Genomic DNA, 57671 nt, shown 5'->3' on the forward strand with positions numbered 1-57671 from the left:
CGACGCCCGCGACACCAAGCTGGGCGCCGAGGAGATCACCCGGGACATCCCGAACGTCTCCGATGAGGTGCTGGCCGATCTCGACGAACGCGGCATCGTCCGCATCGGCGCCGAGGTCCGCGACGGCGACATCCTGGTCGGCAAGGTCACCCCGAAGGGCGAGACCGAGCTGACGCCCGAAGAGCGCCTGCTGCGCGCCATCTTCGGCGAGAAGGCCCGCGAGGTCCGCGACACCTCGCTGAAGGTGCCGCACGGCGAGTCCGGCAAGGTCATCGGCATCCGGGTGTTCTCCCGCGAGGACGACGACGAGCTGCCCGCCGGCGTCAACGAGCTGGTCCGCGTCTACGTGGCCCAGAAGCGCAAGATCTCCGACGGTGACAAGCTCGCCGGCCGCCACGGCAACAAGGGCGTCATCGGCAAGATCCTGCCGGTCGAGGACATGCCGTTCCTGCCGGACGGCACCCCGGTCGACATCATCCTGAACACCCACGGTGTGCCCCGTCGGATGAACATCGGCCAGATCCTGGAGACCCACCTCGGGTGGGTGGCCAAGGCCGGCTGGAATATCGAGGGATCACCCGAGTGGGCGGCCAACCTGCCCGAGGGCATGCAGTCGGCGGAGCCGGACAGCATCGTGAGCACCCCGGTGTTCGACGGTGCGCGCGAGGAGGAGCTGCAGGGCCTGCTGGGCTCGACGCTGCCGAACCGCGACGGCGAGGTCATGGTCGACGGCGACGGTAAGGCGAATCTGTTCGACGGCCGCAGTGGTGAACCGTTCCCGTACCCGGTGACGGTCGGCTACATGTACATCCTGAAGCTGCACCACCTGGTCGACGACAAGATCCACGCGCGTTCGACGGGCCCGTACTCGATGATCACCCAGCAGCCGCTGGGCGGTAAGGCGCAGTTCGGTGGCCAGCGGTTCGGCGAGATGGAGTGCTGGGCCATGCAGGCCTACGGCGCCGCCTACACGCTGCAGGAGCTGTTGACCATCAAGTCCGACGACACCGTCGGACGCGTGAAGGTCTACGAGGCCATCGTCAAGGGCGAGAACATCCCCGAGCCGGGCATCCCGGAGTCGTTCAAGGTGCTTCTCAAGGAACTGCAGTCGCTGTGCCTCAACGTCGAGGTCCTGTCCAGCGACGGTGCCGCGATCGAGATGCGCGACGGCGACGACGAGGACCTGGAGCGCGCTGCGGCGAACCTGGGGATCAACCTGTCGCGCAACGAGTCCGCGTCCGTGGAAGACCTTGCCTGAGGTTCTCCGCCCAACACTGCCTGAAGCCAAAATTTCTATCCCGCTGTGTTCCCCGCGGGAGAACGGGAGTTACACGTGCTAGACGTCAACTTCTTCGATGAACTCCGCATCGGCCTGGCCACCGCGGACGACATCCGCAACTGGTCCTACGGCGAGGTCAAGAAGCCGGAGACCATCAACTACCGCACGCTCAAGCCCGAGAAGGATGGGCTGTTCTGCGAGAAGATCTTCGGACCGACTCGCGACTGGGAGTGCTACTGCGGCAAGTACAAGCGCGTGCGCTTCAAGGGCATCATCTGTGAGCGCTGCGGCGTCGAGGTGACCCGCGCCAAGGTGCGCCGTGAGCGGATGGGCCACATCGAGCTGGCCGCGCCCGTCACGCACATCTGGTACTTCAAGGGTGTGCCGAGCCGGCTCGGCTACCTGCTGGACCTGGCCCCGAAGGATCTCGAGAAGATCATCTACTTCGCCGCCTACGTGATCACCAGCGTCGACACCGAGATGCGGCACAACGAGCTGTCCACCCTCGAGGCCGAGATGGTCGTCGAGAAGAAGGCCGTCGAGGATCAGCGCGACGCCGACCTGGAGGCCCGGGCCCAGAAGCTCGAGGCCGACATGAAGGAGCTCGAGGACGAGGGCGCCAAGTCCGACGTCAAGCGCAAGGTGCGCGACGGCGGCGAGCGCGAGATGCGTCAGCTGCGCGACCGGGCCCAGCGTGAGCTGGACCGGCTCGACGAGATCTGGACCACCTTCACCAAGCTGGCGGTCAAGCAGCTGATCGTCGACGAGAACCTCTACCGCGAGCTGGTGGACCGCTACGGCGAGTACTTCGAGGGCGCCATGGGCGCCGAGTCGATCCAGAAGTTGATCCAGAACTTCGACATCGACGCCGAAGCCGAGTCGCTGCGCGACGTCATCAAGAACGGCAAGGGCCAGAAGAAGCTGCGCGCGCTCAAGCGCCTCAAGGTCGTGGCCGCGTTCCAGCAGTCCGGCAACTCGCCGATGGGCATGGTGCTCGACGCCGTCCCGGTGATCCCGCCGGAACTGCGCCCCATGGTCCAGCTCGACGGTGGCCGCTTCGCCACCTCCGACCTGAACGACCTGTACCGCCGCGTGATCAACCGCAACAACCGGTTGAAGCGACTGATCGATCTCGGCGCGCCCGAGATCATCGTCAACAACGAGAAGCGGATGCTGCAGGAGTCGGTGGACGCGCTGTTCGACAACGGCCGCCGTGGCCGGCCCGTCACCGGGCCGGGCAACCGTCCGCTGAAGTCGCTGTCCGATCTGCTCAAGGGCAAGCAGGGCCGGTTCCGCCAGAACCTGCTGGGCAAGCGCGTCGACTACTCCGGCCGTTCGGTCATCGTGGTCGGCCCGCAGCTCAAGCTGCACCAGTGCGGCCTGCCCAAGCTGATGGCCCTCGAGCTGTTCAAGCCGTTCGTGATGAAGCGCCTGGTGGACCTGAACCACGCGCAGAACATCAAGAGCGCCAAGCGGATGGTGGAGCGTCAGCGCCCGCAGGTGTGGGATGTCCTCGAAGAGGTCATCGGCGAGCACCCGGTGCTGCTGAACCGCGCGCCCACGCTGCACCGCCTCGGTATCCAGGCCTTCGAGCCGATGCTGGTGGAGGGCAAGGCGATCCAGCTGCACCCGCTGGTCTGCGAGGCGTTCAACGCCGACTTCGACGGCGACCAGATGGCGGTGCACCTGCCGCTGTCCGCCGAGGCGCAGGCCGAGGCGCGCATCCTGATGCTGTCCTCGAACAACATCCTGTCCCCGGCGTCGGGCAAGCCGTTGGCCATGCCGCGTCTGGACATGGTGACCGGCCTGTACTACCTGACCACCGAGGTTCCCGGTGCCGCCGGCGAGTACGCCCCCGCGGGCAAGGACACCCCGGAGACCGGTGTGTACAGCAGCCCGGCCGAGGCCATCATGGCCAAGGACCGTGGTGCGCTGTCGGTCCGCGCCAAGATCAAGGTGCGGCTGACCCAGCTCCGCCCGCCGGCCGAACTCGAGACCGAGCTGTTCGGTGCCGACGGCTGGCGCCCGGGTGATGCCTGGATCGCCGAGACCACGCTGGGCCGGGTGCTCTTCAACGAGCTGCTGCCGCTGAGCTATCCGTTCGTCAACGAGCAGATGCACAAGAAGGTCCAGGCCCGGATCATCAACGATCTGGCCGAGCGCTTCCCGATGATCGTGGTGGCGCAGACCGTCGACAAGCTCAAGGACGCCGGGTTCTACTGGGCCACCCGAAGTGGTGTCACCGTTTCGATGGCCGACGTCATCGTGCCGCCGGAGAAGCAGGAGATCCTCGAGCGTTACGAGGCCGAGGCCGACGGCATCGAGAAGAAGTACCAGCGCGGCGGCCTGAACCACCAGGAACGCAACGACGCCCTGGTGAAGATCTGGCAGAAGGCCACCGAAGAGGTCGGCGAGGCGCTGCGGGCGCACTACCCCGAGGACAACCCGATCATCACGATCGTCGACTCGGGCGCCACGGGTAACTTCACCCAGACGCGCACCCTGGCCGGCATGAAGGGTCTGGTGACCAACCCGAAGGGTGAGTTCATCCCGCGGCCGATCAAGTCCTCGTTCCGCGAGGGCCTGACGGTGCTGGAGTACTTCATCAACACCCACGGCGCGCGTAAGGGTCTGGCCGACACCGCGCTGCGTACCGCTGACTCGGGCTACCTGACCCGTCGCCTGGTGGACGTGTCGCAGGACGTCATCGTCCGCGAGGACGACTGCCAGACCGAGCGCGGCGTCACCGTCACGCTGGCCGAGGTGCAGGCCGATGGCTCGCTCATCCGCGATCCGCATGTCGAGACCTCGGCGTTCGCCCGCACCCTGGCCGCCGACGCGGTCGACGAGAACGGCAACGTTGTCGTCGAGCGCGGACACGACCTGGGCGATCCGGCGATCGACGCGCTGCTCGCCGCCGGTGTCAGCACGGTGAAGGTCCGCTCGGTGCTGACCTGCACCAGCGGCAACGGCGTGTGTGCCAAGTGCTACGGCCGTTCGATGGCCACCGGCAAGCTGGTCGACATCGGTGAGGCGGTCGGCATCGTGGCCGCGCAGTCCATCGGTGAGCCCGGCACGCAGCTGACCATGCGTACCTTCCACCAGGGCGGTGTGACCGGAGGCGCCGACATCGTCGGTGGTCTGCCCCGTGTGCAGGAGCTGTTCGAGGCGCGTATCCCGCGCAACCGGGCTCCCATCGCCGACGTCACCGGCCGGGTCCGGCTGGAGGAGAGCGACAAGTTCTACAAGATCACCATCGTCCCGGATGACGGCGGCGAAGAGGTCGTGTACGACAAGCTCTCCAAGCGCCAGCGGCTGCGCGTGTTCAAGCACGACGACGGCAGCGAGCGCCTGCTCGCCGACGGCGACCACGTCGAGGTCGGGCAGCAGCTCATGGAGGGCTCGGCCGATCCGCACGAGGTGCTGCGTGTCATGGGCCCGCGTGAGGTGCAGGTGCACCTGGTCAACGAGGTCCAGGAGGTCTACCGGGCCCAGGGTGTGTCCATCCACGACAAGCACATCGAGGTGATCGTCCGGCAGATGCTGCGCCGGGTGACCATCATCGACTCGGGTTCCACGGAGTTCCTGCCCGGTTCGCTCACCGAGCGCGCCGAGTTCGAGACCGAGAACCGCCGGGTGGTGGCCGAGGGCGGCGAGCCCGCCGCCGGCCGGCCGGTGCTGATGGGTATCACCAAGGCCTCGCTGGCCACCGATTCGTGGTTGTCGGCGGCGTCGTTCCAGGAGACCACCCGTGTGCTGACCGATGCGGCGATCAACTGCCGCAGCGACAAGCTGCAGGGTCTGAAGGAGAACGTGATCATCGGCAAGCTGATCCCGGCCGGTACGGGCATCAACCGGTACCGCAACATCGCGGTGCAGCCCACCGAGGAGGCCCGCGCTGCGGCGTACACGATCCCGTCGTACGAGGATCAGTACTACAGCCCGGACTTCGGCCAGGCCACCGGCGCCGCGGTGCCGCTGGACGATTACGGCTACAGCGACTACCGCTAGCGTTTCTACGCCGAGCAGACGTAAAGGCCCCCATTTCCTTCGGGAAATGGGGGCCTTTACGTCTGCTCGCGCATGGAGATCAGCCCGTCCGGGCGCTGCCGAACAGGTGGAATCTGAGACGGGACAACAGCATTGGCCGACCGCTGAACAGGTCGCCGACCACGATCGGGATGACGATCCAACCGCATTCCTGCAGTCGCGCGACCCGGTGTCTGTCGCGCAGCATCTCCTCGGGGCCGGAATGGAAGGCGATGCTCTCGTATTCGGCGATTACTTTGTACTCCGGCCAGGCGAAGTCCGCCCGCCAGAGCTTCCCGTACCGGTCGATGATTTCGTATTGCAGTTCGGGCACAGGCAGCCCGCCGTCGATCATCACCAATCGGGCTTGGCTTTCCATCGCCGACTCAGCCCGTGGGTCTGCCAGCGACAACAGCTCGCGTACCTGCACGATGCCGCGGCGGCCCCACTGCTCGGTCACGGCGGACTGCAGTGCGGCGTCATCGGCCCGGCCCGTACGCAGCACGGCGTCCAAGGTCGCCAACGCACAACCCCGTCGTTGATTGCGGGCCACCTCGACCGCGGTCCAGGCCGGCGCCGTCAGCAGTTGACCCTCGAAAGGCTGCAAGGGTGCTCCGAATCGTTGGTGTACAACGAGTTTCGACGATGGACGCATTCTGACGCCGGGATCGAGAATGTGCACGCGCTCGGTGTCCGTTGTCGCGAAGCCGTACAGTTCGGCCGCGGTGTGCATGCAGCCCACTATGCGACGGCCCGTCATCAGTTCCAGCCCGGTGAGCCGGGTGCGTAGGTCGGGCTCGGCCGGGGCGTACACGCCCTGCCACACGCGCACGATCCGTCCGGCGTGGACGTGGCGGGTGAGCGTCTTGGGGTTCATGACTGCCAACAAATCGGCCCGGGTGGCCAAACCGTCACGGGTGAACACGGTGTCGAGGTGCATGCGAACACGTTGCGGTAGAGGGTCGTTCGGCGGTATTCGGCAGTGCTGCCGCTGTGGATAACTTCGCCGGTTCCTGCGGCGAGCAGACGCAGACGGCTACTTTCGGGCCTGAAAATGGGGACCTTTGCGTCTGCTCGCGGTTATGAGGTAAGCAGCACCTTCAGCGCCCCGGTCTCACCCGCCCGCTGGAAGACGTCGTAGGCCTCGTCGAACTCGTCGAGGGCGAACCGATGGGTGATCATCGACGAGGTGTCCAGCTGACGGGAGGCCACCAACTCGATCAACGTCGGCGTCGAGTAGGTGTCGACGAGCCCGGTGGTGATGGTCAGGTTCTTGATCCAGATGTCTTCGAGATGCAGCTCGGCCGGCGCGCCGTGGACGCCGATGTTGGCGACGTGGCCGCCGGGACGCACCAGCGCGACCGCCTGTTCGAAGGTCTGCGGGGTGCCCACCGCCTCCATCGTCACATCGGCGCCCAGACCGTCGGTGAGCCCGTCGATCGCCGCGCGGACGTCGTCGCGACGAGGATTGAGCACCACGTCGGCACCGAGCTCCCGCGCCGCATCCAGCCGGGCGTCGGCCAGGTCGATCGCGACGAGGTGGCTGGGCGTGAACAGGCGCGCGGTCAGGATCGCGGCCAGGCCGATCGGCCCCGCGCCGACGATCGCGACGACGTCGCCCGGTCGTACCGTCCCGTTGAGCACGCCCACCTCGTAGGAGGTCGGCAGGATGTCGGCGAGCATCAACATCTGCTCATCGGAGACGCCGTTCGGGATCGGGTGGGTGGAGGTGTCGGCGAACGGCACCCGCACCTGTTCGGCCTGTACCCCGTCGATGAGGTGGCCCAGGATCCAGCCGCCGCCGGCCAGGCACTGTCCGTAGCTGCCCGCCCGGCAGTAGCGACAGCTGCCGCAGGCGCTGATGCACGACACCAGGACCCGGTCGCCGACCGCGACCCGGCGTACGCCGGACCCGACGGCGGTGACCGTCCCGACCGCTTCGTGCCCGAGGATCCGGCCCGGTTGAACCTCGGGGACGTCGCCGTTGAGGATGTGCAGGTCGGTGCCGCAGATGGTGACGGCGTCGACGCTCACCACGGCGTCGGTCGGATCGTGGAGGGCGGCGTCGGGGACGTCCTCCCAGGCGCGCCGATGGGGACCGTGAAAAACCATCGCCTTCATGAGCTGACCCTTCCCGTGGCCGATGACTCGACACTGCGCGCTCCGGGTGCTGCCGACTAGTGCCTTGGGTCATCGGCACGCCGGACTTCGGGCTCCATGGCCATCGCCACGGCGGCGGCCATCTCGGAGCGCCGTTTGCGTCCCGTGCTGCGATGACTAACTACGCTGGCCGGGTGACCGCGACCGAGGAACGACCCGTCGCGGCATCCGAAGGCGACGCGTCGGTGTCGCCTGACCGGCGACTCATCCTCCTGCGCCGAATCGCCGTGGCGACGTGGTTGGTCGTCGTCGGCTACCGGATCGCCGCCACCGGCATCGCGTTCAACCGCGAACTGCTGCTGCTCTACATCTGCACCGGGCTGGTGGCCGCCAGCATCGGCCGCCGACGCGTGCTGTACGTCATCCGCGACTGGCTTCCGTTCGCGCTGGTGCTGGTGGTGTACGACCTGTCCCGTGGCGCCGCCGACCTCATCGGCCGACCGACGCTGTGGCACTGGCAGGCCGACGCCGACCGCTGGATGTTCTTCGGCGTGATGCCGACGGTCTGGCTGCAGGAACGCCTCAAGCAGCCGAACCCGCCGTGGTGGGAGGTGGTCATCAGCACCACCTACATGTCGTTCTTCATCGTGCCGTACGTGATCGCCGGCGTGCTGTGGTTGCGCAACCGCGAGGAGTGGCGGAAGTTCGCCCAGCTGTTCGTGATCCTGTCCTTCACCGCGCTGGTGATCTACGCGCTGGTGCCGGCGGCGCCGCCGTGGGCCGCGGCACGCTGTACGGCGGCCGATGTCGTGACTGGCCCGGCGGGGCCGAGTTGCATGTTCCGTTCGGCCCGGGAGGTACCCGACGGCGGCATCCTCGGGGCGATGTCCGCCACCCAGCCCGGCGCGCACGACTGGGTCGAGCGGATCTCCACCCGCGGCTGGGGGGTGTTGAGGTTGGACACCGCGCGGGCGCTCCTCGACGAGGGCCAGGCCAGTGTGAACCTGGTCGCGGCGATCCCGTCGCTGCACGCCGGGCTGAGCCTGGCGATCGCGCTGTTCCTGTGGAACCGGATCGGCCGTCGCTGGCGACCGGTGCTGGTGGCCTACGTGCTGACGATGGCGTTCACCCTGGTGTACTCGGCCGAGCACTACGTGATCGACATCCTGTTGGGCTGGACGCTCGCGGTGGCGGTGACGTGGTTGTTGAGCGCCTTGCGGCGCAGCCGGTCTCGGTGACGGTCCAGACTCATTACACTTCTTGAACAACCGTCCATCAGATGTAACACTGGACGGCATGCCGGACACCCACGTCGTCACCAATCAGGCCCCCCCGTTCCTCGGTCACAACCCGGCGGCCGCGCCGGTGCTGGTCGAGGCCCTCATTCGCGAGGGCGGTGAGTGGGGCCTGCCCGAGGTCACCGAACTCGGCGCGCTCTCGGGCACCGCGCAGGCGCAGCGCTGGGGCGAGCTGGCCGACCGTAACGTCCCGATCCTGCACACCCACGACCGCTACGGGCACCGCGTCGACGAGATCGAGTACGACCCCGCATACCACGAGTTGATGACCGTCGCCGTCGGACACGGTCTGCACGCGGCGCCCTGGGCCGACGACCGGCCCGGTGCGCACGTGGTGCGCGCGGCGAAGAATTCGGTGTGGACCGTCGAGCCGGGCCACCTGTGCCCGATCTCGATGACCTACGCCGTGGTGCCCGCGCTGCGGTTCAATCCCGATCTCGCCGCGATCTACGAACCCCTGCTGACCAGCCGGGTGTACGACCCCGAACTCGCGGTGCCGGCCACCAAGGCGGGCATCACGGCGGGCATGTCGATGACCGAGAAGCAGGGCGGCTCCGATGTCCGTGCCGGCACCACCCAGGCCGTGCCCAACGGTGACGGCAGCTACTCGCTGACCGGGCACAAGTGGTTCACCTCGGCCGCGATGAGCGACATCTTCCTGGTGCTCGCGCAGGCGCCGGGCGGATTGAGCTGCTTCCTGCTGCCGCGGGTGCTGCCCGATGGCACCCGCAACCGGATGTTCATCCAACGACTCAAGGACAAGCTCGGCAACCACGCCAACGCGTCCAGCGAGGTCGAGTACGACGGCGCCGTGGCCTGGCTGGTGGGGGAGGAGGGCCGCGGTGTGCCGACCATCATCGAGATGGTCAACCTGACCCGGCTGGACTGCACCCTGGGCAGCGCCACCAGCATGCGCAACGGGCTGTCCCGCGCGGTGCATCACACGCAGTACCGAAAAGCGTTCGGCGCCAAGCTGATCGACCAACCATTGATGCGAAACGTGCTGGCCGACATGGCCGTCGAGGCCGAGGCGGCCACCATGCTCGCCATGCGGATGGCCGGTGCCACCGACCGGGCGGTGCGCGGTGACGACCGGGAGGCACTGTTGCGCCGGATCGGCCTGGCCGCCGGCAAGTACTGGGTGTGCAAGCGGGCCACCGCGCACGCGGCCGAGGCCATGGAATGCTTCGGCGGCAACGGGTACGCCGAGGAGTCGGGAATGCCGCGGCTGTTCCGGGAGGCCCCGCTGATGGGCATCTGGGAGGGTTCCGGCAACGTCAGCGCACTGGATACGTTGCGCGCCATCGCAACCCGGCCCGAATGCGTGGACGTGTTGTTCGACGAACTGGCCGCCCCGGCCGGGCAGGATCCGCGCCTGGCGCTACGACTGGACGCGCTCAAGGTGGCCCTCGGCGACGTGGAGACGCTGGAGTACCGGGCCCGCAAGGTCGCCGAGGACATCAGCCTGGCGCTGCAGGGCGGACTGCTGATCCAGCACGGCGATCCGGCGGTGGCCGAGGCCTTCCTGGCCACTCGCTACGACGGCCGCTGGGGCGGTGCCTATGGCACGCTGCCGACCGGGCTGGACGTCGCGCCCATCCTCGACCGGGCCCTGGCGTCGCACCGATGACGCACGCGATCAGGCCGGTCGACCTCGACAACCTGAAGACCATGACGTACGAGGTCACCGGACGGGTAGCGCGGATCACGTTCAACCGGCCGGACAAGGGCAACGCGATCGTCGCCGACACCCCGCTGGAACTGTCGGCGCTGGTCGAACGGGCCGACCTCGATCCCGCGGTGCACGTCATCCTGGTATCCGGTCGTGGTGCGGGGTTCTGCGCCGGATTCGACCTGTCGGCCTACGCCGACGGGACGTCCTCCCCGGGCGACACCGGCGGCTATCGCGGAACGGTGCTCGACGGAAAGACCCAGGCCCGCAACCATCTTCCCGATCAGCCGTGGGATCCCATGGTCGACTATCAGATGATGAGCCGGTTCGTGCACGGGTTCGCCAGCCTGATGCGCGCCGACAAGCCCACGGTGGTCAAGATCCACGGCTACTGCGTGGCCGGCGGCACCGACATCGCGTTGCACGCCGATCAGATCATCGTCGCCGCCGACGCCAAGATCGGCTACCCGCCGATGCGGGTCTGGGGTGTGCCGGCCGCCGGACTGTGGGCGCATCGGCTGGGTGACCAGCGGGCCAAGCGGCTGCTGTTCACCGGCGACTGCATCAGCGGCGCGCAGGCCGCCGAGTGGGGCCTGGCGGTCGAGGCGGCCGAACCTGCCGACCTCGACGAGCGCACCGAACGACTGGTCGAGCGCATCGCCGCGATGCCGATCAATCAGCTGATCATGGCCAAGCTGGCGTGCAATGCCGCGCTGTCGAACTCGGGGGTGGCCACCAGCCAGATGATCAGCACGGTCTTCGACGGCATCGCACGTCACACGCCCGAGGGTCACGCGTTCGTGGCCGACGCCGGACAACACGGCTTCCGGGAAGCGGTGCTACACCGCGACGGGCCGTTCGGCGACGCCGGCCGTCGCACCTCCGGAGTCTGAGGCGATGACGGCGGTGGCCGGCCCGGGCCGGATGACGGCCCGGTCGGTGGTGTTGTCGGTGTTGCTGGGGGCGCATCCGGCCTGGGCCACCGCGGCCGAATTGATCAGGCTCACCGCTGATTTCGAGATCAAGGAGTCGACGCTGCGGGTCGCGCTCACCCGCATGGTGGCCGGCGGCGACCTGATCCGCTCCGACGACGGCTACCGGCTCTCGGAGCGATTGCTCGAGCGCCAGCGACGCCAGGACGACGCGTTGCGGCCGGCGCTGCGGGACTGGGACGGCTCCTGGCTGACCGCGGTGGTGACCAGTGTGGGCGAGGATGCCAGGACACGGTCTGATCTGCGAAAGCTATTGCAGGACAGCAGATTCGGTGAGCTTCGCGAAGGGGTGTGGCTGCGGCCGGATAACCTGCGGGCCGAACTCGATCCCGGCATCGCCCGGCATGTCCGGCTGCTGCGCAGCACCGACGATGCGCCGGCCGAACTGGCGGCCCAGCTCTGGGATCTGGCCGGCTGGTCGGCCGCGGCCACCGAGTTGATCGCGGCCATGTCCCGGGCACAGGATCCAGCGACCGAATTCACCATCGCGGCGGCGATGGTCCGGCATCTGCGGACGGATCCGGTTCTGCCCCCGGAATTGACGCTGCCGGATTGGCCGGGTTGGCAATTGCGCGCCGAGTACGCACGGTTCGCCGACGCGCTGGCGCAACGCCGCGATCAGCCGCTGGCGGCCAGCAACGTTGCGCGGTAGAGCGTCGGGGTGGTGCCGAACCAGCGCTGGCAGGCGCGCGTGAGCACACTCTGTTCGGCGTAGCCGAGTTGGCGCGTCAGGTGTGCCAGCGTGATGTCGGGGTTTCGCAGGCAGCGCTGGGCGGTGTCGCGGCGCACTCGGTCGAGGATCTCGGCGAAGGTGGTCTGCTCGGTGGAAAGCTTGCGCTGCAGCGCCTTTGGATGCAGGCCCATCTGTGTGGCGACGATGTCGATGGTGGCGGTGCCGGTGGGCAGCAGATGCCGGGTGATGTCGGAGACCGCGCGGGCGGCCGTCTGCGGGCGCTGCTCGACGATGCTGTCGAGGTAGTCCATCGCGGTCTGGTGCATCAGGTGGTCCCGGCGCAGCGGGCGATCCAGTTCGGCCGCCCTGATGCTGAATCCGGCCGCCGGTTCGCCGAACCGGACCGGGCAGCCGAAGTAGTGGCGGTAATCCGCTGCGGGCCCTACCGGGGGATGCGGAATGTGCGCGGCCACGGGCCGGTAGTCCGGGCCGAGCAGGAACTGCAGCACCCGCAGCGTAATGCCGAGTGACAGTTCCACGGTCTGCTCCTGCGGCGGCGCCGGCTCCAGTTCGACCCGATACTCCAAGAACATCAGCGCCGGGTCCGCGTGCGGGTGCAGGCGTACCGAGAGCCCGGGACTGTACGCGGCCATGAACAGATCGAAGATCCGCAACGCGGCGCCCAGGGTCTCGGCGGTCCGGGCCGCCACGCCGAGCGGGCCGAGGATCTCGATGCCCTGACGCAATCCGAGCCGACGGCCGAAATCCATTGTGCCGGTGGCGGTTGCGGCGGCCTCGATGGCGCCGATCCCACCGCGCAGGCCGACGTAGACGTCGCTGCGGCCGGCATCCGCGGCCCGGATACCGTGCGCGGCGAGGAGTTCCTCCGGATCGCCGCCGAGTTCGCGCACCAGCTCGGGGAAGTGCGACAACGCGGTGGCCCGGATCAGCGACATGTCCTCCAAAATCAAGGCTTTGTCCTACGGTGTCAAGACGGTGCCCCATCGGGTGCGCGACGATATCTGGCCGGTTGCGTTTCGACACGAGGAGCACGATGACACCGAGAGCCCGAACCGTCCTGGCCCTGCTGGTGCTGGTGCTGAGCAGCGCCCTGGCGGCCTGCGGCTCCGACAAGCCCGGCCCGGCCGCTTCGTCGGGGACGTCGGATACCTCGACCGCCGCTGGAGCTTCCGAGGCCGACCTGGCCACCGCCGCCGTCGACGCATACACATACGGCTATCCGCTGGTGACCATGGAGTACACCCGCCGGGCGTTCACCAACACCGTTGAGCCGCAGGGCACCCAGGCACCCATGGGTCAGTTCGTCCGACTGCGCGAATACCCCAATGCGCAGTTCCGGGCGGTGACCGCCCCGAACGCCGACACCCTGTACACCCAGGCGTGGTTCGACGTGTCCAAGGAGCCCTACATCCTCAGCGTGCCCGATATGGGTGACCGGTACTTCCTGCTGCCCATGCTCGACGCCTGGACCAACGTGTTCGCCTCGCCGGGCAAGCGCACCACCGGCACCAAGGCGCAGACGTTCGCGATCACCGGTCCCGGCTGGACGGGCACGTTGCCCGAAGGCGTCACGGAGTACAAGTCCCCGACGGCCCTGGTCTGGCTGCTCGGCCGGATCTACTGCACCGGCACGCCCGAGGACTACGCCGCCGTGCACGCGCTGCAGGACAAGATCACCGCGGTGCCGCTGTCGAGTTACGGCAAGCCGTACACGCCGCCGCCGGGCACCGTTGATCCCGCGCTCGACACGAAAACCGCGGTGCGCGAACAGGTCAACGCGCTCGACGGCGCGGCGTTCTTCACCGACCTGGCCAAGCTGCTGAAGGACAACCCGCCGGCCGCCGCGGACGCACCCGTCGTCGCGGAGCTGGCGGCGCTGGGCATCGTGCCCGGCCAGGACTTCGATCCCGGCAAGTCCGATCTGCAGACGGCCAACGCGATCGCCGATGCGCCCAAGGCCGGGCAGGCCAAGATCCAGGCCTGGGCGGTCGACGGCGTAAAGGCCGGCGACATCAACCTCATCAACGGCTGGCTGTTCACCACCAAGACCGGCAACTACGGCACCAACTTCCTGCAGCGGGCCTACATCACCTGGATCGGGCTGGGCGCCAACCTGCCCGAGGATGCGGTGTACCCCACCTCCGAGGGCCCCGCCCGGGGGCAGAAGTACAGCGGCGCGAACAAGTACGTCATGCACTTCAACAAGGGTGAGCTCCCGCCGGTGCAGGGCTTCTGGTCGCTGACCATGTACGACGCGGACTACTTCTTCGTGGACAACCCGCTCAACCGGTACACGCTGAGCCAGCGCAACCAGTTGAAGGAGAACGCCGACGGCTCGGTCGACCTGTACCTGCAGGCCGAGAACCCCGGGCCCGACAAGGAATCCAACTGGCTGCCCGCACCCACGGACGACTTCGTGCTGATGCTGCGGCTGTACTGGCCCAACAGCACGCCGCCATCGATCATCGACGGAACCTGGAAGCCGCCCGCCGTCACGCAGCAGTGATGGCACACTCGACACCGTGAGCGGCGGAGTGCGGGTCGAGCGCAGCGGTGCGGTGGTCACGGTGGTGATGAACCGGCCGCAGGCCCGCAACGCGGTCAATGCCCCGGCCGCCGCCGAGCTGGTCGACGCGTTCACCGACTTCGATGCCGACGACAGCGCGGCGGTCGCCGTTCTCTGGGGTGACGGCGGAACATTCTGCGCCGGAGCCGATCTCAAGGCGTTCGGCACGCCCGAGATGAACAAGCTCCAGCCCGACGGCCCGGGTCCGATGGGGCCGACCCGGATGACGCTGTCCAAACCGGTGATCGCCGCCGTCAGCGGCCACGCCGTGGCCGGTGGCCTGGAGCTGGCCCTGTGGTGCGATCTGCGCGTCGCCGAGGAGGACGCCGTGTTCGGGGTGTTCTGCCGGCGCTGGGGCGTGCCACTGATCGACGGCGGCACCGTGCGGCTTCCCCGGCTCATCGGGCAGAGCCGCGCGCTGGACCTGATCCTGACCGGTCGGGCCGTCGGCGCCGCCGAGGCACTCGACATCGGCCTGGCCAACCGGGTGGTGCCGACCGGCACGGCCCGCGAGCGGGCCGAGGAACTTGCGGCCGAACTGGCGGAGCTGCCGCAGCAATGCCTGCGCGCTGACCGGCTCTCGGCCCTGCACCAGTGGGGCATGCCGGAGGAGTCGGCGATGGCGGCCGAGTTCACCAGCATCGAGCGGGTGGCGGCCGAATCGATGGCGGGCGCCCAGCGGTTCGCCGGCGGCGCCGGGCGGCACGGCGCCAGCGACCCGCTCAGCCCTTCTTGATGTCGTTGCCGGTGCCCAGGTTGCTGACCGTCGGGTCGCCGGCCTGGTAGATCACGGTGTTGTTGAGTCCGACCACGGACAGGTCCTGCTCGACGGTCTCCAGGGTGATCCTGTTGTCGGCGCCGCCGACGTTCACCGATGTGCACCGGCCGTGGACGGTCAGGGTGTTGTTCGATCCGCCCACGTTGAGCGCCTTGCCGTCGCCGCAGTCGATCTGTGCGGTGGTCCCGTAGGACCCGTAGTTGATGGTGTTGCCCACCTGGACCGATGAACCTGCCGGTCGGTCGGATCCGCAGCCGGCTGCGGTGACGGCCATGCCGACCGCCACGATCAGGCCGGCGTGGCGCATCAGGCCGGGATGCGGTTGATGACGTTGGTCATGCCCAGTTCGCGGCCGCGGTCGACGACCACCGGTTCGCCGTTCTTGTACAGCGCGGTCTGGTTGAAGCCGTACACGGTGATGTCGTTGATCACGTTGTCGGCGACGACCGTGTTGCCGGAGCCCTGGATGGTGACCGCCCAGCAGTTGCCCACCGCGGTGATGATGTTGTCGGACCCGTTGACGAACAGCGTCGCGTCGTTGCAGTCGACGGTCTGCGTCAGGCCGACCGACGTGATGTGCGTGTCGCCATTCTTGGCCGCCGCCACCGGGGTTCCGAGCGGCACCGTCACGGCGATGACCGCCAGGGCCGCAACCGCAGTCCGAAGCACATGACCTCCAGGTCCTCGTGGGGTTCGGCGCAAGCCTAACTTTCCCCGCCCGCCCGGGGTGCGCAGTTGCCCCGGTCACTTCGCTGGTCTAATGGTCGGGGAGTTGAACCTCGGGCATACGGTCGGGGGGCCGGAACGGTCCGAAAGGGGTTGGTGATGTCAGCAGAGCCTGAGCCGGAGGCGGAGGCGCGCCCGCGCGGCCGTTCCCCGCGGACGGCCAAGCTCAGCCGCGACATCATCGTCAACGCCGCGCTGAACTTCCTGGACCGCGAGGGCTGGGACGCACTGACCATCAATGCGCTGGCCGCGCATTTGGGCACCAAGGGCCCGTCGCTGTACAACCACGTGCAGAGCCTCGACGACCTGCGCCGGACGGTGCGGATGCGCGTGATCGGCGACATCATCGGCATGCTCAACACCGTCTGCGAGGGCCGGACCCGTGACGATGCGGTGCTGGTGATGGCCAGCGCCTACCGCAGTTACGCCCACCACCACCCGGGCCGGTATTCGGCATTCACCCGGATGCCCTTCGGCGACGACGACCCCGAGTACAGCCTGGCCACCAAGGCGGCCGCCGGGCCCGTCATCGACGTACTGGCGTCCTACGGCCTCGAGGGGGAGAAGGCGTTCTACGCCGCTCTGGAGTTCTGGTCGGCGATGCACGGTTTCGTCCTGCTGGAGATGACCGGCGTGATGGACGACGTCGACACCGACGGGGTCTACGCCGACATGGTGTTGCGGCTGGCGGCCGGGCTGGAGCGCCGGTAGTCGCCTGACCTGCGCGAAGGCGGGCGTCGAGCACTGTTTTGGCGCGTTTTGTCGGGGTGGGCTGGACTGGTATTGTGGTAGCTCGTGCCTGGCCTCGTTGGGCGCACGCGACTGCACCATCAGTGAGCATGCGCGCACGCCGGGCCAATTCGCATGTGCACCTAAACGCATCGAAGCATGTTCGATGAGTTCGGGCGCGTGCGACACGCCCGGCCGCGGGGTAACGCGGCGGGGCGAACGAGCAGTACACAGACCTGAAGCAGTAACCCGAGCAGGGCAATAAGGAAGCAAAGAGGAAGCCGGTACATGCCAACCATCAACCAGCTGGTCCGCAAGGGTCGCCACGATAAGACCGCCAAGGTCAAGACGGCGGCGCTGAAGGGCAGCCCGCAGCGGCGCGGCGTGTGCACCCGCGTGTACACCACCACCCCGAAGAAGCCGAACTCGGCGCTTCGGAAGGTCGCCCGCGTGAAGCTGACCAGCGGGGTCGAGGTCACCGCCTACATCCCCGGTGAGGGCCACAACCTGCAGGAGCACTCGATGGTGCTCGTGCGTGGCGGTCGGGTGAAGGACCTTCCGGGCGTCCGCTACAAGATCATCCGCGGTTCGCTGGACACCCAGGGTGTCAAGAACCGCAAGCAGGCACGGAGCCGTTACGGCGCCAAGAAGGAGAAGAGCTGATGCCGCGCAAGGGGCCGGCGCCCAAGCGCCCTCTGGTCAATGATCCCGTCTACGGGTCGCAGCTGGTCACCCAGCTGGTCAACAAGGTTCTGCTGGACGGGAAGAAATCCCTGGCCGAGCGCATTGTCTACGGTGCGCTCGAGCAGGCCCGCGACAAGACCGGCACCGATCCGGTGATCACCCTCAAGCGCGCTCTCGACAACGTCAAGCCCGCCCTCGAGGTGCGCAGCCGCCGCGTCGGTGGCGCCACCTACCAGGTGCCCGTCGAGGTCCGCGCCGAGCGGTCCACCACGCTGGCACTGCGCTGGCTGGTCAGCTTCTCCCGGGCACGCCGCGAGAAGACGATGGTCGAGCGCCTGGCCAACGAGATCCTGGACGCCAGCAACGGCCTGGGCGCCTCCGTCAAGCGACGTGAGGACACCCACAAGATGGCCGAGGCGAACCGGGCCTTCGCGCACTACCGCTGGTGATCGCCCCCGCCGGATTCCCGGCGGGACAGGCGCCACCAAACGACTGAAGCAACTGAAAGAGTGGGATAACAGCCGTGGCACAAGACGTGCTGACCGACCTGACCAAGGTCCGCAACATCGGCATCATGGCGCACATCGATGCCGGCAAGACCACCACCACCGAGCGCATCCTGTACTACACCGGCATCAGCTACAAGATCGGTGAGGTGCACGACGGTGCCGCCACGATGGACTGGATGGAGCAGGAGCAGGAGCGGGGTATCACCATCACCTCGGCCGCTACCACCTGCTTCTGGAACGGCAACCAGATCAACATCATCGACACCCCCGGCCACGTCGACTTCACCGTCGAGGTGGAGCGGTCGCTGCGGGTGCTCGATGGCGCCGTTGCCGTCTTCGACGGCAAGGAGGGCGTCGAGCCCCAGTCCGAGCAGGTCTGGCGTCAGGCCGACAAGTACGACGTGCCGCGCATCTGCTTCGTCAACAAGATGGACAAGATCGGCGCCGACTTCTACTTCTCCGTCAAGACGATGGAGGACCGTCTCGGTGCCAACGTCATCCCGATCCAGATCCCGATCGGCTCCGAGGGTGACTTCGAGGGCATCGTCGACCTGGTCGAGATGAAGGCCAAGGTCTGGCGCGGCGAGACCAAGCTCGGTGAGACTTACGAGACCCTGGACCTTTCGAGCCTTCCTTCCGAGTACCAGGAGAAGGCCGACGAGTATCGCACCAAGCTGCTCGAGGCCGTCGCCGAGACCGACGAGGCCCTGCTGGAGAAGTACTTCGGCGGCGAGGAACTCTCGATCGACGAGGTCAAGGGCGCGCTGCGCAAGCTGACCATCAGCTCGACCGCCTACCTGGTGCTGTGCGGTTCGGCGTTCAAGAACAAGGGCGTGCAGCCCATGCTCGACGCCGTCATCGACTACCTGCCCTCGCCGCTGGACGTGCCGCCCGCGGTGGGCCACGCGCCGGGCAAGGAGGACGTCGAGGTCATCCGCAAGCCGTCCGTCGACGAGCCGTTCTCGGGCCTGGCCTTCAAGGTCGCCACGCACCCGTTCTTCGGCAAGCTGACCTACGTGCGGGTGTACTCCGGCAAGGTCGACTCCGGTGCCCAGGTCGTCAACGCGACCAAGGGCAAGAAGGAGCGCCTGGGCAAGCTCTTCCAGATGCACTCCAACAAGGAGAATCCGGTCGAGACGGCCAGCGCCGGCCACATCTACGCCGTGATCGGGCTGAAGGACACCACCACCGGTGACACCCTGAGCGACCCGAACGACCAGGTCGTCCTCGAGTCGATGACCTTCCCGGACCCGGTCATCGAGGTGGCCATCGAGCCCAAGACCAAGAGTGACCAGGAGAAGCTGAGCCTGTCGATCCAGAAGCTCGCCGAGGAGGATCCGACCTTCAAGGTGCACCTGGACCAGGAGACCGGCCAGACCGTCATCGGCGGCATGGGCGAGCTGCACCTGGACATCCTGGTGGACCGGATGCGTCGCGAGTTCAAGGTCGAGGCCAACGTCGGCAAGCCGCAGGTCGCCTACAAGGAGACCATCAAGCGCGAGGTCAAGAACGTCGAGTTCACCCACAAGAAGCAGACCGGTGGCTCGGGCCAGTTCGCGAAGGTGATCATCAACCTCGAGCCGTTCGTCGGCGAGGACGGTGCCACCTACGAGTTCGAGAACAAGGTCACCGGTGGCCGTATCCCGCGCGAGTACATCCCGTCGGTGGACGCCGGTGCGCAGGACGCCATGCAGTACGGCGTACTGGCCGGCTACCCGCTGGTGAACGTGAAGGTCACCCTGCTCGACGGCGCCTACCATGACGTCGACTCCTCGGAAATGGCCTTCAAGATCGCCGGTTCGCAGGTCATGAAGAAGGCTGCCGGACAGGCGCAGCCGGTCATCCTCGAACCGATCATGGCCGTCGAGGTCACCACGCCCGAGGACTACATGGGCGACGTGATCGGCGACCTGAACTCCCGCCGTGGTCAGATCCAGGCCATGGAGGAGCGCAGCGGTGCGCGCGTCGTCAAGGCGCAGGTGCCGCTGTCGGAGATGTTCGGCTACGTCGGCGACCTCCGGTCGAAGACCCAGGGCCGGGCCAACTACTCCATGGTGTTCGACTCGTACGCCGAGGTTCCGGCGAACGTGTCGAAGGAGATCATCGCGAAGGCCACCGGGGAATAATCTCCGGTTACCTTGTGCAGCAACACAACTGAAAAAAACAACACCTGCTTTAACCAAAGCACCAACAAGTCCAGGAGGACACAGAAGTGGCGAAGGCGAAGTTCGAGCGGACGAAGCCGCACGTCAACATCGGGACCATCGGTCACGTTGACCACGGCAAGACCACGCTGACTGCAGCAATCACCAAGGTTCTGCACGACAAGTACCCCGATTTGAACGAGTCGCGCGCATTCGACCAGATCGACAATGCGCCCGAGGAGCGTCAGCGCGGTATCACCATCAACATCTCGCATGTTGAGTACCAGACCGACAAGCGGCACTACGCCCACGTGGATGCCCCCGGTCACGCTGACTACATCAAGAACATGATCACCGGTGCCGCCCAGATGGACGGCGCGATCCTGGTGGTCGCCGCCACCGACGGCCCGATGCCGCAGACCCGCGAGCACGTGCTGCTGGCCCGCCAGGTCGGCGTGCCCTACATCCTGGTTGCGCTGAACAAGGCCGACATGGTGGACGACGAGGAGCTCATCGAGCTCGTCGAGATGGAGGTCCGCGAACTGCTGGCCGCCCAGGACTTCGACGAGGACGCCCCGGTCATCAAGGTGTCGGCGCTGAAGGCCCTCGAGGGTGACGCGAAGTGGGTCAAGTCCGTCGAGGATCTGATGGACGCGGTCGACGAGTCGATCCCGGACCCGGTCCGCGAGACCGACAAGCCGTTCCTGATGCCCGTCGAGGACGTCTTCACCATCACCGGCCGCGGCACCGTGGTCACCGGTCGTGTCGAGCGTGGCGTGATCAACGTGAACGAGGAAGTCGAGATCGTCGGCATCCGCCCGACCGTCACCAAGACCACCGTCACCGGTGTCGAGATGTTCCGCAAGCTGCTCGATCAGGGCATGGCGGGCGACAACGTCGGTCTGCTGGTTCGTGGCATCAAGCGTGAGGACGTCGAGCGTGGCCAGGTTGTGGTCAAGCCCGGCACCACCACCCCGCACACCGAGTTCGACGGCAGCGTCTACATCCTGTCCAAGGACGAGGGCGGCCGCCACACGCCGTTCTTCAACAACTACCGTCCGCAGTTCTACTTCCGGACCACGGACGTGACCGGCGTGGTGACCCTGCCCGAGGGCACCGAGATGGTGATGCCCGGTGACAACACCGACATCTCCGTCAAGCTGATCCAGCCCGTCGCCATGGACGAGGGCCTGCGCTTCGCGATCCGCGAGGGCGGCCGTACCGTCGGCGCCGGCCGGGTTACCAAGATCCACAAGTAGTTCCTGCGCGAGCAGACGTAAAGGCCCCCATTTCCTCCGGGAAATGGGGGCCTTTACGTCTGCTCGTCCGGCGTGCGGCATCTACGCTGACACCGTGCTGCTCCGCTACCTCAAGGCCCAGGGGTTCGTGCTGCTGTGCGGCGGCTTGGTGGGGCCGATCTTCCTGGCGGTGTATTTCGCGCTGGGCGCGGATCCGCTGTTGAAGTGGATGTTCTGGTGGGGCCTACTGGTCACCGGGGCCGATGTGCTGATCGCACTGGCAATGGCGAACTACGGTGCCAGGAGCGCTGCGACGTCACAGTTCCTGGAGAGTTCCGGCGTGCTCGCCCTGGCGCGGATCACCAGCATCAACGACACCCCGGTGTTCGTCAACGATCAGCAGATGATCAAGGTGGCATTCCACGTCGAAATGCCGGGCGGCGCCGGGTTCGATTCCGAGCAGACGATGACCTCCAGCCCGGCGCGCATGCAGATCCTCAACGGACGCAAACTTGTCGTGCTCGTCGATCCCGCCACCAACAAGTACCAGATCGATTGGGACAGAAGCGCTCTCGTCAACGGCGCGGTACCCGCACAGTTCACGCTCGACGAGGACGGCAAGACCTACGATCTGTCCGGCCAGGCCGCCCCGCTGATGGACATCATGCGGATACTGAAGGCCAACAACATTCCGGTGCAGGGCACCATCGACATCCGGTCCAATCCCGCGGTGCGCCAGCAGGTCATGCAGATCGTCCGCGCGGCAGGCCGGACTTCGGCGCCCGCCTCGGGACAGCCCTCGAGCGAACCGGCGCGGTCAGTGGCCGACCGCCTGACCGAACTGGACACGCTGCGCGACAGCGGCACGATCACCGACGCGGAATACACCGCCAAGCGCCAGCAGATCATCTCCGAGCTCTGAGCCCGGCGAACGTCCCCGGGTTCGGGGACCGAATTCTCTCGCGGCGCCGGGCCGGCCGCTTGCACAATGGCCTCGAGCGCGGCTCGGGGGAAGGCGGACGATGACCGAGGAGCAAGAACCGGCACCGGACATCAGGCGCCCGTCGATGGCCGATGCGCTGATCCCGCTGGTCGCGTTGACCACCCTGATCGCGGTATCGCTGGCGCTGTTCGGGCTCGACGCCCTCGACGGCCCGATCCAGGTCGGCCTGCTGGTGTGCTGTGCGATCGCGGCACTGATCGGGCTGCGCAACGGCCATCCCTGGTCGGCGGTCCAGGCAGCCGGGCAGGGTGCCCTGACGTCCATCACCAGCGCGATCTTCATCCTGCTGGCCGTCGGCGCGCTGATCGGCACCTGGAACCTGTCGGGCACCATCCCGACCCTGGTCTACTACGGCATGCACGTGCTGTCGCCGGCCGTGTTCTACGTCGCCACGGCGGTCATCTGCGGTGTGGTCGCGCTGTCCATCGGCAGCTCGTGGACCACCGCGGCGACGGTCGGTGTCGGGCTGATCGGCATCGCGGCCGTACTGGGGGTGTCGCCGGCGATCACGGCCGGCGCCGTCATCTCGGGCGCCTATCTCGGGGACAAGACCTCGCCGCTGTCGGAGACGACCATCCTCACCTCGCAGATGGTCGGGGTCGACCTGTACACGCATATCCGTTCGCAGATCTGGACCAGCGTGCCGGCCTTCCTGCTGGCCGCCGTCGGGTTCACCGTCGCCGGTTTCGTCGGGCCCGCGCCCACCCACGACGCGGCCTATCAGGACATCGAGCTGACCAAGCTCGACGCCATCTTCTGGATCACGCCGCTGAACCTGCTGCCGTTGGTGCTGCTGGCGTTCCTGTCGATCCGCAAGGCGCCGGCGTCGCTGGCGCTGCTGGGTTCGGCCATCTTCGCCGGTATCCAGGCCACGATCCTGCAGCGCGACGTGGTCAACGGGTTCATCCACGAGATCGGCGGCCACGCCAACCCGATCGTGGGTTCCATCCAGGCGGTCTGGAAGACGATGGCCAACGGGTTCCAGATGAACTCCGGCATCGCCGACATCGACCGGCTGCTGTCCCGCGGCGGGATGGACAGCATGCTGCTCACCATCTGGCTGATCATCGCCGCCGTCACCTTCGGGGCGCTGCTCGAGCAACTGGGTCTCATCGACCGGCTGATCACGCCGATGATCGAACGGGCCAGGACGCGGGGCCGGCTCTATCTGACGGTGTTCGGGTTCGGCTTCGGGCTCAATGTGGTGGCCGGGGACCAGTACATCGCGCTGGTGCTACCGAGCCGGATGTTCCGCGCCGAGTTCGCCGCGCGTGGTTTGGCTCCGCAGAACCTGTCGCGGCTGGCCGCGGACAGTGCGACCGTGACGTCGCCGCTGGTGCCGTGGAATTCGTGCGGGGCGTTCATGGGGGCGGTGCTGGGCGTGCCGACACTGTCGTACGCGGTGTTCGCGTTCTTCAACTGGATCAGCCCGCTGCTGAGCGTGCTGTACGGTTTCACCGGCTTCAAGATCGTCAAGACGCAACCCGTATCCGACACCGAAGGGGCCACATGACCGATGCCGAAGCGGTGACCCGCGACCAGAAGGTCAGCCTCCCGACGCTGACGGCCATGGTCATCGGGTCGATGATCGGATCCGGTGTCTTCCTGTTGCCCCGTCGGTTCGGCGTCGAGACCGGGGTGGCCGGTGCGCTGATCGCCTGGGCGATCGCCGGTACCGGCATGCTGATGCTGGCCTTCGTGTTCCAGCGGCTGGCCACCCGCAAGCCGGACCTCGATGCCGGCCTGTTCACCTACGCCAAGGCCGGTTTCGGCGACTACATGGGCTTCAACTCCGCGTTCGGCTTCTGGGCGTCGGCGTGCGCGGGCAACACGTCGTACTGGGTGCTGATCATGACGACGCTGGGCGCGCTGTTCCCCGCACTGGGCGCCGGGGACACCGTGCTGGCGGTCGTCCTGTCCTCGGTGGGCGTATGGCTGTTCTTCTACCTGATCCTGCGCGGGGTCAAGGAGGCCGCCTCGATAAACCGGATCGTCACCTTCGCGAAGATCATCCCGATCGTCGTGTTCGTGGTGATTGCGATCGTCGCCTTCAAGGGTGGGGTGTTCACCGACAACTTCTGGGGCGGCGACGGAAACTACTCGTGGAGTTCGCTCTTCGAGCAGGCCAAGGGCACCATGCTGATCACGGTGTTCGTCTTCCTCGGCATCGAGGGTGCCAGCGTGTACTCCCGGTTCGCCCGCAAACGCGAGGACGTCGGGCGTGCGACGGTGATCGGATTCCTCTCGGTGCTGGCCGTGCTGATGCTGGTCACGCTGACGTCCTATGGTGTGCTGCCGCAATCGGAGCTGGCTGCCGTCAGCCAGCCGTCGGTGGCCTCGGTGCTGGAATCCATTGTCGGGCCGTGGGGTTCGGTGTTCATCAAGGCCGGTGCGGTCCTGTCGGTGCTGGGCGCCTACCTGGCCTGGACGCTGATGGCGGCCGAGATGCTCTACATCCCGGCGAAGTCCCAGGACATGCCGAAGTTCCTCACCCGGGAGAACAGACACGGTGCCCCGGTTCCCGCCCTCATCATGGCCGGCGGACTGGTGCAGTTGCTGTTGGTCCTGCTGCTGTTCGCCTCGGACGCACTGGATTTCATGCTCGACCTGACGGCGGCGCTGGCGCTGATCCCGTACCTGCTGGCGGCCGCCTACGCGCTGAAACTGACGCTGACCCGGGAGACCTACGAGGACAGGCGCTCGTTGGTGCCCGACACGATCATCGCCGCGATCGCCACGATCTACACCCTGTTCCTGGTCTGGGCCGCCGGCTGGGACCATCTGCTGTTGTCCTGCATCCTCTACGCGCCGGGCGCCATCCTCTACGTCATCGCCCGGCGGGAACGGAACCTGCGGGTGTTCGCGCCCGCCGAAGCCGTGCTGTTCGGCGTCATCGTGCTCGGCGCCATCGCCGGCATCTACGGGTTGATCAACGGCTCCATCCAGATCTAGACAGAAGGGACAGCATGACCCAGCCATCCGCCGGCTATGGCGTGCATTCGGAAGTCGGTGTGCTGCACAAGGTTCTGGTGTGCTCGCCGGGGCTCGCCCACGAACGCCTGACCCCGTCGAACTGTGACGACCTGTTGTTCGACGACGTCTTGTGGGTGCAGAACGCGCGGCGCGACCATTTCGACTTCATCGACAAGATGCGCGCTCGCGACGTCGAGGTGGTCGAGTTGCACGAGCTGCTGGCCCAGACGATGGCGATTCCCGAGGCCAAGGCCTGGCTGCTGGACCGCAAGATCATCGCCAACGAGGTCGGCCCGGGTCTGGTGGACGACACCCGGTCGTTCCTCGACGAGCAGGCACCGAGCCGGCTGGCCGAATTGCTGATCGGCGGCATGTCCATTCGTGACCTGCCGCCGGGGGTGGCCTCCGGCTACCGGCTGCTGGCCCGGGAGAACGCCGGCCTCACCGAATACCTGATGCCGCCGCTGCCCAACACCCTCTACACCCGCGACACCACGTGCTGGATCTACGGCGGGGTCACGCTGAACCCGTTGTTCTGGCCGGCGCGGCACGACGAGACCCTGCTGATGAAGGCCATCTACGAGTTCCACCCGGACTACGTGGGTTCGACCGTGTGGTGGGGCGATCCCGAAAAGTCTTGGGCCCTGGCGACATTGGAGGGCGGTGACGTACTGGTCCCGGGCAACGGCGTGGTGCTCATCGGGATGAGTGAACGGTCGTCGCGCCAGGCCATCACCCAGGTGGCCGCCGAGTTGTTCCGCACCGGAGCCGCCGAGCAGGTGATCGTGGCGGGCATGCCGAAGCTGCGCGCGGCGATGCACCTGGACACGGTGTTCACCTTCGCCGACCGCGACGTGGTCACCATCTACCCCGAGATCGTCAACACCATCACCCCGTTCACCCTGCGGCCCGGCGACGACGGCGGCGTGGAAGTCACCGAGGAGAGCCGGTCGTTCGTCGACGTCGTCGCCGCCGCGCTCGGTCTGCCCGCCCTGCGGGTCGTCGAGACGGGCGGCACCCACTACGACTCCGAACGTCAGCAGTGGGACAGCGGGAACAACCTCGTCGCCGTCGCGCCCGGCGTGGTGTTCGCCTATGACCGCAACACGCACACCAACGCGTTGCTGCGCAAGGCCGGGGTGGAGGTCATCACCATCGTCGGTGCCGAACTCGGTCGTGGGCGCGGCGGCGGGCACTGCATGACCTGCCCGATCATCCGTGCCCCGATCGACTACTAGACAGCCCAGAGGACACGGCCATGGCTCCTGAGAACTCGCAGAACCGGGGCGCGGTAACGGGTTTCGCGCTCCGCAACTGGCTGGCCCTGGTGCTGGCGGTGCTCGCGGTGGCGTTCATCGCCCAGAACCGGGACCGCGTGCCGGTGCACCTGTTCTGGCTGACGGTGACCTCCCCGATGTGGTTGCTGCTGACGGCGCTGTTCGCCGCCGGCTGGTTGGTCGGGATGCTGTTCAGGCGGCGCTGACCCGATAACCGGTGGCTTCTAGAACATGTTCTAGTTCTGCTGCTAGCCTGACGGCATGGGATCACTCGACGGCCGGGTCGCGTTCGTCACCGGGGCCGCGCGCGGGCAGGGCCGCGCGCACGCCGTTCGGCTGGCGGCCGACGGCGCCGACATCGTGGCCCTGGACGTCTGCAAGCCGGTCTCCGACTACGTCACCTACCCGATGCCCACGGCCGACGATCTCGCCGAGACCGCGCGGCTGGTCGAGGCCACCGGCCGCACGGCGCTGGTCCGGGAGGTGGACATCCGCGACCTGGCCGCCCAGCAGCAGCTGGTCGCCGAGGCCGTCGAACAGTTCGGCCGCCTGGATATCCTGGTGGCCAACGCCGGAATCCTCTCGTGGGGGCGGCTTTTCGAGATGACCGAAGAGCAGTGGGACGACGTCATCGACGTCAACCTGTCCGGAACGTGGCGCACGGTCCGCGCCGTCGCACCGGCGATGATCGAGGCCGGCAACGGCGGGTCGGTGGTCATCGTCAGCTCGTCGGCCGGCCTGAAGGCCACCCCGGGCAACGGGCACTACTCCGCGTCGAAGGCGGGCCTGACGGCGCTGACCAATGCATTGGCAATCGAGTTGGGGGAGTTCGGGATCCGGGTCAACTCCATCCACCCGTATTCGATCGACACCCCGATGGTCGAGGCCGAGGCCATGATGGCGATCTTCGGAAAGTACCCGCAGTTCCTGCACAGCTTCGCGCCGATGCCGTACAAGCCGAAGAATCACGCCGGCAAGGCCGGACTGCAGGAGTTCATGCGTCCGGAGGAGGTGGCCGATGTGGTGGCCTGGCTGGCCGGTGATGCGTCGGCCACCATCTCGGGATCGCAGATCGCCGTCGACCGCGGCACGATGAAGTACTGACACCGGCATTCTCACTCGCGCCGAAACGTGCGTTTGGGCGGATGGGGTTACTTGGGGAGCACCACCACCGGCACGGGGCTGTACCGGATGATCTTGGCGCCGTGCGAGCCGAGGAACACGCCCTTGATGCCGCGCCGGCCGGTGGTGCCGAGCATCAGCAGCTCGCCGTCGTCCCACTCGGTGTTGTCCAGCGCCTGATCCCAGCCGTTCCCGGTGATCACCTGCAATTCCACGTCGCCGGTGACGATGCCGTCGGACCGCAGTTTGGCCAGCATGGTGCGCAGGTCCGCGGCCCACACCTCGAGGATCGAATCCTCGGCGTGCAGGCCGACCTCCGGCGGGAACATGGTGCGGCCGCGGATCGCGAAGCTGATCACCCGCATCGCCACCGGTCGGCCGGCGGTCAGCTCGGCCACCAGCTCGACCACCCGAACCGAGTTGGGGGATCCGGAGTAGGCACACGTCAGCCGGGTGATCCGGCCGCCGCGCGCGCCCCGGTAGCCGCGTGGGCTGATCGCCACCGGCACGGGCGAACTGTGCAGGAGCCAGTCCGTCGTGGTGCCGAGCACGACCTGACCGAGTGCGCCGTCGGAGGAGGAGCCGACCACCAGCACGTCCGCGCCGAGTTCCTCGGTGAGCTCGACCAGCCCGTCGCCGGACGTGCCCGCCGACACCTGCCGGTAGGAGATGTCCAGGCCGGTGGTGTCCGCCAGGTGCGCGGCGGCCTCCGCCCGGGATTCAGCGGCCAAAGTGTTTGCCCACGCGGCATATTCGGCGTCCACCCGTGCCATCGACGGGGTACTCCACGGCTGCGGTACGACGGTGGCCACCACGAGCGAGGTGCCCAGCGCGGCGGCCACCTCGACCGCAAGGTTCAGCGGGGCGGGCCCGCTCTTGCCGACGACGTAGCCGACGACGACGGTCACGATCCGACACCCGGTGCGACCGTCGGGATCACCCCGTCGCCGCCGTCGTTGAGGGCACTGTGGTGCCGGCTCCACAGGAAGTAGAACACCAGCACCACGGCGACCCACAGGATGAACCACACCCAGGTGATGCGTGGCAGGCCGGCCAGCACGATCAGGCAGGCGAGCACCGACAGCACCGGGGTCACCGGATAGCCCGGAACCTTGAACGAGCGGGGCAGGTCGGGCTCGCGTACCCGCAGGATGATCACGCCGACCGACACCACGATGAACGCGACCAGGGTGCCGATGGACACCAGATCCCACAGGTAGTCGATGGGCACGAAGCCGGCCAGCAGTCCGGTGATGATCGCCACGATGATGGTGTTGTTCACCGGCGTCATGGTGGTCGGGTTGACCTTGGCGAAGCGCGACGGCAGCAGACCGTCGCGGCCCATCGCGAACAGGATGCGGGTCTGGCCGTACATCACCACCAGGGTGACCGAGAAGATCGAGATCACCGCACCGAGCGCCAGGATGTTCGACGCCCAGGTCTGGCCGTGCAGCACGTTGCGCAGGATGACCGACAGCCCCGCTTCGGCCTGCTCGTCGGACCCGAACTCCGCGGCGTCCTGCGTGCCGAGGCCGGCGAACGCCACCAGGATGTAGATGCTGGTGACCACCAGGAGAGCGGCGATGATCGCGCGCGGCATGGTTTTCTGCGGGTTCTTGACCTCGTCGCCGGCGGTCGACACCGCGTCCAGGCCGATGAAGGTGAAGAAGATGGTGGCCGCGGCGCCCGTGATGCCGTGAAATCCCTTGGCCCAGAAGTCATGGAAGTGGTCGCTGTTGAACGCGGTGAACGCGACCGCGACGAACAGGGCCAGCACGGCCAGTTTGATGATCACCATGATGGTGTTGACGGTCGCGGATTCGCTGGCGCCGCGGATCAGCAGCAGTGCGCACAATGCGATCAGAATGGTGGCGGGCAAATTCATGATGCCGGGATGCTCGGTGCCCCAGGGTGCCGATGTGAGTGCCTCGGGTATCCGGAATCCGAAGACGTTGTTCAGGAGTTCGTTGAGGTACTGACTCCATCCGATGGACGTCGCCGACATCGAGACGCCGTATTCGAGGAGCAGGCAGGCCGCGACGCCCATCGCGACCACCTCGCCCATCGTGGTGTAGGCGTAGGAATAGGTGGAGCCGGAAACCGGTACCGCCGCGGCCATTTCGGCGTAACAGATGGCCGACAGCCCGGCGGCGATGCCGGCCAGGATGAAGGACACCAGCACCGCGGGCCCGGCCTTGGGCACCGCCTGCTGCAACACGATGAAGATGCCGGTGCCGACGGTGGCGCCGACACCGAACATCGTCAACTGGAATGTGCCGATACTTCGCTTCAGGTGATCGGAGGCTCCGTGGGCGACCGGCGCACCGACTGCCGGTCGCCGGCGCAGCATCTGCTCGGTCAGGCTGAGCGCAGATGAGCCCATGATGCCTCCTGTGTCCCTATGAGGTTCGTTTCATATTTTCTACTCGCGCCTCGTCCATCGCGGCGGTGAATTGGTCGATGGCCCAGTCGATCTCTTCGTCGGTGATCACCAGCGGGGGTGCGAATCGCAGGGTGGAGCCGTGGGTGTCCTTGACCAGGACGCCGCGCTGCGCCAGCAGCATGCTGATGTGCTTACCGGTGCCCAGTTCCGGGTCGATGTCGACGCCGGCCCACAGGCCCATTCCGCGCACGGCGAGCACGCCGTGGCCGATCAGCGCCTCGAGCCGGGTGTGCAGGTGCTTGCCGAGTTCGGTTGCGCGACGCTGGTATTCGCCGGTCGCCAGCATCTGCACGACGGTGGTTCCCACCGCGGCGGCCATCGGGTTGCCGCCGAAGGTGGAGCCGTGTTCGCCGGGGTGCAGGACGCCCAGGATGTCGGCGTTGGCGACCACCGCGGAGACGGGTACCACGCCGCCGCCGAGTGCCTTGCCGAGCAGGTACATGTCCGGTTCGACGCCCCAGTGCTGGCAGGCGAAGGTGTGGCCGGTGCGGGCCAGCCCGGACTGGATCTCGTCGGCGATCATCAGCACGTTGCGCTCGGTGCAGATCTGGCGCACCCGCGGCAGGAAGTCGGCGGGCGGCACGACGATGCCGGCCTCGCCCTGGATGGGTTCGAACAGCACCGCGACGGTGTCGTCGTCGATGGCGGCCGCGACGGCGTCGGCGTCCCCGTAGGGCACGGAGCGGAAGCCGGGCGTGAACGGGCCGAAGCCGCGGCGGGCGGACTCGTCGGAGGAGAAGCTGATGATCGTGGTGGTGCGGCCGTGGAAGTTGCCGTCCATCACGATGATGTTGGCGCGGCCCTCCGCCACGCCCTTGACGTCGGTGCCCCACTTGCGGGCCACCTTGATGCCGCTCTCGACGGCCTCGGCGCCGGTGTTCATCGGCAGCACCATGTCCTTGCCGCACAGTGCGGCCAGCGCCTGGCTGAACGGGCCCAGCTTGTCGGAGTGGAAGGCGCGGCTGACCAGCGTGACGGAGTCGAGCTGGGCGTGCGCGGTGGCGGTGATCTGCGGGTGGCGGTGGCCGAAGTTCACCGCGGAGTAGGCCGCCAGGCAGTCCAGGTAGCGGTTGCCCTCGACGTCGGTGACCCAGCAGCCCTCGGCGGAGGCCGCCACAATGGGTAGGGGGGAGTAGTTGTGTGCGGTGTAACGCGCGTCCACCGCGATGGCGGCGTCGGTGGAGCCGGCGGCGTCGGTCGTCACGGTGTCCAGCATGGTCACGGGGTGCCTCCAATGTTCCGATTTTCCGGGATCCGTGCCCACTGATGCGCGGCAGCCAGGGGTGAGTCCCCGGGGATCCAAGACTGATATGAATCAATGATATTTCTTGCGCGTCACGCAATCAATCGCCGTATCTTGCGTTCTGGGGCTGTATCTGTTGTCCTGAAGTACGGACTGCGACGTTTTGTTGCTTCGCAATGGCGGGAGGCGTCATGGATCGGCTGGACGACACCGACGAACACATCCTGACGGTGCTCGCCGAGCACGCGCGCGCCACCTTCGCCGAGATCGGCGAACGGGTGAACCTGTCCGCGCCGGCGGTCAAGCGCCGCGTCGACCGGATGCTCGACGCGGGCGTCATCCGCGGATTCACCACGGTGGTCGACCGCAGCGCGCTGGGCTGGGGCACCGAGGCCTACGTCCAGGTGTACTGCCACGGCACCATCGCCCCCGACGAACTGCGCCGCGCCTGGGTCGACATCCCCGAGGTGATCGGGGCCGCCACCGTCACCGGCACCTCCGATGCGATCCTGCACGTGCTGGCCCGCGACATGAGCCACCTCGAGACCGCACTCGAGCGGATTCGGTCCAGTGCGGACATCGAACGCAGCGAGAGCATCGTGGTGCTGTCGAATCTGATCGACCGTGCGCCGCCCGAACGGTAAGGGTGCCAGACCGTCGGCCGCGCTCGTCGTGTAAAAAAAGACCCCGTGGTAACCCAAAAAATCGTGATCGTGGGTGGGGGGCTGGCCGCGTCGCGGACCGCCGAGCAGTTGCGGCGCGCCGAGTACGCCGGCGACATCGTCATCGTCAGCGACGAGGTGCACCTGCCGTACGACCGGCCGCCGCTGTCCAAGGACGTGCTGCACAAGGACGAGCACGACTTCGGTGACGTCACGCTCAAGCCGCAGGAGTTCTACGACGAGAACAACATCACGCTGCGGCTCGGTTCGGCCGTCACCGCGGTGGATCCGGCCGCCCGCAGCGTCACCCTGGCCGACGGCAGCACCGTGGACTACGACGAGCTCGTCATCGCCACCGGTCTGGTGCCGCGGCGCATCCCGTCCTTCCCGGACCTCGGCGGCATCCACGTGCTGCGGTCCTACGACGAGAGCCAGGCGCTGCGCAGCGAGGCCGGCTCGGCCCGCAAGGCGGTGGTGATCGGCGCGGGTTTCATCGGCTGTGAGGTCGCCGCGAGCCTGCGCAATCTCGGCGTCGACGTCGCGCTGGTCGAGCCGCAGCCGCAGCCGCTGGCCTCGGTCCTCGGCGAGCAGATCGGCGCACTGGTCAGCCGGCTGCACCGCGCCGAGGGTGTCGACGTGCGCACCGGCGTCGGGGTGGCCGAGGTGCGTGGGGACAGCCGCGTGCAGCAGGTCGTCCTCGCCGACGGCACCGAACTGGACGCCGATCTCGTCATCGTCGGCATCGGGTCGCGCCCGGCCCTCGACTTCCTCGAGGGTTCCGGGATCGCCGTCGACAACGGGATCGTCTGCGACAACGTCGGGCGCACCAGCGCCGAGCACGTCTGGGCGCTGGGCGACGTCGCGTCCTGGCGGGACGCCACCGGTCATCAGGCACGCGTGGAGCACTGGAGCAACGTGGCCGAGCAGGCCCGGGTGCTGGTGCCGTCCATGTTCGGCCAGGATGCACCGGAATCCGTTGTGGTGCCGTACTTCTGGAGCGATCAGTACGACGTCAAGATCCAGTGCCTGGGTGAGCCGGAGGCCGACGACGTGGTGCATGTGGTCGAGGACGACGGCCGCAAGTTCCTGGCCTACTACGAGCGCGACGGCGTGCTGGTGGGGGTCGTCGGCGGCGGTATGCCGGGCAAGGTGATGAAGGCCCGGGCCAAGATCGCTTCCGGCGCACCGATTTCCGACATCCTGGGCTAGCCCCTCCGCCTGTCAGCATTTACCGCGAGCGTGCGTGTGGGTACGCCGACACGCCGCTGGGAGCGGACTTTCATGCACTCTCGGCGCAGGCCCGGGTGTCGAGCCGGGCGGCCGCCGAGTGCAACTCGGCACGTAGTCGATGGACCAGTTCGTTGGGCGAGCGGCGGACGTCGTCGGCGAAGATGACGATGACCAGCCAGCCCGCGTCGCGCAGCGCGTCACGGCGGTCGCGGTGCAGCGCTTCGGCACCGCTGTGCCACTCGTCGCTGTCGTACTCGACGGCGATGCGGAGTTCCGGCCAGGCGAAATCCACCCGCCAGAGCCGGCCGTGGCGGTCCAGGATCTCGTGCTGAAGGTCGGGACCGGGCAGCCCGCCGTCAAGCATGACCAGCCTGGCCTCGCTCTCCATTGGAGACTCCGCGAGCGGATCGGCCAGGGGCAACAGGGCGCGGACCGCCACGATCCCGCGCCGGCCGAACTGCGCGACGGCGGCGTGATGCAGTGTCGTCGGCGTGCAGGCGCCGCTACGCAGGGCGGCGTCCAGGGTGGCCAGTGCGCGGGGCCGTCGTAGGCCGCGTGCCACCTCGATCGCACACCACGCCGGTGCGGATACCAACCGCCCGTCGCGCAAGACCAACGGCGAGTCGTAGCGCCGGTGCACCACCAGTCCGCGGGCGGTTCGTAGTTGATGACCAGGCGGGTCGAAGACGTGCAGGTCGCGCGTGTCCTCGGTGTCGAAACCGTGAATCGCTGCCGCGGTGCCGAGGCACACGGCCACCCGAGATCCGGTCAGCAGGTCCAGTGCGCGCAGTCGGGTCGCGTCGTCAGGGTCTGGCCGGCCGTGCACACCGTGCCAGATCCGTTGCAGCTGGCCGGTTTTCAATTTGAAGGCAAGTTCGCGCCTGCTCATTACCGCCAGTAGTTGCGCCGCGGTTGCCACGCCGCCCTGGGCGTCGAGGAGCCGATTCAGGTCGTCGTCCACCGGGGCATGGTGGCTCGAAGCCGGCGTGCGGTGCACTCACCGTCACTGCGCCCTGTGGATAACGGTCGCTTTGCCGTGCTGAAGGTGCACAGAAGTTCGCTCGGTCGCGGCGTGTTGCGTACTGACACGCACACTCGGCGGAAGGGCCCTACTCCCAGACGACGGGGGGACCGTGTGGGGAGCAGACGCCGAGGATCTCGTCGGTGCCGGCCGGCCAGCAGCGGGCCCGTACGACGAATTCGTTGCGGTCGCCGGGTCCCCGGCGCATCGGCTCGAGGCTGAGCCAGACGAACGGCGTGGCGTCATCGGCCCGGCCGGCCAGCTCGGCAACCCGCGCCGCGACCCCCGCCCGCTCGGCGTCGTCGAGGTACTGCCAGGTGATCGAGTGCCACAGCACCGTCATGGTGCCGCGCACCAGTCGCAGCCCTGCCACCGCGCGGGCGGCGGACATCCGGTCCAGGCCCGCGGGCACCTGCCGGGCGATGTTGACGGCCGCGCGCAGCCGGGCCATCCGTTCGGGCATGTCCGGCCACACATAGCTCAGCAGGGTCAATTCTCCGGCGGCGGCCGTCACATCTATGGGCGTGATGTCGAAGCCGTGGCGTTCGACGATCCGCAACGGCGCATCGGGCGGCCGGCGGCCCTGCCAGGCGTTCTCGATGACGACCGGGGACCACGCCGGCCCCCACTCGTCGCCGTCGTAGCGGAACCGGAAGTGGTCGGCCCGCAGGTTCAGTCCGCCGCTGGTGCCGATCTCGAAAAGCCGTACGGGGTAGGGGAATCGATCGACCAGGCGCAGCAGCGCGCCGATGAGTGCCGCCGCCCGGCCCACTTCGTTGGTCTGCGGCGGCATCGCCAGCGTGGCGCGCAGCCGGTCCGCGTGCTCGCGGGCCGAGTCCACGATCACCGGCCAGGCGCTGCTGTCCCAGGTTCCACCGGCGCTGGGGTAGAAGGCGGCCAGCCGCGGTGCGGCGCCGGTCAGCACCATGCGGTGCAACCCACCCAGCAACCGCAGCGGGGTGGCGTCGGCCATCGGATCCGCCTCGTGCCCGGCCAGCAACTCCGCGAACGGGCCGCCGGCGTCGATGTCGTCGGCGATCCGGTCGAGCAGCTCGCCGTACATCGGCGAGCCCAGCCGGGCGCAGATCCGGCCCTGCCGGCGCACCGAGTCCGAGAGCCCGTTCATGGGATACGCCCCAGCCCCGGGGCCACCACGTCGAACGCGGCCCCGAGCGCATCGTGCAGCGTCACCGACTCGTCGGCCAGCCAGCTCTCGTAGGCCGACAGCGCGACCGAGAGCATCGCCCAGGCGGTGGTCCGAGGACCGACATCGGATGTCTTGGACCCCGTGCGGGCGGCCACGAACCTCGCGATCACCTCGCGCCAGCCGGCGTACATCGTCATCGAATAGGCTTGCAGCTCAGCGGTTTCCAGGATCACGCGCATCCGGTTACGGTGCTGTACCGCTTCGCCCTCGCCGAAGGTGTTGAACGCCAGCAGGGTCGATCGCAGCGCCTCGGGCAGCGGCACGTTGTCGTCGACCTGGTCGAGCAGGTTCGCGAGGTGCTCGAGGTGCGTGTCGAAGTCGCCCCAGAGGATCGCGTTCTTCGAGGTGTAGTACCGGAACAGGGTGCGGCGCGCGATGCCGGCGGCCGCGGCGACGTCGTCGACGCTGACGGCGTCGAAACCGTGCGCGCTGAACAGATCGATCGCCACGTCCGCGATGTCGCCGCGGGTGGTGGAACGGCGGCGCCCGACCCTGGCTGTTGGTGCGGGTGATCCCACCGCGACCTCCTCTCCGATCGGACAGTAGCGTTTCGGCACCGGATGCCATATTCTGTCCCGCACGGACCCTCTGTGTCCAGGCTCACACGACGAAAGGGAACATCATGGATCAGAACAACGACCTCACCACCGACGCCGCACTCGTCGAAGAGTCCCTCGTCGAAGAGGTGTCCATCGACGGCATGTGCGGCGTCTACTGACCGTGGCCGAGGCGCCCGCCGTGGTCGGGTTCGACCCCGATCGCGGCTGGCGTCTGCACCCCCAGGTGGCAGTGCGGCCCGAGCCGTTCGGTGCGCTGCTCTACCACTTCGGGACCCGCAAGCTGTCCTTCTTGAAGAACCGGACCATCCTGGCGCTGATCGAGTCGCTCGACGAGTACGACGACGTTCGGTCGGCCTGCCGGGCCGCCGGTCTCGACGGCGATGCGCAGGAGCCATATCTGCGTGCGCTTGCCACCCTTGTCAGCTCCAAAATGCTTGTGCCACAGGAGTGATCGTGACCACTACCTTGACCACGCCCACACCGGGTGCCCCCGCGCCCGTCCCGCGCCTGGTCGACCAGTTCGAGCTGGGTCTGGACGCCCCGATCTGCCTGACGTGGGAACTGACCTACGCGTGCAACCTGGCGTGCGTGCACTGCCTGTCCTCGTCGGGCAAGCGGGACCCGCGCGAGCTGTCCACCGATCAGTGCAAGGCGATCATCGACGAACTCGAGCGCATGCAGGTGTTCTACGTGAACATCGGCGGCGGCGAACCGACCGTGCGCCCCGACTTCTGGGAGCTGGTCGACTACGCCACCGCGCACCACGTGGGGGTGAAGTTCTCCACCAACGGGGTGCGCATCAACGAGGAGGTGGCCGCCCGCCTGGCCGCCAGCGACTACGTCGACGTCCAGATCTCGCTGGACGGCGCCACCGCCGAGGTGAACGACGCGGTGCGCGGCCAGGGCTCGTTCGACATGGCCACGCGCGCGCTGCAGAACCTGGCCGATGCCGGCTTCAAGGACGCCAAGATCTCGGTGGTGGTCACCCGCCACAACGTCGATCAGCTCGACGACTTCAAGGCCCTGGCCGACCAGTACGCCGCCACACTGCGGATCACCCGGCTGCGCCCGTCGGGCCGCGGCGCCGACGTGTGGGACGAACTGCACCCCACCCCGGCCCAGCAGGTGCAGCTCTACGACTGGCTGGTGGCCCATGGCGAGCGGGTGCTCACCGGTGACTCGTTCTTCCATCTGTCGGGACTGGGCGAGCCGGGCGCGCTGGCCGGCCTGAACCTGTGCGGCGCCGGCCGGGTGGTCTGCCTGATCGACCCGGTGGGTGACGTCTACGCCTGCCCGTTCGCCATCCACGACAAGTTCCTGGCCGGAAATATCTTGTCGGAGAACGGGTTCCAGAACGTCTGGCAGAACTCGGCACTGTTCCGCGAGCTGCGCGAGCCGCAGTCGGCCGGGGCCTGTGGCAGCTGTGGGCACTACGACGCCTGCCGGGGCGGCTGCATGGCCGCCAAGTTCTTCACCGGCCTGCCGCTGGACGGCCCCGATCCCGAATGTGTGCAGGGCTATTCCGAACAGGCCCTCGCCGGCACCCGTGAGGTGCCCAAGCCGGCCGTCGACCACTCCCGCACCGGCAAGCGCAAGGAGCCGGTCCTGCTCACCCTGGGCGTCCCCCCGAAGAAATTCTGCAACGAAAGTCCCGTCTAGATCATGGCTCGTGATACCTGGTTCGAAACCGTCGCCATCGCCCAGCAGCGCGCGAAGAAGCGCCTGCCCAAGTCGGCCTACTCCTCGCTGATCTCCGCCAGCGAAAAAGGTGTGTCCGTATCCGACAATGTGGAGGCATTCGCCGAGCTCGGCTTCGCGCCGCATGTCGTGGGCGCCACCGAGAAGCGCGATATGGCCACAACCGTTATGGGCCAGGACATCTCGATGCCCGTCATCATCTCGCCCACCGGGGTGCAGGCCGTCGACCCCGACGGCGAGGTGGCCGTCGCCCGCGCCGCCGCCGCCCGCGGGACGGCGATGGGGCTGTCCTCGTTCGCCAGCAAGCCGATGGAGGACGTGACGGCGGTCAACGACAAGATCTTCTTCCAGATCTACTGGCTGGGCAGCCGCGACGAGATCGCCGAACGGGTGCAGCGCGCCAAGGACGCTGGCGCCGTCGGCATGATCGCCACCACCGACTGGAGCTTCTCGCACGGGCGCGACTGGGGCAGCCCGAAGATCCCCGAGAAGATGGACCTCAAGACGATGATCAAGATGTCGCCGGAGGTCATCACCAAACCGCGGTGGCTGTGGAGCTTCGGCAAGCACCTGCGCCCGCCCGACCTGCGGGTGCCCAATCAGGGCCGCCGGGGCGAGGCGGGACCCACCTTCTTCGAGGCCTACGGCCAGTGGATGGGCACCCCGCCGCCGACCTGGGACGACATCGCCTGGCTGCGTGAGCAGTGGGGCGGCCCGTTCCTGCTCAAGGGCATGGTGCGGGTCGACGATGCCAAACGTGCTGTGGATGCCGGGGTTTCGGCGATCACGGTGTCCAACCACGGCGGCAACAACCTGGACGGCACACCCGCGGCCATCCGGTGCCTGCCCGCCATCGCCGACGCCGTGGGTGATCAGGTCGAGGTGTTGCTGGACGGCGGCATCCGGCGCGGCAGCGACGTCGTCAAGGCCGTGGCACTGGGCGCCCGCGCGGTGATGATCGGCCGGGCCTACCTGTGGGGCCTGGCCGCCAACGGCCAGGCCGGCGTCGAGAACGTCCTGGACATCCTGCACGGCGGCATCGACTCGGCGCTGCGAGGGCTGGCCAAGGAGTCCATCCACGACCTCACCCGCGACGACATCCTGATCCCGGACGGCTTCACCCGAACCCTCGGGGCCTGACGGCGCCGTTGGTGCCAACGGGGCTGACGGGACGGGCGTGACCGTCCGGGCATTCCGGGTCCGAACAATCCGAACAACCGGTGCACGACAGGTGAATTCGTCCTACCATCGGCAGGTGGTCTTCCCCAAGATTCTTGGGAACTCGACGTCGAGGCAACTCCACGACACCTCTCCGGTAGTGGTGATCCCCGTGGGTTCCACCGAGCAGCACGGGCCTCACCTGCCGCTGGACACCGACACCCGGATCGCGACGGCGGTCGCCGCCGCCGTCGCCGGCGATACCGCTGACGCCCTGCTCGCCCCGGCCCTGTCCTACGGCGCCAGCGGCGAACACGAGGGTTTCCCCGGCACCGTCTCGATCGGCGCGGAGGCCCTGAGCCTCGTCCTGCTGGAGTTCGGCAGATCGGCGCTGAACTGGGCGTCCCGGCTGGTCTTCGTCAACGGCCACGGCGGCAACGTGGGGGCGCTGCGGTCGGCGGTGGCCCGGCTGCGGTACGAGGGCCGTGACGCGGCGTGGTGCCCCTGCCTGGTCAGCGGCGGCGACGCACATGCGGGCCACACCGAAACGTCTGTATTGCTACATCTTTCGCCGGAGGATGTCGTGATCGGCGAAACCCGCCCGGGGAACACCGCTCCGCTGGTAGACCTGATGCCGAGCATGGTCCATGGGGGAGTCGCTGCGGTGAGTGAGGTGGGAGTGCTGGGCGATCCGACCACAGCGAACGCCGACGCGGGGGCAGCGCTGTTCGCCGAGATGGTCGCCGGGGCACTCGGCCGGGTCCGGCGCTGGGAGCCGGACCACAACGGGATGCTGCAATGACCCAACCCCGTTTGCCGGACGGGTTCGCCGTCCAGGTCGACCGCCGCGTGCGGGTGCTCGGTCACGGGGCCGCCCTGCTCGGCGGGTCGCCCACCCGCCTGCTGCGGCTGGCCCCGGCCGCGCGCACCCTGCTCGGCGACGGCCGTGTCGAGGTCCGTGACGCGCAGAGCGCGCAGTTCGCCCGGACCCTGCTGGACGCCACCGTCGCCCATCCCCGCCCGTCGGGTGGTCCGTCGCACCGCGATGTGACGGTGGTTATCCCGGTGCGTGACAACCGTTCCGGGGTGCGGCGCTTGACGTCGGTGTTACGCGGTCTGCGGGTGATAGTGGTGGACGACGGCTCCACCGAGCCGCTGGCCGACGGTGACTTCGCCGACGTCCCCGCCGAGGTCACGGTGATCCGGCATCCCGTCAGCCGGGGGCCCGCAGCAGCGCGTAACACCGGTCTGGCCGCGACCGGCAGCGACTTCGTGGCGTTCCTCGACTCGGATGTGGTGCCGCGGCGCGGGTGGTTGGAAGCCCTACTGGGACATTTCTCTGATCCGGCGGTGGCGCTGGTGGCGCCGCGCATCGTGGGCCTGGACCCGCAGGACAACCCGGTCGCCCGCTACGAGATGATCCGTTCGTCGCTGGACCTGGGGCACCGGGAGGCGCCGGTGCTGCCCTACAGCACGGTCTCCTACGTGCCCAGTGCCGCCATCATCTGCCGGCGCACGACCGTGGGCGACATCGGCGGCTTCGACGAGGCCATGGCCTCCGGTGAGGACGTCGACCTGTGCTGGCGGTTGATCGAGTCGGGTGCCCGGCTGCGGTACGAACCCATCGCGCTGGTGGGTCATGATCATCGGACCAAGCTGCGGGACTGGTTGGTGCGCAAGGCATTCTACGGAACCTCCGCGGCCCCGCTGTCGTCCCGGCATCCGGACAAGACCGCACCGCTGGCGATCTCCGGAACCATGCTGGCGGCCTGGGTGATGCTGGTGTCGGGCAACTGGCCGGGTCTGGTGGCCTCCGGCATCGCGATGGCGGTCGCGGGGCGGCGGATCTCCAACGCCATGCGGGCCCCGGAGACCCAGCCCGGCGATGTCGCCAGGGTCACGGGTCAGGGCCTGTGGGCCGCCGCGATGCAGTTGGCCGCCGCCGCCTGCCGGCACTACTGGCCGGTGGCGATGGTGGCGGCGGTGGTGTCGCGGCGGTGCCGGCGGGCGATCCTGATCGCCGCCGTGCTCGACGGCGTCGCCGACTGGCTGGCCCGGCGCAATGCGATGGTCGACGATGGCAAGCCCCTCGGGCTGATGCCGTACCTGATCCTCAAGCGCCTCGATGATCTGGCGTACGGCGCCGGGCTGTGGACCGGTGTGGTCCGGGAGCGCACCATCGGACCGCTGAAGCCGCAGATCCGGACCTGACCGCCGCGGTGCCCCCGAACACTCACAGTGACATCCTGATCGTCGGTGCCGGTAGCGCCGGATCGGTGGTGGCCGAACGACTTTCGGCAAACCCCGACTGCCGGGTCACGGTGCTCGAGGCGGGGCCGGGGCCCGAGGTACCGGGGGTGGCCGCCCTGACCGGCAACGGCCTGCAGCTGCCGATCGGAGGGGCCAGCCCGCTGGTGGCCAGGTTCGCGACCCAGCTCACCGACCGACCGCCGCGCACGATGAACCTGGTGCGCGGCGCGACGGTGGGCGGTTCCGGGGCGGTCAACGGGGGATACTTCTGCCGTGCCCTGCCGGCCGACCTCGACGGCTGGGAATTGCCCGGCTGGTCCTGGGCCGACGTGCTGCCGCACTTCCGCGCAATCGAGACCGACCTCGATTTCCCCGGCGCGCCCGCGCACGGTGACCGGGGCCCGATCCGGGTCCGCCGGGCACACGAGATTGTCGGTGCCACAGCGAGTTTCATCGAATCGGCGGCGCAGGCGGGTTATCCGTGGGTCGACGACGTCAACGACGGTGCCGCGGATACCCTGCCGGCCGGCGTCGGATTGGTGCCCAGCAACATCGTCGACGGTGTGCGCACCGGCGCGGGAGCGGCGTTCCTGGTGCCGGCCGGTGCCCGCCCGAATCTGACCGTGCTGTCGGCGACCCGGGCGCTGCAGATCGTGTTCGACGGCGTGCGCGCCGTCGGGGTCCGGGTGCTCGGGCCGTCCGGCGCCGCGCTGCTCACCGCCGACCGGATCGTGCTGTCCGCCGGCGCCATCGGCAGCGCCCACCTGTTGATGCTGTCCGGCATCGGCGACGAGGCCATGCTGCATGCTGCGGGAGTGCCCGTGGTGACACCGGCCCCGGTCGGGCTGCACACCGCGGACCACGCCGAGTGGGTGCTCGCGACCGACTGGCCGGTGGCGCCGTCGCGGCCCGTGCTCGAGGTGGTTCTGAGCCTGGCCGAGGGCATCGAGATCCGGCCCTACACAGGCGGTTTCATCGCGATGGTCGGCGACGGCAGCACCGGGCATCCGGACTGGCCGCACATCGGAGTAGCCCTGATGAATCCGCGGGCGCGCGGAGCCGTGCGGCTGGTGTCGGCCGATCCCGCCGTGCCCCCGGCGATCACGCATCACTACGACGCCGAGCCTGCGGACCTGGCGGCGCTCGACCACGGCGCCCGGGTCGCCCGCGAACTGGCCTCGGCGGCAACGCATATCGGTGAGCCGGAGTGGTCGACGTCGCAGCATCTGTGCGGCACGGCACCGATGGGGCGGGACGGTGACGAGGCGGCGGTGCTGGACCCCGGGTGCCGCGTGCGCGGGGTCGACGGACTGTGGGTGATCGACGGTTCGATCATGCCGTCGATCCCGAGCCGGGGTCCCCACGCGACCACCATCGCGCTGGCGCACCGGGCCGCCGAGTTCGTCCGCTAGCCCTCTCGGACGAGGAAGGCGGCCGCCCTGGCCCGGCGGTCCCGCAGCCCGCGCACGACGGCCAGCTGCCGCCCGTCGCGTCCGGGTGCCCACAGCGCGATGAGGACGGCGCACGCCGCCACCACGACGCCCAGCGTCAGGACCGTGTCGTGCATGGCCGACACGAACGCGGCCCGGGCGGCGTCGGCCAGCTGTGGCCCGGCGGGCCCGAGATGATCCGCCATGCCGAGTGCCTCACCGAGTGAGCGTTGCGCGCCCCGCTGGACCTCGGGCGGCAGGGTGGCCACGGGCGACTGCATGACGGCGGTGTACCGCGACGCGAGCAACGACCCCGTCAGCGCTATACCGAGAGCGGCGCCGACTTCGCGCGTGGTGTCGTTGACCGCCGACGCCACCCCCTGTTTGTCGTCGGGTACGGAGCTCATGATCGCCGAGGTGGTCGGCGTGGTGCACAGTCCGATCCCGGCGCTCAGGATCAGCAGCGGCCACGCCAGGTCGAGATAGCCCGAACCGACGTCGAGCACGCGCAGGGAGGTGAAGCCGACGGCGACCACGAGCAGTCCGACGAGGACCACCAGGCGCAGCCCCATCCTCGGCACGTACCAGAACGCCAGCACAGACAGCAGCAGCATGGGCGGGGCCAGCGGGGTCAGGGCGAACGCGGTCTGCAGGGCGTCGTACCCCATCACCAACTGGATGTACTGCATGGCCAGGAACAGGAAGCTGAAGATCGCGACGAAGAACACCACGATGGCGGCGGCGCCGGTCCGGAAGGTCGGGTCGGCGAACAGCCGGACGTCGAGCAGCGGGTGGGGCCGGCGCAGTTCGACCACTCCGAACGCTCCGGCCAACAGCACTCCGGTGATCAGGCAGCCGTAGACCAGCGGGTCGCTCCAGCCGCGGGCCGGCGCCTCGAGGATGCCGAACACGAACACCGCGACCGCCGCGGCGATGACGGCCGCACCCCGCCAATCGATCGGTTTGGATTCGGGGTCCTTGCTGGTGGCGATGGTGAGACCGACCGCGGCCAGCCCGACCGCGGCGCCCAGGAATCCCCAGAAGATCGACTTCCAGGACCAGAAGTGAAGCAGCACACCGGATCCCAGCATGCCGAGAATTCCGCCGCAGCCGGCGATGCCGGCCCAGATCCCGACGGCCCGGGTACGCCGCTCCGGGGGATGGGCCGCGGTGATGAGCGACAGGGTGGCCGGCATGATGAACGCCGCACCCAGGCCCGCGGCGGCCCGACCGGCGATCAACGTGCCCGGGTCCGACCACAGCAGGGGGATCACGGAGGCGACGGCGAAGATCGCGAGCCCCAGGACCAGGGCGCCGCGTCGGCCGTAGCGGTCGCCGATGGCGCCGGCGGGCAGCAGCAGGCAGGCCATCACCACGGTGTAGCTGTCGACGATCCAGGTCAGTTGGGTCTGGCTGGCGGAGGTCTCGCGCGCGATGTCGGCCAGGGCCGTGTTGAGTGCGACCAGCGACGCCATCACCAGCGACAGCGCCAGGCAGGCCACGATGAGTGTCCACTGCTGGGCTTGCTCCGACAGGGGGCGGGCCACCGGGTCGGTACGCTGGTCGAGCGGAGCGGGGGCATCGAGCATTGCGGGCGCCTCCTCCCGTATCGGCAAGTTTCGAGACTAACAGTCTTGTGTGCGATGGGACAGGGATGGCACGAACGGACCCGCGGCCGGCGCGCTCCCGGGCCCGGCTGCTCGAATCGGCGACCGCACTGCTGCGATCGGGCGGCCCGAGCGCGGTGACCGTGGATGCGGTGCTCCGCGGGGCCAACGTCGCCCGGGCCACGCTGTACCGGCATTTCCCCAGCGGCAACGACCTGCTGGCGGCGGCGTTCCAGAGCCTCATCCCGCCCGCCCCGATGCCCCCGGAGCGCGGTTCGCTACGGGACCGGCTGACCGCCCTGCTGGAAGCCTGGGCGGAGCACATCGCCGACGCGCCGGCGTTGCTGAGCGCCATGAACTGGCTGGCACTGGGCCGTGACCTGGACCAGCTGCCCGACCGCACCGACTCCAACGAGGTACGTACCCTGCGCGAGCGGATCGCTCAGCAGTACGCGGCGCCGTTCGACGCGATCTTCGACAGTCCGCAGGCCGCCGCGGAACTCGGCGACTTCGACCGCGCGACCGCGATGACGCTCCTGCTCGGCCCACTGGTCACCGCGCGGCTGAGCACCCTGCCCGATATCGACTACCGCGAGAGTGTGCGGGCCGCCGTCGAGGGCTTCCTGCACGTGTACGGCAAGCAGTGAGCGCGCGTCAGCTGATCTCGTAGCGGATCGGCAGGTGCTTGAGACCGCCCACGAACGTCGTCGCAGACAGCTGGGGCGGGCCGGCCAACTCGATGGATTTCAGCCGGGGAACCAGTTCGGTGAAGAAGCTGTTCATCTCCATCCGGGCCAGCGCCGCGCCCAGGCAGAAGTGCACGCCGTAGCCGAACGCCACGTGCTTGTTGGGGTCCCGGCCGATGTCGAACGCGAACGGGTCGTCGAACACGTCCTCGTCCCGGTTGCCGGAGACGTAGGCGAGGTAGACGTTCTCACCCTTGGCGATCTTGACGCCGCGCACCTCGGTGTCCTCGGCGGCGGTTCGCATGAACTCCTTGACCGGGGTGGCCCAGCGGATCATCTCCTCGACCGCCAGTGGCATCAGCTCCATGTTCTCGCGCAGCCGTTGCAGCTGATCGGGGTTCTCGATCAAGGCGCGCAGGCCCCCGGAGATCGCGTCCTTGGTGGTGTCGTGGCCGGCGCTGGCGACGATCACGTAGTACGACGCGGTGTCCATGTCCGACATCGGCTCACCGTCGATCTTGCCGTTGGCGATCGCCGAGGCGAGGTCGTCGGTCGGGTGCTCGCGCCGGGCGGCGGTCAGCTTCGCGAAGTACATGAAGAAGTCCATCAGCACCGCGAGCATGTCCTCGGGGGTGCCACCGCGCTGGTGTTCCTCGTCCTGGCCGCCGAACATCTCCTGGGTCAGCTTCAGCATCCGGGGGAAGTCGTCCTCGGGCAGGCCCAGCAGCGACAGGATGACGTAGAGGGGGAAGTTGACGGCGATCTCCTCGACGAAGTCGCACTCCGGGCCGATGTCGCGCATCCGGTCGACATACCGCTTGGCCAGTTCGTCGACACGGACCTTCAGGTCGCGCATGGCCTTGGGCCGGAACCAGTCGGCGCCGATCTTGCGGACGTCGCGGTGATGCGGGTCGTCCATGTGGATCAGGGTCTCGAGGCCGGTGCCGGCCTTGCGGTCGGCCATCAGGGCTTCGTCGAGGTCGGCCGGCATCAGCAGCGGGCGCGGGGCGCTGAGCCACAGCGCGTTGTCGCGCTCGATGTCCATGATGTCGGCGTGCTTGGTGATCGCCCAGAACGGCAGGTAGACGCGCTTGCCGTCAACCACGCCGTCGACCCAGGCCACCGGCTCGTTGGCCCGCAACCAGGTCAGGCCGCCGTGCAGTTTCTCGTCGTCGGCGTAGGCGCTGGGGTCGGCGAGCACCAGGGCGGCGTCGCTGGTCCTGCGGTCCGTGGGGACGGTCATGGCACTCCTGGGGCTGTCGGAGGACGAATTTGACGGGTGTCAGGTTTCAGTGTGTTCCATAACGGAACTTATGCCAAGTGGCTTTCGGCCCGGAATTCCGGGAATCCCGTGCCGTAATCTCGTTGGGCGTGCTCACCGGACCGATCCGGCCAATCCTTTCCCGGGCCGCCCGCGCCGCGCTGATCGCCGTCCCGATGCTCGCCGGTTGCACCCACGGCGCCGGGCCCGACGGCGTGGTGCACAGCCGCGCCGGTGCGGTGCGTGGCACCGTGGCCGCGGATCATGTTCTCTTCCAAGGGATTCCGTACGGCGCGCCGCCGGTGGGGCCGCTGCGCTGGCAGCCGCCGCAACCTGTCGCGCCGTGGCCGGGTGTGCGGGACGCGACCACGCCCGCAACCCGGTGCGTGCAGGACACCACTCGGGACCCCGACTACGGGCGACCGGCCGGTGAGGACTGCCTGTCCCTCGACGTGTGGTCGCCGACGGGGGCGCGCGGGCGCCCGGTGATGGTGTGGATCCACGGCGGCGCCTTCGCCAACGGCAGCGCCGACATCTACGACGCCCGCCGCCTCGCGATCCGCGGCAACATCGTCGTCGTCACCGTGAACTACCGGCTCGGGGCGCCGGGCTTCCTGGCCCACCCCGCACTGGGACCGCCCGGCAACTACGGCCTGGCCGACCAGCAGGCCGCCCTGCGCTGGGTGCGCGACAACATCGGCGCGTTCGGTGGCGATCCCGACCAGGTCACCGTCGCCGGACAGTCCGCGGGCGGGATATCGGTCTGCGATCACCTGGTCGCCCCCGGATCGGCCGGCCTGTTCCGTGCGGCGATCATCGCCAGTGGCCCGTGCACCGCGCAGGCCACCCCGGCGACCGCCGAACCCGACAGTCGCGCTTGGGCCGCCGAACGTGGCTGCGCCGACCCGGCCACCGCCGCCGCCTGCCTGCGGGCCCTGCCGGCGGCGAAGCTGGCCGAACCGCCCTGGTTCGTCCACATCGGCGGGAACCAGCTCAGCGGCCCCGTGGTCGGAACGCCCGTCCTGCCGGTCGAACCGGTCGCCGCGATCTCGGCCGGGCACGGCCGGCCGGTGCCGCTGCTCGTCGGGTCCACCCGCGACGAGTTCACGTTCTTCATGGCGCTGCGGTACCTGCGGCTCGGCACGGTACCCGCGCCGGCCGAATATCCGGGCCTGCTGGCGGAGGCGTTCGGACCGCGGGCCGGCGCCGTCGCCGCGCACTACCCGCTGGACCGGTTCGGCGGATCGGTCGCCGCGGCCTATTCCGCGGCCGTCACCGATGCCTACTTCTCCTGCGTCGGCGAGCGGATGGCCGTCGGCCAGGCGGCCGTCGCACCGGTCTACGCCTACGAGTTCGCCGACCCGCGGCCGCCCACGCCGGACGCGCTGCAGCATCTGCCGTTCGAGCTGGGCGCCAGTCACGGACTCGACCTGCGCTACCTGTTCGACATCGGCGGCGCTCCAGCCCTGACACCGGCCCAGCAGCGGTTGAGCGACCAGATGATCGACTATTGGACCTCGTTCGTCAGCGCCGGCACCCCGCACGCCCCCGGTGCGCCGGACTGGCCGGCGTTACGCGGCGCCGACGGCCCCCGGATGTCCTTCGGTGCCGACGGGCCCCGGGTGGGCACGACCTTCGCCCGGGATCACCAGTGCGCGTTCTGGGCCGGTCCCTGAGTCAGGCCGTCGTCACCCAGGTGGTGATGTCGGCGTGCACGACTTCCTTGCCGCTGCGGTCGGTGATGCTGACCGGAACGGCCAGTTCGACGCCCTCGGTGATGGCCGCGAAATCAGGCACGTCGATCCGGGCCGTGGCCCGCAGTGACGTTGTCGCCTTGTCCAGATAGTTCACCGTCATCGCCTTCGGGATCCAGCGGTGGGTCGTCGGCACGGTCGCCTCCATCAACATCCCCATCGCGACCTCGGCCGCGTTGCACGAGGCGATCGCGTGCACCGTGCGCAGGTGGTTGTGCACGAAGAACCAGTTCGGCACCGAGACCTGCGCGAAACCGGGTTCCATCCGCTCGATGTGCGGCAGCACCGAGGCGAAATACGGCACCCGGGCCATCGCCGCCGCCGAGAACAACCGGCTGCCGCCCGGGCGGTGACCGATCCGCTGCCAGATCCGGTAGGTGGGGCTGGAGTCAGAATGCACGGACATCCCACGGACCTTACTCCGGAGTAAGTTCACCGGGTCGCGCCGGCCGTCCCGAGATCGGCAAAATGGCGTCGTCTGGTCGCGTTTTTCCACCCGAACGCACGTTTCGGCGGGGGTTGGCGGGGATTTGGAGCGGGCGCTGATCTAAGGCATACTGTTCGGGTTGCCTCGAGCCGGGTTCGCCTGGTGAGGCACTACCGCGCCCAACCGGGCGCATCCGGTCCCACTTTCGATCGCGACCCTTCTCGGGGCGCGCGGGGGACTGCGTGAGGGTGCGACACACCCGACCGCGGGGGCCGGTGACCTTGAGACAGGTAAACAGCGGCGGCATACGAGCGCGAATGCGCCGGTAAGAGCCGGGCCCGGAGACGGGCTCGGTGTAACAGTGAGGTAGGAGAAGCGTGGCGGGACAAAAGATCCGCATCAGGCTGAAGGCCTACGACCACGAGGCGATCGACGCCTCGGCCCGGAAGATCGTCGAGACGGTCACCCGAACCGGCGCCAGTGTGGTCGGCCCGGTGCCGCTGCCGACCGAGAAGAACGTCTATTGCGTCATCCGGTCCCCGCACAAGTACAAGGACTCGCGGGAGCACTTCGAGATGCGTACGCACAAGCGTCTGATCGACATTCTCGACCCGACCCCGAAGACCGTTGACGCCCTGATGCGCATCGATCTGCCGGCCAGCGTCGACGTGAACATCCAGTAGGAGAACCAGAACTCATGGCACGCAAGGGAATTCTGGGCACCAAGCTGGGTATGACCCAGGTGTTCGACGAGAACAACAAGGTTGTTCCCGTCACGGTCGTCAAGGCCGGGCCCAATGTTGTGACGCGCATCCGCACCACGGAGCGCGACGGCTATGCCGCCGTCCAGCTCGCCTACGGCGAGATCAGCCCGCGCAAGGTGACCAAGCCGGTCACCGGGCAGTACGCCGCCGCCGGGGTCAACCCGCGCCGGCATCTGGCCGAACTGCGCCTCGACGATGAGTCGGCGGCCGCGGAGTACGAGGTCGGCCAGGAGCTGACCGCCGAGATCTTCGCCGACGGCAGCTACGTCGACGTCACCGGCACCTCCAAGGGCAAGGGCTTTGCCGGCACCATGAAGCGGCACGGCTTCCGCGGCCAGGGCGCCAGCCACGGCGCCCAGGCCGTCCACCGCCGCCCCGGCTCCATCGGTGGCTGCGCCACCCCCGGCCGTGTCTTCAAGGGCACCCGGATGTCGGGCCGGATGGGTAGCGACAAGGTCACCACGCAGAACCTGAAGGTGCACAAGGTGGACGCCGAGAACGGCGTGCTGCTGATCAAGGGCGCCATCCCCGGCCGCAACGGCGGGCTCGTCATGGTTCGCACTGCGATCAAAAAGGGTGAGAAGTAATGACCAAGAAGATTGACGTCCGTACGCCGGACGGCAAGAAGGACGGCGCGGTCGAGTTGCCGGCCGCCCTGTTCGACGTCGAGCCGAACATCGCGCTCATGCACCAGGTCGTCATCGCGCAGCTGGCCGCCAAGCGCCAGGGCACGCACTCGACCAAGACCCGCGGTGAGGTTTCCGGCGGCGGCAAGAAGCCGTACCGCCAGAAGGGCACCGGCCGCGCCCGTCAGGGTTCGACCCGCGCTCCGCAGTTCACCGGCGGTGGCGTGGTGCACGGCCCCAAGCCGCGCGACTACAGCCAGCGGACCCCGAAGAAGATGATCGCCGCCGCACTGCGCAGCGCGCTCTCGGACCGGGCCCGCAACGACCGGATCCACGCGGTCACCGAGGTCGTCAGCGGCCAGACGCCGTCCACCAAGAGCGCCAAGTCGTTCCTGGCCAGCGTCAGCGAGAACAAGAAGCTGCTGCTGGTGATCGGCCGCACCGACGAGGTGGGCGCCCGCAGCGTCCGCAACCTGCCCGGCGTGCATGTGATTTCGCCGGATCAGCTGAACACCTACGACGTGCTCAACGCCGACGACGTGGTGTTCTCGGTCGAGGCGCTGAACGCCTACATCGAGGGCGCGAGCAAGACGGACCAGAAAGAAGGAGTGTCGGCCTGATGGCAACCGTGACCGACCCCCGCGACATCATCCTGGCTCCGGTCATCTCGGAGAAGTCGTACGGGCTCATCGAGGACAACGTGTACACGTTCGTGGTGCACCCGGATTCGAACAAGACGCAGATCAAGATCGCGATCGAGAAGATCTTCAACGTCAAGGTCGATTCGGTGAACACCGCCAACCGGCAGGGCAAGCGCAAGCGCACCCGGGCCGGCTACGGCCAGCGCAAGAGCACCAAGCGCGCCATCGTGACCCTGGCCGCCGGCAGCAAGCCGATCGATCTGTTCGGAGCGCCTGCTTAGGCCCCGCGCCCGGAACAGGTACAGGACTGGAAGAGACCTAGAGACATGGGAATTCGCAAGTACAAGCCGACGACCCCCGGTCGCCGCGGTGCCAGCGTCTCCGATTTCGCCGAGATCACTCGCGATCATCCGGAGAAGTCGCTGGTTCGCCCGCTGCATGGCACCGGTGGACGCAACGCACACGGCCGCATCACCACCCGGCACAAGGGCGGTGGCCACAAGCGCGCCTACCGCGTCATCGACTTCCGTCGCCACGACAAGGACGGCGTCAACGCCAAGGTCGCGCACATCGAGTACGACCCGAACCGCACCGCGAACATCGCACTGCTCCACTTCCTGGACGGCGAGAAGCGCTACATCATTGCCCCGCAGGGACTTTCGCAGGGCGATGTGATCGAGTCGGGCCCGAACGCCGACATCAAGCCCGGCAACAACCTGCCGCTGCGCAACATCCCGGCCGGTACCGTGATCCACGCGGTCGAGCTGCGCCCGGGCGGCGGTGCCAAGCTGGCCCGCAGTGCCGGTGTCAGCATCCAGCTGCTCGGTAAGGAAGGCACCTACGCCACCCTGCGTATGCCGTCGGGTGAGATCCGTCGCGTCGACGTGCGCTGCCGCGCCACCGTCGGCGAGGTCGGCAACGCCGAGCAGGCGAACATCAACTGGGGCAAGGCCGGCCGGATGCGCTGGAAGGGCAAGCGTCCCACCGTCCGCGGTGTCGTGATGAACCCGGTCGACCACCCGCACGGCGGTGGCGAGGGCAAGACCTCCGGTGGCCGGCATCCGGTCAGCCCGTGGGGCAAGCCCGAGGGCCGCACCCGCAAGCCGAACAAGCCGAGCGACAAGCTCATCGTCCGCCGCCGGCGCACCGGCAAGAAGCGCTAGGTAGGAGCTACTGATGCCACGCAGCCTGAAGAAGGGCCCGTTCGTCGACGACCATCTGCTCAAGAAGGTCGACGTCCAGAACGAGAAGAACACCAAGCAGGTCATCAAGACCTGGTCCCGCCGGTCCACCATCATCCCGGACTTCATCGGACACACCTTCGCCGTCCACGACGGTCGCAAGCATGTCCCGGTGTTCGTCACCGAGGCGATGGTCGGGCACAAGCTGGGCGAGTTCGCCCCCACCCGCACGTTCAAGGGTCACATCAAAGACGATCGCAAGGCGAAGCGGCGATGAGCGCTCGCGCGAAGAGCAGAGGAAACTGCTAATGAGCACTGAGACCGAATACCCGTCCGCCCAGGCGGTGGCGCGCTACGTGCGCGTCTCGCCCACCAAGGCGCGCCGCGTGATCGACCTGGTCCGCGGGAAGTCCGTCGAGCAGGCGCTCGACATCCTGCGCTGGGCCCCGCAGTCGGCCAGTGAGCCGGTCGCCAAGGTGATCGCCAGCGCGGCCGCCAACGCCCAGAACAACGCCGGCCTGGACCCGTCGACCCTCGTGGTGGCCACGGTCTACGCCGACGAGGGCCCGACCGCCAAGCGCATCCGGCCGCGCGCGCAGGGCCGCGCCTACCGGATCCGCAAGCGCACCAGCCACATCACGGTGATCGTGGAGAGTCGGCCGAGCAAGAAGGACGCCAAGGCATCCGCTTCGGCCTCCGCTACCCGTTCCCGCCGCGCCCAGGGCAGCAAGAAGGCCGCCGATTCGAAGGGAGGCTCGCGCTAGTGGGCCAGAAGATCAACCCCCACGGCTTCCGGCTCGGTATCACCACCGACTGGAAGTCCCGGTGGTACGCCGACAAGCAGTACGCCGACTACGTCAAGGAAGACGTCGCCATCCGCAAGCTGCTGGCCACCGGCCTGGAGCGGGCCGGTATCGCCGACGTCGAGATCGAGCGCACCCGTGACCGCGTCCGCGTGGACATCCACACCGCGCGTCCGGGCATCGTGATCGGTCGCCGTGGCACCGAGGCCGATCGCATCCGCGCCGACCTGGAGAAGCTGACCAAGAAGCAGGTCCAGCTGAACATCCTCGAGGTGAAGAACCCCGAGAGCCAGGCGCAGTTGGTGGCCCAGGGTGTCGCCGAGCAGCTGAGCAACCGCGTCGCGTTCCGTCGCGCAATGCGCAAGGCCATCCAGTCGGCCATGCGCCAGCCCAACGTCAAGGGCATCCGGGTGCAGTGCTCGGGTCGTCTCGGCGGTGCCGAGATGAGCCGCTCGGAGTTCTACCGCGAAGGTCGGGTTCCGCTGCACACGCTGCGTGCGGACATCGACTACGGCCTCTACGAGGCGAAGACCACCTTCGGCCGGATCGGTGTGAAGGTGTGGATCTACAAGGGCGACGTCGTCGGTGGCAAGCGCGAGCTGGCCGCCGCCGCACCGGCCGCCGACCGTCCGCGCCGCGACCGTCCGTCGGGCACCCGTCCGCGTCGCAGCGGTGCTTCGGGCACCACCGCGACCAGCACGGACGCCGGCCGGGCCGCCAGCGAGGGCGCAGCAGAGACCGCAGAATCCGCCACGCCGGTTACGGCCGAGGCGCCTGCGGTGGAAACCACGGAGAGCTAGCCAATGTTGATTCCCCGCAAGGTCAAGCACCGCAAGCAGCACCACCCGAGGCAGCGTGGTATTGCCAGCGGCGGTACCCATGTGAGCTTCGGTGACTACGGCATCCAGGCTCTGGAGCACGCCTACATCACCAACCGCCAGATCGAGTCGGCGCGTATCGCCATCAACCGGCACATCAAGCGTGGCGGCAAGGTGTGGATCAACATCTTCCCGGACCGCCCGCTGACCAAGAAGCCCGCCGAGACCCGCATGGGTTCCGGCAAGGGTTCGCCGGAGTGGTGGGTGGCCAACGTCAAGCCGGGCCGCGTGCTGTTCGAGCTGAGCTACCCCGATGAGAAGACCGCGCGCGAGGCACTCACCCGCGCAATCCACAAGCTGCCGATCAAGGCACGCATCGTCACCAGAGAGGAGCAGTTCTGATGGCAGTGGGCACCTCCGCCGGCGAACTGCGTGAACTCACCAACGAAGAGTTGACCGACAAGCTGCGCGAGTCGAAGGAAGAACTGTTCAACCTGCGCTTCCAGATGGCCACCGGTCAGCTGGACAACAACCGCCGGCTGCGGACGGTCCGGCACGAGATTGCGCGGATCTACACCGTGCTGAACGAACGTGAACTGGGTCTGGCGTCCGGGCCCGCAGGTGAGGAATCGTAATGGCAGACACTGGAACCAACGGCGGGGCCAAGCACACCCCCCGCACCGAGAAGCCGCGCGGCCGCCGCAAGACCGCCATCGGCTACGTCGTGAGCGACAAGATGCAGAAGACCATCGTGGTCGAACTGGAAGATCGCAAGATGCACCCGCTGTACGGGAAGATCATCCGGACCACCAAGAAGGTCAAGGCGCACGATGAGAACGGCGACGCCGGCATCGGCGACCGTGTCTCGCTGATGGAGACCCGCCCGACGTCGGCCACCAAGCGCTGGCGTCTGGTCGAGGTTCTCGAGCGCGCCAAGTAGGCACTGCTGGACAACAACCCCCCGCATCCGATGCGGGGGGTTGTTGCGTTGGTGGACAGCAAAATCGCGTTGTCGACGGTTTGATTGACCGGCTAAATCCCGATGATCACCGTACGCTTGTCCATTGATGAGAAAGCGCAGCTCGGCCGCCATCCGAATGATCGCCACCGTCGCTCTCGCACTGTTGCCAGCGACCGCACCGGCAAACGCCGAACCTGACATCTCGCCGGCCGTGGCGGTGTCGCCCACGCTGGCCCTGGAGGACCTGGGATCGGCGCCCGACCTCCTGTTCTACGGGCAGATCGGCACGGTGGTACTGACCATTCCGGTTCCGGCCGGGATGACGCCGGCCTCCCTGAACCTGACCGTGCAAATTCCGGTGTATGTGCGCAGCGCGAGTCTCACCATCAGCCAGGACAACCGGCTGCTCACGCAGGTCGAGTTGCCGCCCGCGGGTGGGCCGCTGGCGATTCCCCTCACCGGGGTCCGGGTGGAGGGCAACGCGGTGACCCTGCTGCTGCGCAGTTATCTGCTCCCGCTGGACGGTTACTGCCTGGATCCGACGAACCCACTGCGCCTGGCGAATTCGGCGGTCACCTACTCCGGCGTCGAGCGCGCACCGACCGTGGTCGCGGACTTCCTGCCGCCGATCCTGCGCAAGCTGGACATCTACGTCGGGCCGAAGCCGACGCTGAACGAGGCCGACGCGGTGGTCAAGCTCGCCACCTCGATCGCGGCGCACTACGGCGGCCAGAGCCCGGAGATCGCCGTCCTGCCCCTGGCCGACCGGTCGGTGCCCCTGCCCGGGCTGGCGCAGCCACTGGAGCGGCAGATCGTGGTCGCCGAGGGGCCCGACGCCAGCGTCTCGCTGTACGGCCCGGGCCCGATCCCGGCCCTGCTGATCACCGGGCCCGCCAACGAGCTGACCAATCAGACCCGGCTGATCACCAGTGCCATCGCCCGGTACGCGCTGGGTTCCAAGGCGGTTCCCGGACCGCTGAGGTCCACCCCGCAATTGCCGGGCAACGAGACCACCATCCGTCGGCTCGGTCAGCCAGGTGTCAACGCCTCCGCGCTGAACCCCCAGGTCGGCATCAACCTGGACCAGACCCGGCTGGGCCAACCGGTGCGCGACGTCCGGGTGCATCTGATCGGGTCCTACACGCCGCTGCCGAACGAGATCGGCGGCCAGGTGGTGGCGTCGGTCGGCGCCCAGACGATCGCGCGCTGGCCCGCGGACCCCAGTGGCCTGGTGGATCGCTGGGTGGACATTCCCAACGAGATGCTGCAGCGCAATACGACGCTCAACGTGCAGGTGAGCATCTCGGGCAATACCGGTCGATGCGGTGAGTTCCAGCCCATCACGCTGACCATCGACGGCGAGACCGTCGTACAGAGCACCCCGGCCGCCCCGCCGGTGCCGATCGGCTTCCAGTCACTGCCCCAGGCGCTGATGCCGCGGGTGCAGGTCGGGCTCGGGGACGGTGACAACTTCGGGAACACCACGCGGGCCGTGTTGATCATGACCGGGCTGCAGCGGTTGTCCGCGCTGCCGATCGACACCGCCGTGGTGCCGCTGGCCGACGCGCTGAAGTCACCCAACCCGGCACTGCTGATCTCGCCGAACGGTTGGGATCATCCCGAGCTCCCGCTGCGGGTGACGGCTCCCGACACCGTTCCGACAACACTGAATGTCGTTGACGACGACGGCAATTCGACCACCCTCACGCTGGAGCCGCGGATCCGGTTCGGTTCGCTGCAGGTGGTGTTCGACGGGCACCGGTCGGTACTGGTTGCCACCTCCAACGGCGGCGCGGTGGATCAGCTCGACCGGCTGCTGGGCTGGCTGGGCAGTGGTGCGGACCGGTGGTCGTCGCTCAACGGGATCGGCGTGGTCTCGATCGCCAGTCGTGATCCGGTGACGGTGCCGGGCGGCGTCGGCACGGGCCAGAATGCCCTTGCGGCGCATCGTGATTCACCACAATGGTGGTGGTGGGCCGGCGGGACGCTGGCCGCCGTGGTGGCCGGTGGGGCGGTCTGGCTGCTCGCACGCTCCCGCCGCAGGGCCGCTGGTGGCCCGGGGGATTAGGCGATGACCGCCGCAGCCCCCGAATCGCCACCGCCGGCGGTCGTGCGTGAACCGTGGCTGCAGTCGGTCCATCCGGTCTACCGGATGGCCTTTCGCTGGGTCTTCATCGCGGCCACCACATTCCTGGCGTTCCACTCCTCGCTGCACAGCGTGGTGGAGGTGACCCGGGCGGGCAGCCTCGGCGGCTACGTGTGGGTGGTCCCGATCGCGGGCGGTCTGGCGGCCATCGGAGTGGCGCGCCGCAACCGCACCGAGTTGCCGATCCACGACCGCCAGACCGACGTGATCGTCGGGATCATGGGGCTGGTGCTGGCCGGGCTGCTGCATGCCGTGCTGCTGCAACGGTATGCGCTGTACTTCTATCTGCTGCGCCTGGATCTGGTGGCCATGTGGACCTTCGCGGTCAGCGCCAGCATCGCGTTGTTCGGGCTGCGACCGGTGCTGCGGTTCGGCTGGGTGTGGTTGCTGCTCTCGATGGTCTTCGCGCTGCCCTACTACCTCGTCGTCATCACGCTCGGCGGGACGAAGGTGGCCGCCGCGCTGGGGACGATGATCATCGCCGGGATCGCAGCGGGCATCTCCGTGCACCGGGACACCCGACGCGGGATGATCGGGTCCTCGCTGGGCTGGGCCGTGGGCATCGTGATCATCGTGATCATGGCCGTCTGGTTCACGGACGCACCGCTGCTGGCCTACCAGTTGGTGCCCGGCGTCACCGCGATCTGCATCAGCGGGTCGGCGATGTACCTCTACGCCCGCCGGGGCGCCGAGCTGAGCTGGCTGGACCGCCGGATGGAGCCGTTGGCCGCCAAGCAGGTGTGGGCGGCAATGCCCGTCGTTCTCGTTGTCGCGCTTGGCCTTTCGTTCGTCCGGCTGCCGGCGGTCGGGTTCGCGCCCACGCTGTACGTCCCGGCCATGCGGATCGACGAACCGGCGGCCCCGCTGCTCCCGGCCGCGGGCTGGCAGATCCACGACACCCAGGTGTACAGCTGGGTGAAGGCGATGTACGGCCGCGATGCAACGCTGGTGCGACAGAAGGTGGTCGCCGACACCGGGGACATCAAGTACGACAAGTTCGCGCGGCCGCGCACCCTGATGGTCGACACGGTGACCACCTTCCGGCCGTTCTCGCTGAAGGTGTTCCCGGCCCGGATGATCTACCACGTCGAGAACATCCGGCTCAGCGGCATCCGCCGGGTGGACCTGGGCTACGGGGTGGCGGCCGACATCTTCTCGGCCATCGACGACAAGCTCCTGGTCACCTGGGACGGGATTCAATGGTCGTGGACCAACGGGCAGGCGGCCCAACGGGTATTCGTCATCGCGGTGGACAACCACGAGGACGATGCGCCCTTCCCG

At 68.2% G+C, this 57671-nt stretch carries 57 protein-coding genes (2 of these 57 only partly in view); 43 read left to right on the forward strand and 14 right to left on the reverse strand.

Annotation, left to right across the window (positions count from 1 at the left end; translation table 11 throughout):
- Together rpoB and U0R18_RS13065 are read left to right on the forward strand one after the other, a co-directional pair.
- A protein-coding gene (gene rpoB / locus U0R18_RS13060; protein ID WP_526368933.1) for a DNA-directed RNA polymerase subunit beta crosses the window boundary here: on the forward strand, positions 1-1258 show its final stretch. Its footprint begins 2252 nt before the window's first position; the window shows 1258 of its 3510 coding nt (coding positions 2253-3510); the start codon falls outside the window, past its left edge; it ends in the stop codon at positions 1256-1258.
- 75 nt (positions 1259-1333) lie between these two features.
- Positions 1334-5290 carry a DNA-directed RNA polymerase subunit beta' gene (locus U0R18_RS13065; RefSeq protein ID WP_526368935.1) on the forward strand — a complete coding sequence of 1319 codons (3957 nt, stop codon included), beginning with the start codon at positions 1334-1336 and terminating at the stop codon, positions 5288-5290.
- A gap of 79 nt (positions 5291-5369) precedes the next feature.
- Here the strand turns inward: U0R18_RS13065 and U0R18_RS13070 are convergent, their stop codons facing one another.
- A complete protein-coding gene (locus tag U0R18_RS13070; RefSeq protein WP_526368937.1) occupies positions 5370-6248 on the reverse strand; it encodes a type IV toxin-antitoxin system AbiEi family antitoxin in 879 nt (292 codons plus the stop codon).
- Positions 6249-6388: 140 nt separating this feature from the next.
- Entirely contained in the window at positions 6389-7429 is a 1041-nt protein-coding gene (locus U0R18_RS13075) for a zinc-dependent alcohol dehydrogenase family protein (protein ID WP_526368939.1), read from the reverse strand.
- 173 nt (positions 7430-7602) lie between these two features.
- Between U0R18_RS13075 and U0R18_RS13080 the strand changes: the two genes are divergently transcribed.
- From U0R18_RS13080 to U0R18_RS13095, 4 genes are read left to right on the forward strand one after another with little or no spacing between them, the layout of a single operon-like run.
- Entirely contained in the window at positions 7603-8646 is a 1044-nt protein-coding gene (locus U0R18_RS13080) for a phosphatase PAP2 family protein (RefSeq protein ID WP_526368941.1), read from the forward strand.
- Between the two features lie 58 nt (positions 8647-8704).
- Entirely contained in the window at positions 8705-10336 is a 1632-nt protein-coding gene (locus U0R18_RS13085; RefSeq protein WP_526368943.1) for an acyl-CoA dehydrogenase family protein, read from the forward strand.
- A complete protein-coding gene (locus tag U0R18_RS13090) occupies positions 10333-11271 on the forward strand; it encodes an enoyl-CoA hydratase/isomerase family protein (RefSeq protein WP_526368945.1) in 939 nt (312 codons plus the stop codon). Before U0R18_RS13085 ends, U0R18_RS13090 begins: the two co-directional genes overlap by 4 nt.
- Positions 11272-11302: 31 nt before the next feature.
- Positions 11303-12022: a PaaX domain-containing protein, C- domain protein gene (locus U0R18_RS13095; protein ID WP_526369515.1), complete on the forward strand. Its 720-nt coding sequence runs from the start codon at positions 11303-11305 to the stop codon at positions 12020-12022.
- Here the strand turns inward: U0R18_RS13095 and U0R18_RS13100 are convergent.
- Positions 11989-12999: a helix-turn-helix transcriptional regulator gene (locus tag U0R18_RS13100; RefSeq protein ID WP_526369518.1), complete on the reverse strand. Its 1011-nt coding sequence runs from the start codon at positions 12997-12999 to the stop codon at positions 11989-11991. The genes U0R18_RS13095 and U0R18_RS13100 overlap by 34 nt on opposite strands.
- Before the next feature lie 98 nt (positions 13000-13097).
- Between U0R18_RS13100 and U0R18_RS13105 the strand changes: the two genes are divergently transcribed.
- Together U0R18_RS13105 and U0R18_RS13110 are read left to right on the forward strand one after the other, a co-directional pair.
- A complete protein-coding gene (locus U0R18_RS13105) occupies positions 13098-14570 on the forward strand; it encodes a DUF1254 domain-containing protein (protein ID WP_526368947.1) in 1473 nt (490 codons plus the stop codon).
- 16 nt (positions 14571-14586) lie between these two features.
- Positions 14587-15366, forward strand: coding sequence for a crotonase/enoyl-CoA hydratase family protein (locus tag U0R18_RS13110; RefSeq protein ID WP_526368949.1), 780 nt, complete (start codon positions 14587-14589; stop codon positions 15364-15366).
- Here the strand turns inward: U0R18_RS13110 and U0R18_RS13115 are convergent.
- Together U0R18_RS13115 and U0R18_RS13120 are read right to left on the reverse strand one after the other, a co-directional pair.
- Positions 15353-15715, reverse strand: a complete 363-nt coding sequence (locus tag U0R18_RS13115) for a DUF3060 domain-containing protein (RefSeq protein ID WP_526368951.1) — start codon at positions 15713-15715, stop codon at positions 15353-15355. The genes U0R18_RS13110 and U0R18_RS13115 overlap by 14 nt on opposite strands.
- A complete protein-coding gene (locus tag U0R18_RS13120; protein WP_526369520.1) occupies positions 15715-16053 on the reverse strand; it encodes a DUF3060 domain-containing protein in 339 nt (112 codons plus the stop codon). Before U0R18_RS13120 ends, U0R18_RS13115 begins: the two co-directional genes overlap by 1 nt.
- Before the next feature lie 180 nt (positions 16054-16233).
- Between U0R18_RS13120 and U0R18_RS13125 the strand changes: the two genes are divergently transcribed.
- From U0R18_RS13125 to U0R18_RS13175, 11 genes are all read left to right on the forward strand, one after another.
- On the forward strand, positions 16234-16845 hold the full coding sequence (locus tag U0R18_RS13125; RefSeq protein WP_526368953.1) for a TetR/AcrR family transcriptional regulator: 612 nt from the start codon (positions 16234-16236) through the stop codon (positions 16843-16845).
- 306 nt (positions 16846-17151) lie between these two features.
- Entirely contained in the window at positions 17152-17526 is a 375-nt protein-coding gene (gene rpsL, locus U0R18_RS13130; protein WP_526368955.1) for a 30S ribosomal protein S12, read from the forward strand.
- On the forward strand, positions 17526-17996 hold the full coding sequence (gene rpsG, locus U0R18_RS13135; protein WP_526368957.1) for a 30S ribosomal protein S7: 471 nt from the start codon (positions 17526-17528) through the stop codon (positions 17994-17996). The genes rpsL and rpsG overlap by 1 nt, the downstream gene beginning before the upstream one ends.
- Before the next feature lie 125 nt (positions 17997-18121).
- Complete coding sequence (fusA, locus tag U0R18_RS13140) at positions 18122-20182, forward strand: elongation factor G (RefSeq protein ID WP_526369522.1); 2061 nt, start codon at positions 18122-18124, stop codon at positions 20180-20182.
- Positions 20183-20268: 86 nt separating this feature from the next.
- Positions 20269-21459, forward strand: coding sequence for an elongation factor Tu (tuf, locus tag U0R18_RS13145; RefSeq protein ID WP_526368959.1), 1191 nt, complete (start codon positions 20269-20271; stop codon positions 21457-21459).
- A gap of 94 nt (positions 21460-21553) precedes the next feature.
- Positions 21554-22360, forward strand: coding sequence for an SHOCT domain-containing protein (locus tag U0R18_RS13150; RefSeq protein ID WP_526368961.1), 807 nt, complete (start codon positions 21554-21556; stop codon positions 22358-22360).
- A gap of 100 nt (positions 22361-22460) precedes the next feature.
- Positions 22461-23954 carry a Na+/H+ antiporter NhaC gene (gene nhaC / locus U0R18_RS13155; RefSeq protein ID WP_526368963.1) on the forward strand — a complete coding sequence of 498 codons (1494 nt, stop codon included), beginning with the start codon at positions 22461-22463 and terminating at the stop codon, positions 23952-23954.
- The gene (locus U0R18_RS13160; protein ID WP_526368965.1) at positions 23951-25393 is read left to right on the forward strand and encodes a basic amino acid/polyamine antiporter; all 1443 of its coding nucleotides are present in this window, start codon (positions 23951-23953) and stop codon (positions 25391-25393) included. The genes nhaC and U0R18_RS13160 overlap by 4 nt, the downstream gene beginning before the upstream one ends.
- A 14-nt stretch (positions 25394-25407) precedes the next feature.
- Positions 25408-26652, forward strand: a complete 1245-nt coding sequence (locus tag U0R18_RS13165) for an arginine deiminase (RefSeq protein ID WP_526368967.1) — start codon at positions 25408-25410, stop codon at positions 26650-26652.
- Positions 26653-26672: 20 nt separating this feature from the next.
- Entirely contained in the window at positions 26673-26897 is a 225-nt protein-coding gene (locus U0R18_RS13170; RefSeq protein ID WP_526368969.1) for a DUF1049 domain-containing protein, read from the forward strand.
- Positions 26898-26952: 55 nt separating this feature from the next.
- A complete protein-coding gene (locus U0R18_RS13175) occupies positions 26953-27795 on the forward strand; it encodes a mycofactocin-coupled SDR family oxidoreductase (RefSeq protein ID WP_526368971.1) in 843 nt (280 codons plus the stop codon).
- A 47-nt stretch (positions 27796-27842) separates the two neighbouring features.
- Here the strand turns inward: U0R18_RS13175 and U0R18_RS13180 are convergent, their stop codons facing one another.
- Genes U0R18_RS13180 through rocD form a run of 3 tightly spaced genes read right to left on the reverse strand, consistent with a single transcriptional unit; the run spans position 27843 to position 31472 of the window.
- Positions 27843-28721, reverse strand: a complete 879-nt coding sequence (locus tag U0R18_RS13180) for a universal stress protein (RefSeq protein WP_526368973.1) — start codon at positions 28719-28721, stop codon at positions 27843-27845.
- Positions 28718-30196, reverse strand: coding sequence for an amino acid permease (locus U0R18_RS13185; protein ID WP_526368975.1), 1479 nt, complete (start codon positions 30194-30196; stop codon positions 28718-28720). The genes U0R18_RS13180 and U0R18_RS13185 overlap by 4 nt, the downstream gene beginning before the upstream one ends.
- A 16-nt stretch (positions 30197-30212) precedes the next feature.
- Positions 30213-31472, reverse strand: coding sequence for an ornithine--oxo-acid transaminase (gene rocD / locus U0R18_RS13190; protein ID WP_526369524.1), 1260 nt, complete (start codon positions 31470-31472; stop codon positions 30213-30215).
- A 218-nt stretch (positions 31473-31690) separates the two neighbouring features.
- Between rocD and U0R18_RS13195 the strand changes: the two genes are divergently transcribed.
- Entirely contained in the window at positions 31691-32143 is a 453-nt protein-coding gene (locus U0R18_RS13195) for an Rv2324 family transcriptional regulator (RefSeq protein WP_526368977.1), read from the forward strand.
- A gap of 45 nt (positions 32144-32188) precedes the next feature.
- Complete coding sequence (locus U0R18_RS13200; RefSeq protein ID WP_526368979.1) at positions 32189-33370, forward strand: NAD(P)/FAD-dependent oxidoreductase; 1182 nt, start codon at positions 32189-32191, stop codon at positions 33368-33370.
- 70 nt (positions 33371-33440) lie between these two features.
- Here U0R18_RS13200 and U0R18_RS13205 read toward each other — a convergent pair whose 3' ends face one another.
- The 3 genes from U0R18_RS13205 to mftR form a co-directional block, all read right to left on the reverse strand.
- Entirely contained in the window at positions 33441-34352 is a 912-nt protein-coding gene (locus U0R18_RS13205; protein WP_526368981.1) for a type IV toxin-antitoxin system AbiEi family antitoxin, read from the reverse strand.
- Positions 34353-34500: 148 nt separating this feature from the next.
- Positions 34501-35538: a DUF2332 domain-containing protein gene (locus tag U0R18_RS13210; protein WP_526368983.1), complete on the reverse strand. Its 1038-nt coding sequence runs from the start codon at positions 35536-35538 to the stop codon at positions 34501-34503.
- Entirely contained in the window at positions 35535-36137 is a 603-nt protein-coding gene (gene mftR / locus U0R18_RS13215; RefSeq protein ID WP_526368985.1) for a mycofactocin system transcriptional regulator MftR, read from the reverse strand. The genes U0R18_RS13210 and mftR overlap by 4 nt, the downstream gene beginning before the upstream one ends.
- A gap of 104 nt (positions 36138-36241) precedes the next feature.
- Here mftR and mftA point away from each other — a divergent pair, with 104 nt between their 5' ends.
- From mftA to mftG, 7 genes are all read left to right on the forward strand, one after another.
- Complete coding sequence (gene mftA, locus U0R18_RS13220; RefSeq protein ID WP_526368987.1) at positions 36242-36337, forward strand: mycofactocin precursor MftA; 96 nt, start codon at positions 36242-36244, stop codon at positions 36335-36337.
- Positions 36322-36630, forward strand: a complete 309-nt coding sequence (mftB, locus tag U0R18_RS13225) for a mycofactocin biosynthesis chaperone MftB (protein ID WP_526368989.1) — start codon at positions 36322-36324, stop codon at positions 36628-36630. The genes mftA and mftB overlap by 16 nt, the downstream gene beginning before the upstream one ends.
- 14 nt (positions 36631-36644) lie before the next feature.
- Positions 36645-37838, forward strand: a complete 1194-nt coding sequence (mftC, locus tag U0R18_RS13230; RefSeq protein WP_526369526.1) for a mycofactocin radical SAM maturase — start codon at positions 36645-36647, stop codon at positions 37836-37838.
- A 3-nt stretch (positions 37839-37841) separates the two neighbouring features.
- On the forward strand, positions 37842-39017 hold the full coding sequence (mftD, locus tag U0R18_RS13235) for a pre-mycofactocin synthase MftD (RefSeq protein ID WP_526368991.1): 1176 nt from the start codon (positions 37842-37844) through the stop codon (positions 39015-39017).
- A gap of 91 nt (positions 39018-39108) precedes the next feature.
- Complete coding sequence (mftE, locus tag U0R18_RS13240) at positions 39109-39837, forward strand: mycofactocin biosynthesis peptidyl-dipeptidase MftE (protein WP_526368993.1); 729 nt, start codon at positions 39109-39111, stop codon at positions 39835-39837.
- Positions 39834-41246, forward strand: coding sequence for a mycofactocin biosynthesis glycosyltransferase MftF (gene mftF / locus U0R18_RS13245; RefSeq protein WP_526368995.1), 1413 nt, complete (start codon positions 39834-39836; stop codon positions 41244-41246). The genes mftE and mftF overlap by 4 nt, the downstream gene beginning before the upstream one ends.
- Positions 41243-42697 carry a mycofactocin dehydrogenase MftG gene (gene mftG / locus U0R18_RS13250; protein WP_526369528.1) on the forward strand — a complete coding sequence of 485 codons (1455 nt, stop codon included), beginning with the start codon at positions 41243-41245 and terminating at the stop codon, positions 42695-42697. The genes mftF and mftG overlap by 4 nt, the downstream gene beginning before the upstream one ends.
- Here the strand turns inward: mftG and U0R18_RS13255 are convergent.
- On the reverse strand, positions 42694-44331 hold the full coding sequence (locus U0R18_RS13255) for an MFS transporter (protein ID WP_526368997.1): 1638 nt from the start codon (positions 44329-44331) through the stop codon (positions 42694-42696). The two genes, mftG and U0R18_RS13255, sit on opposite strands and share 4 nt — an antisense overlap.
- A gap of 38 nt (positions 44332-44369) precedes the next feature.
- Here U0R18_RS13255 and U0R18_RS13260 point away from each other — a divergent pair, with 38 nt between their 5' ends.
- The gene (locus U0R18_RS13260) at positions 44370-44969 is read left to right on the forward strand and encodes a TetR/AcrR family transcriptional regulator (RefSeq protein WP_526368999.1); all 600 of its coding nucleotides are present in this window, start codon (positions 44370-44372) and stop codon (positions 44967-44969) included.
- Positions 44970-44976: 7 nt separating this feature from the next.
- Here the strand turns inward: U0R18_RS13260 and U0R18_RS13265 are convergent, their stop codons facing one another.
- Entirely contained in the window at positions 44977-46251 is a 1275-nt protein-coding gene (locus U0R18_RS13265) for a cytochrome P450 (RefSeq protein ID WP_526369000.1), read from the reverse strand.
- 128 nt (positions 46252-46379) lie between these two features.
- Between U0R18_RS13265 and U0R18_RS13270 the strand changes: the two genes are divergently transcribed.
- A complete protein-coding gene (locus U0R18_RS13270; protein ID WP_526369002.1) occupies positions 46380-47945 on the forward strand; it encodes a carboxylesterase/lipase family protein in 1566 nt (521 codons plus the stop codon).
- A gap of 1 nt (position 47946) precedes the next feature.
- On the opposite strand, the gene U0R18_RS13275 is transcribed toward U0R18_RS13270, so the two are convergent.
- A complete protein-coding gene (locus U0R18_RS13275) occupies positions 47947-48429 on the reverse strand; it encodes a PaaI family thioesterase (protein ID WP_526369004.1) in 483 nt (160 codons plus the stop codon).
- 398 nt (positions 48430-48827) lie between these two features.
- On the opposite strand from U0R18_RS13275, the gene rpsJ reads away from it, so the two are divergent.
- The 13 genes from rpsJ to U0R18_RS13340 all read left to right on the forward strand — a co-directional run.
- The gene (rpsJ, locus tag U0R18_RS13280) at positions 48828-49133 is read left to right on the forward strand and encodes a 30S ribosomal protein S10 (RefSeq protein ID WP_003883485.1); all 306 of its coding nucleotides are present in this window, start codon (positions 48828-48830) and stop codon (positions 49131-49133) included.
- Between the two features lie 14 nt (positions 49134-49147).
- Positions 49148-49801 (forward strand): 50S ribosomal protein L3, encoded by a 654-nt coding sequence (gene rplC, locus U0R18_RS13285; protein ID WP_526369006.1) that lies wholly within the window; start codon positions 49148-49150, stop codon positions 49799-49801.
- Positions 49801-50460, forward strand: coding sequence for a 50S ribosomal protein L4 (gene rplD / locus U0R18_RS13290; RefSeq protein ID WP_526369008.1), 660 nt, complete (start codon positions 49801-49803; stop codon positions 50458-50460). The genes rplC and rplD overlap by 1 nt, the downstream gene beginning before the upstream one ends.
- A complete protein-coding gene (gene rplW, locus U0R18_RS13295) occupies positions 50460-50762 on the forward strand; it encodes a 50S ribosomal protein L23 (RefSeq protein WP_526369010.1) in 303 nt (100 codons plus the stop codon). The genes rplD and rplW overlap by 1 nt, the downstream gene beginning before the upstream one ends.
- Before the next feature lie 45 nt (positions 50763-50807).
- Complete coding sequence (gene rplB / locus U0R18_RS13300; protein WP_526369012.1) at positions 50808-51644, forward strand: 50S ribosomal protein L2; 837 nt, start codon at positions 50808-50810, stop codon at positions 51642-51644.
- A 13-nt stretch (positions 51645-51657) separates the two neighbouring features.
- Positions 51658-51939 (forward strand): 30S ribosomal protein S19, encoded by a 282-nt coding sequence (gene rpsS / locus U0R18_RS13305; RefSeq protein ID WP_010908582.1) that lies wholly within the window; start codon positions 51658-51660, stop codon positions 51937-51939.
- Positions 51940-51970: 31 nt separating this feature from the next.
- A complete protein-coding gene (gene rplV / locus U0R18_RS13310) occupies positions 51971-52426 on the forward strand; it encodes a 50S ribosomal protein L22 (RefSeq protein ID WP_526369014.1) in 456 nt (151 codons plus the stop codon).
- The gene (rpsC, locus tag U0R18_RS13315; protein ID WP_526369016.1) at positions 52426-53265 is read left to right on the forward strand and encodes a 30S ribosomal protein S3; all 840 of its coding nucleotides are present in this window, start codon (positions 52426-52428) and stop codon (positions 53263-53265) included. The genes rplV and rpsC overlap by 1 nt, the downstream gene beginning before the upstream one ends.
- Positions 53266-53268: 3 nt before the next feature.
- A complete protein-coding gene (gene rplP / locus U0R18_RS13320) occupies positions 53269-53685 on the forward strand; it encodes a 50S ribosomal protein L16 (RefSeq protein ID WP_526369018.1) in 417 nt (138 codons plus the stop codon).
- Positions 53685-53918, forward strand: coding sequence for a 50S ribosomal protein L29 (gene rpmC, locus U0R18_RS13325; protein WP_526369020.1), 234 nt, complete (start codon positions 53685-53687; stop codon positions 53916-53918). The genes rplP and rpmC overlap by 1 nt, the downstream gene beginning before the upstream one ends.
- Positions 53918-54223, forward strand: coding sequence for a 30S ribosomal protein S17 (gene rpsQ, locus U0R18_RS13330; protein WP_526369023.1), 306 nt, complete (start codon positions 53918-53920; stop codon positions 54221-54223). Before rpmC ends, rpsQ begins: the two co-directional genes overlap by 1 nt.
- 127 nt (positions 54224-54350) lie before the next feature.
- Positions 54351-56312 carry a hypothetical protein gene (locus tag U0R18_RS13335; RefSeq protein ID WP_526369025.1) on the forward strand — a complete coding sequence of 654 codons (1962 nt, stop codon included), beginning with the start codon at positions 54351-54353 and terminating at the stop codon, positions 56310-56312.
- Positions 56313-56315: 3 nt separating this feature from the next.
- On the forward strand, positions 56316-57671 hold the 5' portion of the coding sequence (locus tag U0R18_RS13340; protein ID WP_526369027.1) for a hypothetical protein. It continues 171 nt past the right edge of the window; the window shows 1356 of its 1527 coding nt (coding positions 1-1356); the start codon lies at positions 56316-56318; the stop codon falls past the right edge of the window.

This window comes from Mycobacterium sp. (assembly GCF_046330795.1).
Taxonomy (GTDB): Bacteria; Actinomycetota; Actinomycetes; order Mycobacteriales; family Mycobacteriaceae; genus Mycobacterium.

Bases quoted from the DNA above. Each gene is read 5' to 3' on its own strand.
- mftD (WP_526368991.1), top strand. From the start codon at position 37,842: ATGGCTCGTGATACCTGGTTCGAAACCGTCGCCATCGCCCAGCAGCGC.
- U0R18_RS13260 (WP_526368999.1), top strand. From the start codon at position 44,370: ATGGCACGAACGGACCCGCGGCCGGCGCGCTCCCGGGCCCGGCTGCTC.
- rpsQ (WP_526369023.1), top strand. From the start codon at position 53,918: ATGGCAGACACTGGAACCAACGGCGGGGCCAAGCACACCCCCCGCACC.
- U0R18_RS13165 (WP_526368967.1), top strand. From the start codon at position 25,408: ATGACCCAGCCATCCGCCGGCTATGGCGTGCATTCGGAAGTCGGTGTG.
- rplD (WP_526369008.1), top strand. From the start codon at position 49,801: ATGACCAAGAAGATTGACGTCCGTACGCCGGACGGCAAGAAGGACGGC.
- rpsL (WP_526368955.1), top strand. From the start codon at position 17,152: ATGCCAACCATCAACCAGCTGGTCCGCAAGGGTCGCCACGATAAGACC.
- U0R18_RS13170 (WP_526368969.1), top strand. From the start codon at position 26,673: ATGGCTCCTGAGAACTCGCAGAACCGGGGCGCGGTAACGGGTTTCGCG.
- rplV (WP_526369014.1), top strand. From the start codon at position 51,971: ATGAGCACTGAGACCGAATACCCGTCCGCCCAGGCGGTGGCGCGCTAC.
- rplB (WP_526369012.1), top strand. From the start codon at position 50,808: ATGGGAATTCGCAAGTACAAGCCGACGACCCCCGGTCGCCGCGGTGCC.
- rplW (WP_526369010.1), top strand. From the start codon at position 50,460: ATGGCAACCGTGACCGACCCCCGCGACATCATCCTGGCTCCGGTCATC.
- U0R18_RS13160 (WP_526368965.1), top strand. From the start codon at position 23,951: ATGACCGATGCCGAAGCGGTGACCCGCGACCAGAAGGTCAGCCTCCCG.
- U0R18_RS13210 (WP_526368983.1), bottom strand. From the start codon at position 35,538: ATGAACGGGCTCTCGGACTCGGTGCGCCGGCAGGGCCGGATCTGCGCC.
- fusA (WP_526369522.1), top strand. From the start codon at position 18,122: ATGGCGCACATCGATGCCGGCAAGACCACCACCACCGAGCGCATCCTG.
- U0R18_RS13100 (WP_526369518.1), bottom strand. From the start codon at position 12,999: ATGTCGCTGATCCGGGCCACCGCGTTGTCGCACTTCCCCGAGCTGGTG.
- U0R18_RS13085 (WP_526368943.1), top strand. From the start codon at position 8,705: ATGCCGGACACCCACGTCGTCACCAATCAGGCCCCCCCGTTCCTCGGT.
- U0R18_RS13075 (WP_526368939.1), bottom strand. From the start codon at position 7,429: ATGAAGGCGATGGTTTTTCACGGTCCCCATCGGCGCGCCTGGGAGGAC.
- nhaC (WP_526368963.1), top strand. From the start codon at position 22,461: ATGACCGAGGAGCAAGAACCGGCACCGGACATCAGGCGCCCGTCGATG.
- U0R18_RS13175 (WP_526368971.1), top strand. From the start codon at position 26,953: ATGGGATCACTCGACGGCCGGGTCGCGTTCGTCACCGGGGCCGCGCGC.
- U0R18_RS13105 (WP_526368947.1), top strand. From the start codon at position 13,098: ATGACACCGAGAGCCCGAACCGTCCTGGCCCTGCTGGTGCTGGTGCTG.
- U0R18_RS13070 (WP_526368937.1), bottom strand. From the start codon at position 6,248: ATGCACCTCGACACCGTGTTCACCCGTGACGGTTTGGCCACCCGGGCC.
- U0R18_RS13195 (WP_526368977.1), top strand. From the start codon at position 31,691: ATGGATCGGCTGGACGACACCGACGAACACATCCTGACGGTGCTCGCC.
- rplC (WP_526369006.1), top strand. From the start codon at position 49,148: ATGGCACGCAAGGGAATTCTGGGCACCAAGCTGGGTATGACCCAGGTG.
- rplP (WP_526369018.1), top strand. From the start codon at position 53,269: ATGTTGATTCCCCGCAAGGTCAAGCACCGCAAGCAGCACCACCCGAGG.
- mftA (WP_526368987.1), top strand. From the start codon at position 36,242: ATGGATCAGAACAACGACCTCACCACCGACGCCGCACTCGTCGAAGAG.
- U0R18_RS13265 (WP_526369000.1), bottom strand. From the start codon at position 46,251: ATGACCGTCCCCACGGACCGCAGGACCAGCGACGCCGCCCTGGTGCTC.
- U0R18_RS13125 (WP_526368953.1), top strand. From the start codon at position 16,234: ATGTCAGCAGAGCCTGAGCCGGAGGCGGAGGCGCGCCCGCGCGGCCGT.
- U0R18_RS13095 (WP_526369515.1), top strand. From the start codon at position 11,303: ATGACGGCCCGGTCGGTGGTGTTGTCGGTGTTGCTGGGGGCGCATCCG.
- U0R18_RS13185 (WP_526368975.1), bottom strand. From the start codon at position 30,196: ATGGGCTCATCTGCGCTCAGCCTGACCGAGCAGATGCTGCGCCGGCGA.
- rpsS (WP_010908582.1), top strand. From the start codon at position 51,658: ATGCCACGCAGCCTGAAGAAGGGCCCGTTCGTCGACGACCATCTGCTC.
- U0R18_RS13275 (WP_526369004.1), bottom strand. From the start codon at position 48,429: ATGTCCGTGCATTCTGACTCCAGCCCCACCTACCGGATCTGGCAGCGG.
- U0R18_RS13335 (WP_526369025.1), top strand. From the start codon at position 54,351: ATGAGAAAGCGCAGCTCGGCCGCCATCCGAATGATCGCCACCGTCGCT.
- U0R18_RS13115 (WP_526368951.1), bottom strand. From the start codon at position 15,715: ATGCGCCACGCCGGCCTGATCGTGGCGGTCGGCATGGCCGTCACCGCA.
- rpmC (WP_526369020.1), top strand. From the start codon at position 53,685: ATGGCAGTGGGCACCTCCGCCGGCGAACTGCGTGAACTCACCAACGAA.
- rocD (WP_526369524.1), bottom strand. From the start codon at position 31,472: ATGCTGGACACCGTGACGACCGACGCCGCCGGCTCCACCGACGCCGCC.
- U0R18_RS13090 (WP_526368945.1), top strand. From the start codon at position 10,333: ATGACGCACGCGATCAGGCCGGTCGACCTCGACAACCTGAAGACCATG.
- rpsG (WP_526368957.1), top strand. From the start codon at position 17,526: ATGCCGCGCAAGGGGCCGGCGCCCAAGCGCCCTCTGGTCAATGATCCC.
- mftF (WP_526368995.1), top strand. From the start codon at position 39,834: ATGACCCAACCCCGTTTGCCGGACGGGTTCGCCGTCCAGGTCGACCGC.